The 53,354-nt window shown below is 64.1% G+C and carries 63 protein-coding genes (1 of these 63 running past the window's edge); 33 read left to right on the top strand and 30 right to left on the bottom strand.

The features are described from left to right. Positions 1–192 precede the first annotated feature (192 nt). The 4 genes from JVX98_RS21270 to JVX98_RS21255 all read left to right on the top strand — a co-directional run bounded on the left by JVX98_RS21270 (position 193) and on the right by JVX98_RS21255 (position 2,951). Entirely contained in the window at positions 193–771 is a 579-nt protein-coding gene (locus tag JVX98_RS21270) for a helix-turn-helix domain-containing protein (protein ID WP_205237342.1), read from the top strand. Between the two features lie 2 nt (positions 772–773). Next, entirely contained in the window at positions 774–1,301 is a 528-nt protein-coding gene (locus JVX98_RS21265) for a GNAT family N-acetyltransferase (RefSeq protein WP_205237341.1), read from the top strand. Between the two features lie 177 nt (positions 1,302–1,478). Continuing rightward, complete coding sequence (locus JVX98_RS21260) at positions 1,479–2,504, top strand: histone deacetylase family protein (RefSeq protein WP_205237340.1); 1,026 nt, start codon at positions 1,479–1,481, stop codon at positions 2,502–2,504. Positions 2,505–2,603: 99 nt separating this feature from the next. Then, on the top strand, positions 2,604–2,951 hold the full coding sequence (locus JVX98_RS21255; protein WP_205237339.1) for an antibiotic biosynthesis monooxygenase: 348 nt from the start codon (positions 2,604–2,606) through the stop codon (positions 2,949–2,951). A gap of 115 nt (positions 2,952–3,066) precedes the next feature. Here the strand turns inward: JVX98_RS21255 and JVX98_RS21250 are convergent, their stop codons facing one another. After that, a complete protein-coding gene (locus JVX98_RS21250; RefSeq protein WP_205237338.1) occupies positions 3,067–3,705 on the bottom strand; it encodes an exopolysaccharide biosynthesis protein in 639 nt (212 codons plus the stop codon). A 203-nt stretch (positions 3,706–3,908) separates the two neighbouring features. Between JVX98_RS21250 and JVX98_RS21245 the strand changes: the two genes are divergently transcribed. Beyond that, the gene (locus JVX98_RS21245; RefSeq protein WP_029742421.1) at positions 3,909–4,571 is read left to right on the top strand and encodes an OmpA family protein; all 663 of its coding nucleotides are present in this window, start codon (positions 3,909–3,911) and stop codon (positions 4,569–4,571) included. Between the two features lie 71 nt (positions 4,572–4,642). Here the strand turns inward: JVX98_RS21245 and JVX98_RS21240 are convergent, their stop codons facing one another. The 6 genes from JVX98_RS21240 to epmA form a co-directional block, all read right to left on the bottom strand. Next, a complete protein-coding gene (locus JVX98_RS21240; protein WP_205237337.1) occupies positions 4,643–5,458 on the bottom strand; it encodes a class I SAM-dependent methyltransferase in 816 nt (271 codons plus the stop codon). Between the two features lie 82 nt (positions 5,459–5,540). Then, entirely contained in the window at positions 5,541–6,968 is a 1,428-nt protein-coding gene (locus JVX98_RS21235; RefSeq protein WP_205237336.1) for an MFS transporter, read from the bottom strand. Positions 6,969–7,058: 90 nt separating this feature from the next. Beyond that, positions 7,059–7,952 (bottom strand): RNA polymerase sigma factor SigJ, encoded by an 894-nt coding sequence (gene sigJ / locus JVX98_RS21230; RefSeq protein WP_246764923.1) that lies wholly within the window; start codon positions 7,950–7,952, stop codon positions 7,059–7,061. A 1-nt stretch (position 7,953) separates the two neighbouring features. Next, positions 7,954–8,385: a carboxymuconolactone decarboxylase family protein gene (locus JVX98_RS21225; RefSeq protein ID WP_192448141.1), complete on the bottom strand. Its 432-nt coding sequence runs from the start codon at positions 8,383–8,385 to the stop codon at positions 7,954–7,956. A 167-nt stretch (positions 8,386–8,552) separates the two neighbouring features. Beyond that, positions 8,553–9,605, bottom strand: a complete 1,053-nt coding sequence (locus JVX98_RS21220) for a lysine-2,3-aminomutase-like protein (RefSeq protein ID WP_205237335.1) — start codon at positions 9,603–9,605, stop codon at positions 8,553–8,555. Further along, positions 9,602–10,654 (bottom strand): EF-P lysine aminoacylase EpmA, encoded by a 1,053-nt coding sequence (gene epmA / locus JVX98_RS21215; protein WP_205237334.1) that lies wholly within the window; start codon positions 10,652–10,654, stop codon positions 9,602–9,604. Before epmA ends, JVX98_RS21220 begins: the two co-directional genes overlap by 4 nt. A 160-nt stretch (positions 10,655–10,814) precedes the next feature. On the opposite strand from epmA, the gene efp reads away from it, so the two are divergent. Both efp and JVX98_RS21205 read left to right on the top strand, forming a co-directional pair. Then, positions 10,815–11,384, top strand: coding sequence for an elongation factor P (gene efp / locus JVX98_RS21210; protein WP_192448138.1), 570 nt, complete (start codon positions 10,815–10,817; stop codon positions 11,382–11,384). Positions 11,385–11,544: 160 nt separating this feature from the next. After that, positions 11,545–12,786 carry a cyclopropane-fatty-acyl-phospholipid synthase family protein gene (locus JVX98_RS21205; RefSeq protein WP_192448137.1) on the top strand — a complete coding sequence of 414 codons (1,242 nt, stop codon included), beginning with the start codon at positions 11,545–11,547 and terminating at the stop codon, positions 12,784–12,786. Positions 12,787–12,814: 28 nt separating this feature from the next. Here JVX98_RS21205 and JVX98_RS21200 read toward each other — a convergent pair whose 3' ends face one another. Continuing rightward, positions 12,815–13,651 carry a lipo-like protein gene (locus JVX98_RS21200; protein WP_192448136.1) on the bottom strand — a complete coding sequence of 279 codons (837 nt, stop codon included), beginning with the start codon at positions 13,649–13,651 and terminating at the stop codon, positions 12,815–12,817. Between the two features lie 165 nt (positions 13,652–13,816). On the opposite strand from JVX98_RS21200, the gene mbfA reads away from it, so the two are divergent. Beyond that, on the top strand, positions 13,817–14,800 hold the full coding sequence (gene mbfA / locus JVX98_RS21195) for an iron exporter MbfA (RefSeq protein ID WP_205237333.1): 984 nt from the start codon (positions 13,817–13,819) through the stop codon (positions 14,798–14,800). A 71-nt stretch (positions 14,801–14,871) separates the two neighbouring features. Here the strand turns inward: mbfA and JVX98_RS21190 are convergent, their stop codons facing one another. Together JVX98_RS21190 and JVX98_RS21185 are read right to left on the bottom strand one after the other, a co-directional pair. Next, positions 14,872–15,492 (bottom strand): transglutaminase-like cysteine peptidase, encoded by a 621-nt coding sequence (locus JVX98_RS21190; RefSeq protein ID WP_043617116.1) that lies wholly within the window; start codon positions 15,490–15,492, stop codon positions 14,872–14,874. Positions 15,493–15,780: 288 nt separating this feature from the next. Then, entirely contained in the window at positions 15,781–16,584 is an 804-nt protein-coding gene (locus JVX98_RS21185; RefSeq protein ID WP_205237332.1) for a carboxylesterase, read from the bottom strand. 220 nt (positions 16,585–16,804) lie between these two features. Between JVX98_RS21185 and infC the strand changes: the two genes are divergently transcribed. The 10 genes from infC to pheT all read left to right on the top strand — a co-directional run bounded on the left by infC (position 16,805) and on the right by pheT (position 26,189). Then, the gene (gene infC, locus JVX98_RS21180) at positions 16,805–17,341 is read left to right on the top strand and encodes a translation initiation factor IF-3 (RefSeq protein ID WP_034804663.1); all 537 of its coding nucleotides are present in this window, start codon (positions 16,805–16,807) and stop codon (positions 17,339–17,341) included. 166 nt (positions 17,342–17,507) lie between these two features. Beyond that, complete coding sequence (locus tag JVX98_RS21175; RefSeq protein ID WP_192448133.1) at positions 17,508–18,017, top strand: hypothetical protein; 510 nt, start codon at positions 17,508–17,510, stop codon at positions 18,015–18,017. A 281-nt stretch (positions 18,018–18,298) separates the two neighbouring features. Continuing rightward, positions 18,299–18,769, top strand: coding sequence for a PepSY domain-containing protein (locus JVX98_RS21170; RefSeq protein WP_205237331.1), 471 nt, complete (start codon positions 18,299–18,301; stop codon positions 18,767–18,769). 9 nt (positions 18,770–18,778) lie between these two features. Continuing rightward, on the top strand, positions 18,779–19,444 hold the full coding sequence (locus JVX98_RS21165) for a response regulator transcription factor (protein WP_205237330.1): 666 nt from the start codon (positions 18,779–18,781) through the stop codon (positions 19,442–19,444). Further along, entirely contained in the window at positions 19,441–20,808 is a 1,368-nt protein-coding gene (locus tag JVX98_RS21160) for a sensor histidine kinase (protein WP_205237329.1), read from the top strand. Before JVX98_RS21165 ends, JVX98_RS21160 begins: the two co-directional genes overlap by 4 nt. A gap of 219 nt (positions 20,809–21,027) precedes the next feature. Beyond that, entirely contained in the window at positions 21,028–21,231 is a 204-nt protein-coding gene (gene rpmI, locus JVX98_RS21155; protein WP_043617095.1) for a 50S ribosomal protein L35, read from the top strand. Between the two features lie 39 nt (positions 21,232–21,270). Continuing rightward, the gene (gene rplT, locus JVX98_RS21150; protein WP_043617092.1) at positions 21,271–21,675 is read left to right on the top strand and encodes a 50S ribosomal protein L20; all 405 of its coding nucleotides are present in this window, start codon (positions 21,271–21,273) and stop codon (positions 21,673–21,675) included. A 145-nt stretch (positions 21,676–21,820) separates the two neighbouring features. Continuing rightward, the gene (locus JVX98_RS21145; protein WP_205237328.1) at positions 21,821–22,585 is read left to right on the top strand and encodes a serine/threonine protein phosphatase; all 765 of its coding nucleotides are present in this window, start codon (positions 21,821–21,823) and stop codon (positions 22,583–22,585) included. A gap of 61 nt (positions 22,586–22,646) precedes the next feature. Further along, positions 22,647–23,729: a phenylalanine--tRNA ligase subunit alpha gene (pheS, locus tag JVX98_RS21140; protein ID WP_205237327.1), complete on the top strand. Its 1,083-nt coding sequence runs from the start codon at positions 22,647–22,649 to the stop codon at positions 23,727–23,729. Between the two features lie 33 nt (positions 23,730–23,762). Then, a complete protein-coding gene (gene pheT / locus JVX98_RS21135; protein WP_205237326.1) occupies positions 23,763–26,189 on the top strand; it encodes a phenylalanine--tRNA ligase subunit beta in 2,427 nt (808 codons plus the stop codon). 61 nt (positions 26,190–26,250) lie between these two features. On the opposite strand, the gene JVX98_RS21130 is transcribed toward pheT, so the two are convergent. The 3 genes from JVX98_RS21130 to JVX98_RS21120 form a co-directional block, all read right to left on the bottom strand. Continuing rightward, positions 26,251–26,649, bottom strand: coding sequence for a VOC family protein (locus JVX98_RS21130; RefSeq protein ID WP_205237325.1), 399 nt, complete (start codon positions 26,647–26,649; stop codon positions 26,251–26,253). Then, positions 26,646–27,008: a nuclear transport factor 2 family protein gene (locus JVX98_RS21125; protein WP_205237324.1), complete on the bottom strand. Its 363-nt coding sequence runs from the start codon at positions 27,006–27,008 to the stop codon at positions 26,646–26,648. Before JVX98_RS21125 ends, JVX98_RS21130 begins: the two co-directional genes overlap by 4 nt. A 101-nt stretch (positions 27,009–27,109) precedes the next feature. Continuing rightward, a complete protein-coding gene (locus tag JVX98_RS21120) occupies positions 27,110–28,105 on the bottom strand; it encodes an aldo/keto reductase (RefSeq protein ID WP_205237323.1) in 996 nt (331 codons plus the stop codon). A gap of 250 nt (positions 28,106–28,355) precedes the next feature. Here JVX98_RS21120 and JVX98_RS21115 point away from each other — a divergent pair, with 250 nt between their 5' ends. Next, positions 28,356–29,246: a LysR family transcriptional regulator gene (locus tag JVX98_RS21115; protein ID WP_205237322.1), complete on the top strand. Its 891-nt coding sequence runs from the start codon at positions 28,356–28,358 to the stop codon at positions 29,244–29,246. A 79-nt stretch (positions 29,247–29,325) separates the two neighbouring features. Then, positions 29,326–29,961: a hypothetical protein gene (locus tag JVX98_RS21110; RefSeq protein ID WP_205237321.1), complete on the top strand. Its 636-nt coding sequence runs from the start codon at positions 29,326–29,328 to the stop codon at positions 29,959–29,961. Here the strand turns inward: JVX98_RS21110 and JVX98_RS21105 are convergent. Together JVX98_RS21105 and JVX98_RS21100 are read right to left on the bottom strand one after the other, a co-directional pair. After that, complete coding sequence (locus JVX98_RS21105; protein ID WP_205237320.1) at positions 29,913–30,386, bottom strand: GNAT family N-acetyltransferase; 474 nt, start codon at positions 30,384–30,386, stop codon at positions 29,913–29,915. The genes JVX98_RS21110 and JVX98_RS21105 overlap by 49 nt on opposite strands. A 19-nt stretch (positions 30,387–30,405) precedes the next feature. After that, complete coding sequence (locus JVX98_RS21100) at positions 30,406–31,356, bottom strand: aldo/keto reductase (protein WP_205237319.1); 951 nt, start codon at positions 31,354–31,356, stop codon at positions 30,406–30,408. A gap of 199 nt (positions 31,357–31,555) precedes the next feature. Between JVX98_RS21100 and JVX98_RS21095 the strand changes: the two genes are divergently transcribed. Then, positions 31,556–32,542 (top strand): Gfo/Idh/MocA family protein, encoded by a 987-nt coding sequence (locus JVX98_RS21095; protein ID WP_205237318.1) that lies wholly within the window; start codon positions 31,556–31,558, stop codon positions 32,540–32,542. 66 nt (positions 32,543–32,608) lie between these two features. Here JVX98_RS21095 and JVX98_RS21090 read toward each other — a convergent pair whose 3' ends face one another. Then, positions 32,609–33,013 carry a hypothetical protein gene (locus tag JVX98_RS21090; protein ID WP_205237317.1) on the bottom strand — a complete coding sequence of 135 codons (405 nt, stop codon included), beginning with the start codon at positions 33,011–33,013 and terminating at the stop codon, positions 32,609–32,611. 128 nt (positions 33,014–33,141) lie between these two features. On the opposite strand from JVX98_RS21090, the gene JVX98_RS21085 reads away from it, so the two are divergent. After that, positions 33,142–33,921: a helix-turn-helix domain-containing protein gene (locus tag JVX98_RS21085; RefSeq protein ID WP_043617066.1), complete on the top strand. Its 780-nt coding sequence runs from the start codon at positions 33,142–33,144 to the stop codon at positions 33,919–33,921. Between the two features lie 4 nt (positions 33,922–33,925). Here the strand turns inward: JVX98_RS21085 and JVX98_RS21080 are convergent, their stop codons facing one another. Genes JVX98_RS21080 through JVX98_RS21065 form a run of 4 tightly spaced genes read right to left on the bottom strand, consistent with a single transcriptional unit; the run spans position 33,926 to position 36,263 of the window. Next, on the bottom strand, positions 33,926–34,135 hold the full coding sequence (locus tag JVX98_RS21080) for a hypothetical protein (protein ID WP_043617063.1): 210 nt from the start codon (positions 34,133–34,135) through the stop codon (positions 33,926–33,928). A 17-nt stretch (positions 34,136–34,152) separates the two neighbouring features. Next, entirely contained in the window at positions 34,153–34,521 is a 369-nt protein-coding gene (locus tag JVX98_RS21075) for a transporter (protein ID WP_245281632.1), read from the bottom strand. A gap of 3 nt (positions 34,522–34,524) precedes the next feature. Beyond that, positions 34,525–35,232, bottom strand: coding sequence for a bifunctional 2-polyprenyl-6-hydroxyphenol methylase/3-demethylubiquinol 3-O-methyltransferase UbiG (locus JVX98_RS21070; RefSeq protein WP_205237316.1), 708 nt, complete (start codon positions 35,230–35,232; stop codon positions 34,525–34,527). Next, the gene (locus JVX98_RS21065; protein ID WP_205237315.1) at positions 35,229–36,263 is read right to left on the bottom strand and encodes a glycosyltransferase family 2 protein; all 1,035 of its coding nucleotides are present in this window, start codon (positions 36,261–36,263) and stop codon (positions 35,229–35,231) included. Before JVX98_RS21065 ends, JVX98_RS21070 begins: the two co-directional genes overlap by 4 nt. A gap of 137 nt (positions 36,264–36,400) precedes the next feature. Here JVX98_RS21065 and JVX98_RS21060 point away from each other — a divergent pair, with 137 nt between their 5' ends. The 4 genes from JVX98_RS21060 to JVX98_RS21045 all read left to right on the top strand — a co-directional run bounded on the left by JVX98_RS21060 (position 36,401) and on the right by JVX98_RS21045 (position 41,274). Further along, positions 36,401–38,221, top strand: coding sequence for a hypothetical protein (locus JVX98_RS21060; RefSeq protein WP_205237314.1), 1,821 nt, complete (start codon positions 36,401–36,403; stop codon positions 38,219–38,221). A gap of 73 nt (positions 38,222–38,294) precedes the next feature. Then, entirely contained in the window at positions 38,295–39,899 is a 1,605-nt protein-coding gene (xseA, locus tag JVX98_RS21055) for an exodeoxyribonuclease VII large subunit (RefSeq protein ID WP_205237313.1), read from the top strand. A gap of 66 nt (positions 39,900–39,965) precedes the next feature. Next, positions 39,966–40,550, top strand: coding sequence for a chloramphenicol phosphotransferase CPT family protein (locus JVX98_RS21050; RefSeq protein WP_205237312.1), 585 nt, complete (start codon positions 39,966–39,968; stop codon positions 40,548–40,550). Positions 40,551–40,683: 133 nt separating this feature from the next. Beyond that, positions 40,684–41,274, top strand: a complete 591-nt coding sequence (locus tag JVX98_RS21045) for an NAD(P)H-dependent oxidoreductase (protein WP_205237311.1) — start codon at positions 40,684–40,686, stop codon at positions 41,272–41,274. Between the two features lie 6 nt (positions 41,275–41,280). On the opposite strand, the gene JVX98_RS21040 is transcribed toward JVX98_RS21045, so the two are convergent. After that, the gene (locus JVX98_RS21040) at positions 41,281–41,763 is read right to left on the bottom strand and encodes a MarR family winged helix-turn-helix transcriptional regulator (RefSeq protein WP_371742533.1); all 483 of its coding nucleotides are present in this window, start codon (positions 41,761–41,763) and stop codon (positions 41,281–41,283) included. Positions 41,764–41,864: 101 nt separating this feature from the next. Here JVX98_RS21040 and JVX98_RS21035 point away from each other — a divergent pair, with 101 nt between their 5' ends. From JVX98_RS21035 to JVX98_RS21025, 3 genes are all read left to right on the top strand, one after another. Beyond that, on the top strand, positions 41,865–42,743 hold the full coding sequence (locus JVX98_RS21035) for an EamA family transporter (protein ID WP_043617053.1): 879 nt from the start codon (positions 41,865–41,867) through the stop codon (positions 42,741–42,743). Between the two features lie 72 nt (positions 42,744–42,815). Continuing rightward, positions 42,816–43,445 (top strand): RNA polymerase sigma factor, encoded by a 630-nt coding sequence (locus JVX98_RS21030; RefSeq protein WP_205237310.1) that lies wholly within the window; start codon positions 42,816–42,818, stop codon positions 43,443–43,445. Between the two features lie 21 nt (positions 43,446–43,466). Continuing rightward, positions 43,467–43,865 carry a VOC family protein gene (locus JVX98_RS21025; RefSeq protein WP_205237309.1) on the top strand — a complete coding sequence of 133 codons (399 nt, stop codon included), beginning with the start codon at positions 43,467–43,469 and terminating at the stop codon, positions 43,863–43,865. Positions 43,866–43,954: 89 nt separating this feature from the next. On the opposite strand, the gene JVX98_RS21020 is transcribed toward JVX98_RS21025, so the two are convergent. The 3 genes from JVX98_RS21020 to JVX98_RS21010 all read right to left on the bottom strand — a co-directional run bounded on the left by JVX98_RS21020 (position 43,955) and on the right by JVX98_RS21010 (position 46,940). Continuing rightward, positions 43,955–45,208 carry an aminopeptidase gene (locus tag JVX98_RS21020; RefSeq protein ID WP_205237308.1) on the bottom strand — a complete coding sequence of 418 codons (1,254 nt, stop codon included), beginning with the start codon at positions 45,206–45,208 and terminating at the stop codon, positions 43,955–43,957. An 88-nt stretch (positions 45,209–45,296) separates the two neighbouring features. Then, positions 45,297–46,202 carry an MBL fold metallo-hydrolase gene (locus JVX98_RS21015; protein ID WP_205237307.1) on the bottom strand — a complete coding sequence of 302 codons (906 nt, stop codon included), beginning with the start codon at positions 46,200–46,202 and terminating at the stop codon, positions 45,297–45,299. Between the two features lie 66 nt (positions 46,203–46,268). Beyond that, positions 46,269–46,940 carry a glutathione S-transferase family protein gene (locus tag JVX98_RS21010; protein ID WP_246764922.1) on the bottom strand — a complete coding sequence of 224 codons (672 nt, stop codon included), beginning with the start codon at positions 46,938–46,940 and terminating at the stop codon, positions 46,269–46,271. Positions 46,941–47,024: 84 nt separating this feature from the next. Here JVX98_RS21010 and JVX98_RS21005 point away from each other — a divergent pair, with 84 nt between their 5' ends. Next, a complete protein-coding gene (locus JVX98_RS21005; protein WP_246764921.1) occupies positions 47,025–47,480 on the top strand; it encodes a MarR family winged helix-turn-helix transcriptional regulator in 456 nt (151 codons plus the stop codon). 200 nt (positions 47,481–47,680) lie between these two features. Here the strand turns inward: JVX98_RS21005 and JVX98_RS21000 are convergent, their stop codons facing one another. The 5 genes from JVX98_RS21000 to tatA all read right to left on the bottom strand — a co-directional run bounded on the left by JVX98_RS21000 (position 47,681) and on the right by tatA (position 51,149). Beyond that, positions 47,681–48,268, bottom strand: a complete 588-nt coding sequence (locus tag JVX98_RS21000; RefSeq protein WP_246764920.1) for a dual specificity protein phosphatase family protein — start codon at positions 48,266–48,268, stop codon at positions 47,681–47,683. A 109-nt stretch (positions 48,269–48,377) separates the two neighbouring features. Further along, a complete protein-coding gene (gene ybaK / locus JVX98_RS20995; RefSeq protein WP_205237304.1) occupies positions 48,378–48,851 on the bottom strand; it encodes a Cys-tRNA(Pro) deacylase in 474 nt (157 codons plus the stop codon). Positions 48,852–48,871: 20 nt separating this feature from the next. Further along, positions 48,872–49,225, bottom strand: coding sequence for an ArsC family reductase (locus JVX98_RS20990; protein ID WP_192448108.1), 354 nt, complete (start codon positions 49,223–49,225; stop codon positions 48,872–48,874). A 113-nt stretch (positions 49,226–49,338) separates the two neighbouring features. Further along, complete coding sequence (locus JVX98_RS20985; protein WP_205237303.1) at positions 49,339–49,971, bottom strand: YitT family protein; 633 nt, start codon at positions 49,969–49,971, stop codon at positions 49,339–49,341. An 8-nt stretch (positions 49,972–49,979) separates the two neighbouring features. Then, a complete protein-coding gene (tatA, locus tag JVX98_RS20980) occupies positions 49,980–51,149 on the bottom strand; it encodes a tyrosine aminotransferase (protein ID WP_192448107.1) in 1,170 nt (389 codons plus the stop codon). Positions 51,150–51,164: 15 nt separating this feature from the next. Here tatA and JVX98_RS20975 point away from each other — a divergent pair, with 15 nt between their 5' ends. Both JVX98_RS20975 and JVX98_RS20970 read left to right on the top strand, forming a co-directional pair. Beyond that, the gene (locus tag JVX98_RS20975; protein WP_205237302.1) at positions 51,165–51,365 is read left to right on the top strand and encodes a hypothetical protein; all 201 of its coding nucleotides are present in this window, start codon (positions 51,165–51,167) and stop codon (positions 51,363–51,365) included. A 10-nt stretch (positions 51,366–51,375) separates the two neighbouring features. Beyond that, on the top strand, positions 51,376–51,831 hold the full coding sequence (locus JVX98_RS20970) for an Lrp/AsnC family transcriptional regulator (RefSeq protein WP_246764919.1): 456 nt from the start codon (positions 51,376–51,378) through the stop codon (positions 51,829–51,831). Between the two features lie 27 nt (positions 51,832–51,858). On the opposite strand, the gene JVX98_RS20965 is transcribed toward JVX98_RS20970, so the two are convergent. Further along, complete coding sequence (locus tag JVX98_RS20965; protein WP_205237301.1) at positions 51,859–52,917, bottom strand: succinylglutamate desuccinylase/aspartoacylase family protein; 1,059 nt, start codon at positions 52,915–52,917, stop codon at positions 51,859–51,861. 169 nt (positions 52,918–53,086) lie between these two features. Between JVX98_RS20965 and JVX98_RS20960 the strand changes: the two genes are divergently transcribed. Further along, positions 53,087–53,354 carry the 5' end (the start) of a glutathione S-transferase family protein gene (locus JVX98_RS20960; RefSeq protein ID WP_205237300.1) on the top strand. Its footprint extends 359 nt past the window's final position, so the window shows 268 of its 627 coding nt (coding positions 1–268); the start codon lies at positions 53,087–53,089; its stop codon lies beyond the right edge, outside the window.

Genomic DNA, 53,354 nt, shown 5'->3' with positions numbered 1-53,354 from the left:
TGCGGGTGCGCCGGCGTGATGGATGAGGGCCGTCTAAAGTATTGAAGTGAAAGCTTTTCTCGTTTCAGCGCCCGAAGCCGCCACCATAGCCGAAACACCCGTGTCGCGCTGTCGCCAATGCGGCATCGCATGCCTGTATTTTCAGTCTTTCTCAGTCTTGACTCCACTATATAAGAAATGCAATCTCAAATAATGGAAAACGTGACTGCCCCCCTCGAACATGCCATCGGCGAGCGCATTCGCACGCTGCGGACGCAACTGAACCTGACGCTCGACGAGCTCGCCTCAAGCTCCGGCGTCAGCCGGGCGATGATCTCGCGCATCGAGCGCGGCGAGGCGAGCCCGACCGCCCAGCTTCTTGCCAAGCTTTGCAGCGCGCTCTCGACTACCCTTTCTGCGCTCTTTGCCTTCGAAGCCGAGGAGGCATCACCGCTTGCCAGGCGCGCCAATCAGCGGCTCTGGCGCGATCCGGAATCCGGCTATCTGCGCCGCTCCGTCTCCCCGGACGGTCTTGGCTCGCCGATCGATATCGTCGAGGTCGAGTTTCCGCCCGGTGCCCGCGTCGTCTTCGAGCGGCAACCCTCTGATCGCGGCATCACCCAGCATCTCTGGCTGTTTTCCGGGCGGCTCGAAATGACGACCGCATCCGGCTTCCATTCGCTCGAGCCTGGGGACTGCCTGTTCATGGGGCTGGAAGCGGGCCACATCTTCCATAACCCCCACGATGAGCCGGCTCACTATGCCGTCATCCTCTGCCGCACCAAGGTTTGACCATGTCCGATATTCAGATCCGCCTGCTCGATGAAGCCCAGACCCGCGAGGCCATCCCGGCGCTTGCCGAGGTGCTGTCCGATTGCGTCGAGGGCGGCGCCTCGGTTGGTTTCATGCAGCCCTATCCGCCGGAAGCGGCACTCGCCTACTGGCGAGGCGTCGCCGAGGCGGTTGCCGGCGGTGAGACGCTGCTGATGGTTGCCGAGGTTGCCGGCCGCATCCTCGGTACGGTGCAGGTCGGCGTCGCGCAGATGCCGAACCAGCCGCATCGCGGCGACCTGAAGAAGCTGCTGGTGCATCGCGACGCTCGCGGCAAAGGCCTGGCGCGCCGGCTGATGGACGCGGTCGAGCGCGAGGCTGCTACTCGTGGCAAGACGCTGCTGGTGCTCGATACCGCGACCGGCAGCGATGCCGAGGCGATCTATCCGCGCCTCGGCTGGGAGCGCGTCGGAGTCATCCCGGATTATGCCATGTGGCCGGAAGGCGGCCTCTGCGCCACGACGTTCTTCTACAAGCGGATCGCGGCCTAGAGCAGTTGCATTGGTGGGATTTTCCGCTCTCCTCGGTTTAACCGGAGGACTAACCCTCTCCCCGCTTGCGGGGCGAGAGGACATGCACGAGGCACGGGCTGACCGTCGCGAGGTTGCCAACCTCGAAACCTGGGGTAGGGTGCTGGCACCCGTCCGTTTCCATCTCAGGATACTCCCATGCGCATCTATTACACCGAAGACCACAAGCTCCGTGACGCCAAGACCGAGCTTTTCGGCGGCGAACTTGTGCCGCCTTTCGAGGCGCCGTTTCGTGCCGAATGGATATTGGCGGCGGTCAAGGAAGCGGGCTTCAAAGATGTCGTGGCACCCGAGCGTCACGGTCTCGATGTCGCCCTCAAGCTGCATGCGCCCGATTATCTCGACTTCCTCGAAACCGCCTGGTCCCGCTGGGTCGCCGATGGCTACCGCGGCGAGGCGATTCCGGCCTGCTTTCCGGCGCGGCGCATGCGCCAGCGGCCGCCGAGGGACATCGACGGCGCGCTCGGCTACTATTCCTTCGCGGCGGAAACGGCGATCACCGAGGGTACCTATGCGGCCGCGCGCGCCGCGATGGATTGCGCCATCTCGGCCGCCGACCACATCCATGCCGGCAACCGTGCCGCCTTCGCGCTCTGCCGCCCGCCCGGCCATCATGCGGCGATCGATCTCTATGGCGGCTATTCCTTCATCAACAACGCCGCCTGCGCCGCCCAGCGCCTAAGGGATCATGGTGCCCAGAACGTCGCCGTGCTCGACGTCGATTTCCACCATGGCAACGGCACCCAGGATATCTTCTACGAGCGCGGCGACGTCTACTTCGCCTCGCTGCATGGCGACCCCGTCGAGGCCTTTCCGCACTTCCTCGGCTTTGCCGACGAGGAGGGCGCCGGCGCCGGGCTCGGCACGACGAAGAACTATCCGCTGCCGCGCGGCACGCTGTTTGACGCCTGGTCGGCGGCGATGGCCGATGCGCTCTCGCGCATCGAGGCCTTCGGTGCCGAAGCCCTGGTCGTCTCGCTCGGCGTCGATACCTTCGAGCGCGACCCGATCTCGTTCTTCCGACTGAAATCCGAAGATTATCTGCGCATGGGTGAAGCGCTGCAGCGCACCGGCCTGCCGGTCGTCGTCTGCATGGAGGGCGGCTACGGCGTACCGGAAATCGGCCTCAACGTCGCCAATGTGCTGAAGGGTATTTCTGGCTAAAGGTCAGCATTGGGAAAAATGCGCCTGCCGCTATTGACCTCAACTTTACTTGAGGTGGTACGACTGCTCTCGTTCAAAAGAGATCAGAGGAAAAGAGCTGTGAGCAATCAGTCAAATAGCGTGGCGCCGCTTTACCGCATCAACAAATACACCGTGCCGGCGGAAGCGCGGCCGCAGTTCGTCGAACTGGTCGACAAGACGCTGGCCGTCATTCGCAAGCAGGATGGTTATGTGAAAGACCTGTTCCTGGAGCAGCATGCCGGTCCCGGCCAGTTCGATTTCATCACCATGATCGAATTCGCGAGTGCCGACGTCGCGCCCAAGGTCGCAGCCGCGCTGATCGAGTTCGACCGCCAGCTCGGCCTCGATCGCGAGGCACTGATGAAGACGCTCGGCATCCGAACCGATTTCGCCAGCTACCGGGCCTTCGGCGGGCTGGCTGCCTAGGGCCGTTCCAGCAGTTGCAGCGGTTTTCCGTCCGGAATTGCATGTAACAGAGGGCTGGAACGAAAAAGGCCCGGCAGTCAGCCGGGCCGATCCATGCTTCCGATGCGAACGCGCGTCAGGAAACGAAGAACGTCGACAGGCCCTGGCCGGCGGCAAAGGCCATATAGGCAAGCACCGTGAAATAGACCGTCGTCGCGACGAGGAAGAGATAGCCGCCAGCCACCATCAGTCCGTCACGCTGGATGATGCCGAGCGAGAGCAGCAGGATCGCGATCCCAGGCAGCGTGTTCGACAGCGGGATCAGGCCCAATGGAAACATCAGCAGGATGCCGCCGGCCATGATCATCAGGCCGTTGAAGCGGTTCATCAGCGCGCCCTGCGTCAGGAAGCCGAGACGCGGGCGGACATAGCGGTCGAGCTTGGAAACGATATCCGCGCCTTTTTGCAGCGTCGGCACCAGCTTCTCGGTTTCGATCCGGCGATCGAGAATGCGCTGCGGCATCCACGGCAGGCGATTGAGCGTGACCGATACGGAAATCAGGATGATCGCCGCGCCGAAGACGGTGCTGACGCCCGGGATCGACACCGGCAGCAGAAACGGCAGCGTCAGCAGGGCGCACAGCAGCAGGAAACCCTGCTCGCCGATTTCCGCCATCAGTTCACGCAGCGTGATCGTCTCGCCGCGGATCGAGGCAATCATGCCGTTGAGCGTGTCGCTGAGACTGCGTTGCGTGTCGCCGAACTCGATTGCCATGGGAGCTTGCCTCTCTTTTCTTGGATGCCCGTCCTATCAAGAGCGTGTGAAGGATCGGTTATTGTGTGCCCTGATGGCCACGCCGGCCGCTGGAGAAGCGGGATTTGCCGGCAAACCGTGGCGTGAATGGGACGCCTCTTCATCTTCCTGCCGCAATCGCTAGTATGAAGCAACTTCGAGCACCAATGGGGACAACTGATTCCATGATCAAGAAATGCGCCATTCTGGCTGTCGCGGCCATCTATCTTTCGGGATGCACCACCACCGATCCCTATACGGGCGAACAGAAGATGTCGAACACCGCCGGTGGCGCGCTGATCGGCGCAGGCCTCGGCGCGGCAACCGGTCTGCTGGTTGGCGGCAGTGCAGCAGGACGGCGTGACTCGGCCCTCGTCGGCGCCGCAATCGGCGGTCTCGGCGGCGGCCTGATCGGCAACTACATGGACAACCAGGAAGCCGAACTGCGCGCCCAGCTGCAGGGTACCGGCGTATCGGTCACCCGCGCCGGCGACCGCATCATCCTCAACATGCCGTCCAACATCACGTTCGCGACCGATCGCGACCAGGTGATCCCGGCCTTCTATGACACGCTGAACTCGGTGGCGATCGTGCTTCGCAAGTTCAACAAGACGATGATCGACGTCGACGGCCACACGGACGCGACCGGCAGCGCCTCCTACAACCAGGGCCTCTCCGAGCGCCGCGCCGCTTCGGTCGCCAACTACCTGGCGGGCCAGGGCGTCGACCAGCGCCGCATGTCGGCCATGGGCTACGGCAAGGAGCGTCCGATCGCATCCAACGGCAGCGAAGCCGGTCGCGCGCAGAACCGCCGCGTCGAAATCTCGATCGCGCCGATCAAGGCCTGATCGGTCGAAATCGACGGCTTTCAGTGAAAGGGCTACGCCGCAAGGCGCGGTCCTTTTTCATTTTCGTCGAGCTAGAAGCCGTAGCGCAACAGGCGACCCATCCGGCGTAGCATCGGCATGGCGCTGACGACATGCGCCGCTATCCGAGCCAAAGGCGACAGGCGCGCGACCTGAGCGGCATCGTATTCGCTGATCTCGTCGAGCAAGGTCAGGCCGGGCACGTCCCGCTCCAGCGCCCGCGCGTTTTCCAGCCCCCAGCGAAGCTCCGCCCCGGTCGCCCGCAGGGACGGGTTCAGTCGCAAAAGTTCGATGCCCAGATGGCTGTAGGCATCGAAAACGATTTCCCCGCCGGTAAGGCAGGAGGTCACCCGTCGCAAGACATCGCGGACCTCCTGTTCGCAAAGATAGGGGAACACGCCCTCGGCGACGACGATCGCCGGGCGGTCCGCCGGAACGAGGTCGATCCAGTCGCGCTCCGTTATCGAGGAAGCGATCGTCGTGCAGCCCGGGCGCTTCGGGAAAAGCTGTTGCCGCAAGGCGATCACATCGGGAAAGTCGACGTCGAACCAGCCGACGGATGCGGGCGGATCGAGCCGCAGCACGCGCGTATCAAGACCGCAGCCGAGATTGAGCACGATGGCGTCCGGGTGGCGCCCGATAAAGTCGCTCGTCCAGCGGTCGAGCATATGGGCGCGCACCGCGATGCCGATGGTCATGTCATGGCTTGCATCGGGCGGTTTCGGCCTGCCGGCAAGCCGCCGCATCAGATCGGCGGCAAAGTGATCGTTGAGCAGGGAATCCGGGAACGCGCTCTCCGCGGCCTTGGCCTGGAGCGTGACCAACAGGGTCTCCCGTACACCATGAAGGCCGATCTCCTCGGCTTCCATCCTCTCCTCCCAAGGGCGCCCGCACCCCTCGTACAGCTTGCATTTGCTGGCCTTCCACCCCCGGGGAAAGCCAGCAATGCGCCTATTTTGCCACCCGCCGCGCCCGCCAGACGCGTCCGGCTGTCAGCACGGCCAGCGCTGGCATCAGCGCGAACAGCCAGAAGAGCCAGCGCGTCGCCGTTGCTACGCCATCCGTCGACGGCGTTTCGATGCCGGCGAGATTGGCTGTCAGTCCGGCAAGCGCCGCGCCGAGCGCTGCGGCGAAGAGCTGAACCGTGGTAATCGAACTCGAGGCCTTCTCCGCTTCGCCCTCCGGCGCAAATTCGTAGACGGCCGTCACGATGTGCGGCCAGGCAAAGCCCATGCCGAAACCGACCGCCATGATGCCGATGCTGAGCGGCACGGCGATCGTCATGAATTCAGAGCCCGTCATCGGCATGAACAGCGCAATCAATGCCAGGCCGACGAAGCCGAAGGCCGGGCCGGCAAAAATCGTCTGCTTCGCCCTTTCGCCGTGCCAGTGGGCGCTTGTCATCGACCCGGCAGTCCAACCGATCGACATCAGCGCCGCAATGTAGCCGGCGACCAGCGGCGACAAGCCGTGCAACTCCTGCAAGAGGTACGGCACATAGATTTCCGGCTGCAGGCCGACCATCAGCAGGGTGATCGTAGCATAAAGGGCTGCCAGCGGGGAGGCCGGGGTGAAGCTGCCGGAGGGGAGCAATTTGCCGGTCGCCCGCTTCTCGACGACGAGCAGCGCCAGGAACATGAGGATTGCGGCGCCGACGCAGCCTAACTGCTCGGCCGCCGTGGTCAGCGTGCTGGCGACGGAAAGCGCAAGCACGATGGCGACGAGCAGCGCCAGTTGCGCCAAGGGAAGCGGTGTGCGCACGCTTTCGCCGGCAGCCTTGCGCGGCAAGGTCGAGAAGGCGAGCGTCGCCAATAACGCCGTCAGCGGCAAGAGCGACCAGAAGGCGACGCGCCAGGTGGAAAACTCGGCGAACATGCCACCGATCGCCGGGCCGACCAGCGTCGCCGTGCCCCAGGTGGCCGAAATCAGGCCGATGGCGCGGGTCCAGAGCTCCGGCCGGAAGACCTCGCGGATCACGCCATAGGCAAGCGCATAGAGCAGCCCGCCGCCAAAGCCCTGGATCGCCCGGCCGGCAAGCAGCATCTCCATTGACGGGGCCGCGGCGCAGAGGAGCGTGCCCAGGCCGAAGACGAGCGCACCGATCGCATAGGCGCCGCCGGCGCCGACGGCACCAAGCAGCCGGGCCGACAGGGCCGCGCCGAGGATCGAGGCGGCGACGAAGACGGTCGTGCTCCAGGCGTAATATTCGAGCCCACCGATCTCGCGCACGATCGACGGCATGATCGTCGTCACGACGTAGATGTTGAGCGCGTGCAGCGCGACGCCACCGCTGAGCACCAGCGAATGCACGGCGTTGCCGCCGGTCAAAAGCGCGCGCCAGCCGGTTTCCTGATGGGGAGCGGATGTTTTTTCGAGCATGTCAGTACCTCATGCAGGGGTATCGCCGTAAACGTGCGACCGGCCTGGCCGTTGGGGAGGATCACGTTTGCAAAGGCGAAGCCGCCAGTATCAGTGGAGCGCAGCCTCGCCGAAACGCGTGAGCTTTTCCGGGTTGCGCATGATGAAGATGTCGTTGACGTTTCCGTCGCCGTCATAGCCGAAGGCGACGGTTGCCGCGATCTCGTTTTTCGCTTCGTCCCGAAGCACGATGCCGCGGCCGCCATTGATGTCGCCGATTTCCCAAACATAATGCGACCAGTATTCGGTAAGCCGCTCGACGATGAAGGCGAGCACCGTTTCCTTGCCGGCGAGCACGCCGAGCACGGTCGCCACCTTGCCGCCGCCGTCGGCCGTCAGCTTCACATCGGCCGAAAGCAGGGCCGAGAGCCCGGTGACATTGCCGCCGTGGATTGCCTGGTGGAAGGCCGAAAGCAGTTCGTCCTGTCTCTCACGCGGCGTCTGGTGCCGGGCCTTTTCGAGCCCGATATTGGTCTTGGCGCGCGACACCAGCTTGCGGGCGGCGGTTTCCTGCATGTCGAGCGTTTCGGCCACTTCGTCATAGGGCTGGCCGAAGATCTCGTGCAGCAGGTAGGCGGCGCGCTCCTTCGGCGTCAGCCGTTCGAGCATCAAAAGGAACGCGGTGGTGAGCGAGGAGGTCAGCGCCAGTTTCTCTTCGGCATTGTCGTCGCTCGCCGTATGGATCGGCTCGGGCAGCCATGCGCCGACATAGTCGACGCGCTTGCGGTGAGCCGCTTTCAGGAGGTCGAGGCAGCGCCGCGTGCAGGCCGTCGTCAGCCACGCAGCCGGCGTTTCGATCGACAGGCGGTCGACCTCCTGCCATTTCAGAAACGTGTCCTGCACCGCATCTTCGGCATCCGCGCGCGAGCCGAGGATGCGGTAGGCAAGGCCGAGAAGGCGCGGGCGCGCCTCCTCGAAGATCTGCATATGCTGCCGGTCGTTCATGTCAGTGCCTCGAGATCTGGATGCGGTTCCAAAGGTTGATCATCGCCACCGTCGCGGTGATGACGCTGATCTCCTTTTCGCTGAAATGCTGGCGCAGCTCGGCGCGAAGCGGCGCAAAGTCGGTGCGCGGCTCGAGTTCGGTCAGTGCCTCGGTCCAGGCAAGGGCTGCCTTCTCGCGCGGGGTGAAATCACTGACCTGGTCCCAGACGATGATGCGGTCGAGCCGCTCGTTGCTCTCGCCCTCGGCGCGGGACTCCTTGGTGTGCATCTTCACGCAGAAGCCACAGCGGTTGATCTGCGAGGCGCGCAGCTGGACGAGATTGTGGATCGTGCGGTCGAGTCCGTGCAGGTCCATGGTCTTGTGCACGTCGGCGAGCGCGCCAAGCACATCGGAGATTTCCTGTTCGTAGCGGACGGCTTTGGTATCGGTCATGGTCTCAACTCCATCGTTGTCGTGTTGCTTATGACCAATTGACGATCGACGCCGGACAGCTGTGACGCGGGCTCAATGATTTTTCTCGCAGGACGCGAAGAAAAATGCATGAGCTGATTATTTTGAAGAAGTTTCAATAATTTGAGAGTCGCGATTTCTCGCGGTCATCAGGCTTTCGGTGGGTAGCTGTGCTCGCCGCCGCGAAAATCCGTGACCGTGTAACAGCCGCCGCCTTCGTCCGCGATCGAGGCAGCGCTGATCACCGCCTTGCCGTGCCCGCCGGGAATGTCGAGGATGTAGGTGGGCTGGCAGAGACCGGAGACCCGGCCGCGCAGGGCGGCGACCAGCGCCTGGCCTTCCTCGATCGTCAGGCGGAAATGGCTGGTACCGGGCGCGAGGTCCGGGTGGTGAAGGTAATAGGGCTTGATCCGTGTCTCGACGAAGGCGCGCATCAGGCTGGCAAGCACTTCGGCATCGTCGTTGACGCCCTTCAAGAGCACCGACTGGCTGACCATGACGATGCCGGCATCGATCAGGCGGGCAGAGGCGGCACGCGCCTCGTCCGTCAGCTCGCGCGGGTGGTTGGCATGCAGCGCCACATAGGTCGCCTTTCCGCTGGCCTTCAGCGCCGCGATCAGGTCGGCGTCGATGCGCGCCGGCTCGACCACGGGAACGCGGGTGTGGAAGCGGACGATCTTCACATGTGGGATCGGCTTCAGCCGTTCCATGAGTTCGGTGAGCCGGCGCGGCGACAACACTAGCGGATCACCGCCGGTGAGGATCACCTCCCAGATTTCCTCGTGCGCGGCGATATAGGCGATCGCCGCATCGAGTTCGGCCGGCGTCAGCGTGCCGAGACCCTGCGGCCCGACCATCTCGCGGCGGAAGCAGAAACGGCAATAGACCGGGCAGACATGCACGGCCTTCAGGAGCACCCGGTCCGGATAGCGGTGAACGATGCCGGTGACGGGGCTGTGCGGCTTGTCACCGATCGGGTCCTCGCGTTCCTCAGGCAGCAGCGTCAGTTCGGCTGCGTCGGGCACGAACTGGCGGGCGATCGGGTCATCGGGATCGTCGGGATCGATGAGACCGGCAATCGCAGGGCTGATCGCGACGGCATAACGCTCGGCAACAGCGGCAACCGCTGCCTCCTTGGCTTCGTCGATAAGGCCGGTATCGACGAGTTCGCGCGCGGTCTTGATCGGGCGGTGCACGTTCACGCTCGTGTCTCCGCCACGGGCGCCCAGAGCACCTGGTCGATGCGCGACGCCCCGGTTGCGAGCATCACCAGCCGGTCGAAGCCGAGCGCAATGCCGCTTGCTTCGGGCATGATCGCGAGTGCCGCCAAAAAATCCTCGTCGAGCGGATAGGTCTCGCCATAGACGCGGGCCTTTTCGACCATTTCCATCTCGAAGCGCCGGCGCTGCTCGGCCGCGTCGGTCAGCTCGCCAAAGGCATTCGCAAGTTCGACGCCACAGGCATAGAGCTCGAAGCGTTCGGCAACGCGACGGTCGCGCGCGGCGGGGCGGGCGAGCGCGGCTTCCGCCGTCGGGTATTCGTCGAGGATCGTCGCGCGGCCAAAGCCGAGATGCGGCTCGACCTTTTCGACGAGCACGCGGCTGAAGAGGTCGGCCCAGGTGTCGTCATGGGCGACCCGAAGACCGGCCTCGGCCATCGCTGCGGCAAGAGTTTCGCGGTCGGTTTCGCCGTTGGCGGCCATCGAGGCCAACAGGTCGATGCCGGCAAAACGCTCGAAGGCGTCCGCCACGCTGAGGCGCTCCGGCGCGGCAAAGGGATCGCAGGCCTGCCCCTGGAAAACGAACTGCTTCGTGCCGGTCGTTTCCGCCGCAAGCGCCAAGATCTCGGCGCTGTCGCGCATCAAGGCCTCATAGCTCTCGCCAGTGCGATACCATTCGAGCATGGTGAACTCGGGGTGGTGCAGTGGTCCGCGCTCGCGGTTGCGGTAGACATGGGCGAAACAGGCGATGCGCTGTTCGCCGGCCGCCAGCAGCTTCTTGCAGGCAAATTCCGGCGAGGTGTGCAAATAGAGCGCATGGCCGGAGCCGTCGTGGTCGAGCGCTTCTGTGGCGAAGGCATGCAGATGCGCCTCGTTGCCGGGCGAGACCTGCAGCGTTGCCGTGTCGACCTCGATGAAATCGCGTGTCTCGAAGAACCGGCGCAATGCCGATTGGATCCGGTTGCGGCCGAGAAGAAACGGGCGCCGGTCGGCATGGACATCGGGTGTCCACCAGGGTGAGGCATGCGACATGGTCGGTTCAGTCCAGGCTTTCTTCGCGCAGATGCCGGCTCAGGCTGGCTATTTGCGCGAAATTAGGGTAGTGGCGGCGCGAAATCCTTATTTTCGCGTCCTTCAGGGCCAGTGTTTCCGGCCCACGGTGTCGCGCATACCTCTGTTACAAGGAAGACTAATGGTCAAGGTCATCGCTTCATCTGTCCGTAAGGGCAACGTACTCGACGTCGACGGCAAGCTCTATGTCGTGCTTACCGCCCAGAACTTCCACCCGGGCAAGGGCACGCCGGTCACCCAGGTCGACATGCGCCGCATTTCCGACGGCGTGAAGGTCTCCGAACGCTACCGCACGACCGAACAGGTCGAGCGCGCCTTCGTCGAAGACCGCGAGCACACCTTCCTCTACGAAGACGCCGAAGGCTTCCACTTCATGAACCCGGAAAGCTATGACCAGCTGGTCATGAGCACGGAGGATATCGGCGACCTCAAGGCCTACCTGCAGGAAGGCATGGCCGTCATTCTTTCGATCCACGAAGGCCTGGCGATCGCCATCGACCTGCCGCGCCACGTGACGCTCGAAATCACCGAGACCGAGCCGGTCGTCAAGGGCCAGACGGCTTCGTCGTCCTACAAGCCGGCGGTTCTGTCGAACGGCGTTCGCACGCTCGTTCCGCCGCACATCCAGGCCGGCACCCGCGTCGTCATTGCGACGGAAGACGGTTCCTACGTCGAGCGCGCCAAGGACTGAGGCATCGACCAGGTCAATTTGGACGGGGACGGCAGCGAAGGTTGCCGTCCCCGTTTTCGTTTCCGGCAGGTTGCGTGAGCAACCAGAAATTTAAGGAGCGCATTTCGAAAAACGGGTGCTAGGATGCGGCGCCGATACGACATCTCACGAGAGGGCCTGCATGTTCCCATTGTCGCATATGATGAAGTCGTTCATTCGCAAGGGTCGCCTGACGGTGATCGATGCCGATGGCAAGAGGCACGTTTATTCCGGGACGCCCGGGCCGGAAGTGACGATGCGGCTCACCGACAAGAAGCTCTATCGCAGCCTCGTCTTCAATGCGGAACTGGCCGCCGGCGAAGCCTATATGGATGGCACCATGCGCTTCGAGGAGGGCTCCACCCTCCGGGATTTCCTGACGCTGTTTTCGATCAACCGCCTGTCGCTCGGCTCCTACCCGATCCAGAAGTTGCTGCGCGCGGTAAAGATGCGCTTCCGCAAGCGCCAGCAGGCCAACCCCAAGGGCAAGGCACAGCAGAACGTCGCGCATCACTACGATCTCGGCAACGAGTTCTACAAGCTGTTCCTCGACGAGAACATGCTCTACTCCTGCGCCTACTTCCGCGAGCCGAACGAGACGCTCGAGACGGCGCAGCGCAACAAGCTGAGGTTGCTTGCCTCCAAGCTTTGCCTGGAGCCCGGCATGAAGGTGCTCGATATCGGCTGCGGCTGGGGCGACCTTGCGATGTATCTCGCGCAGCTCGCCGATGTTCAGGTGCTCGGCGTGACGCTTTCCAAGGAGCAGCAGGCGCTTGCCACCGAACGGGCGCGCAAGGCTGGCCTTTCGGATCGGGTGCGCTTCGAACTCAAGGACTATCGCGATGTCCAGGGACCGTTCGACCGCATCGTCTCGGTCGGCATGTTCGAACATGTCGGCGTGCATCACTATGACGAGTTCTTCAAGAAGCTTAACGCACTGATGCCGGACGACGGGCTTGCGGTGCTGCATTCGATCGGCCACATGAGCCCGCCCGGCATGGCGAGCTCCTGGCTTCGCAAGTACATCTTCCCGGGCGCCTACTCGCCGGCGCTGTCGGAGGTCTTCGAGGTCGTCGAGCGCAACAGCCTCTGGGTTTCCGATCTCGAATTCCTGCGGGTGCACTATGCAACGACGCTAGCCCATTGGGGCGCGCGCTTCGACGCGAACCGCGACAAGGTGATCGCCCTCTACGACGAGCGCTTTGCCCGCATGTGGGAGTTCTATCTGATCAGTGCCGAGATGATGTTCCGCACCGGCAGCCAGCTCGTCTTCCACATGCAGCTGTCGCGCTCGCGCGATGCGGCGCCGATCGTGCGCGACTACATCACCGACCGCCAGCGCGACTACATGGCCCGCGAACAGGCGCTCGCGCTCCATCTCTAGAAGAGACGCAATTCCGGACGGATAACCGCTACACACTCTTGCTGGAATTGCTCTCTTCGTCCGCATGCCAGCGCAATCGCTTGTAGTCGAAGCCGAACTCCAGCGTCGGCTTGACGATCGCAAAGAACGGCGAGAGGTCGAAATCCCTGGGCGTGTAGAGCGAATGGTGGCGGATGTGCAGGATCTCTTCGCGTGAATAGGTCGAGGTTGCGGCCGCCCGTCCGGGCGCGCGGGTAACCTCGGGCAGGATCGGATAGCGGATCTGCTCGAAGGCGGCGGCAATCAGCGTCGAGCAGATCGCCCGTGTCGGGTCGCCGGAACCGAAGGCAAGCAGGCGCCGCCGCCAGCGCACCGGAACCGGCGGTGTCGGCAAGAAGTAGCGCAGCATGTCCAGAATGTTCTTCAGGTCGTATTTCATCCCGAGCCTCGAGATCATGAAGCCGACGAGTGCTGTGCGATCATCCGGCGTCAGCGCGATAGGCCGGCAGATGCGGGTGTTGAACGAGGCGTATTTCTTCAACGGCACGGCAACGCAGCCCTCGCCGATGTTTACCTCGATCAGTTGCGGCCGCTCGATGACGGGCAGTGTCGCCTGATCGAGCGTCAGCGGCATCTGGTCACCGGCAAAGAAGGCGGCATGCGACCAGGTCGATTGCGTCAGATACTTGATCGCTGCCGAAACCTTCTGGTTACCTTCGATCAGGAGAATGTCGCCCGGGCGCAGCGTGCGCGCCAGCGTTTCCTGATCGGATGGCGTGTAGGGCTCGTAGCCGGATGTCTGCGCCTGCAGGCGCGCGGCGAGCCTTGCGCCGAGACGATCCAACACTGTGTCTTTGCTTTCGGAAAGCGGATAGATGGTCCTCATCGAGGCGATCGCTCCGGGGAAGGGAATGAGATTCGCGGGTGGCCGGCATGGTGGCCGAGCCGCGACACTCTGTCGAGAGATTGTCGCATGATTGCATGGCTTTGGCCTTGACGGGGCGATCCCGCATTTCTATTTTAGAATTATTCTAAAGAAGGTTTCCTCCCGATGTTTTCCCGTCTTTTCTCCCGTTCCAAGCGCCCGTTTTTGTCCCTGAGCGAGCAGGAAATCCTGGCGCTCGCGATCTCCTCCGAAGAGGACGACGGGCGCATTTATCTCGCCTATGCCGATGCGCTTCGGGCGCAATACCCCCACTCGGCAAAAGTGTTCGAGGAGATGGCGGAGGAGGAAAGTCACCACAGGCAATGGTTGATCGATCTGCACGTCCAGCGTTTCGGCAACCGCATCCCGCTCATCCGGCGCGAGCATGTGCGCGACTTCCCCGAGCGCAAGCCCGACTGGCTGATTGCCGAAATGCCGATCGAAAAGGCGCGCGAGGAAGCCGAAGCGATGGAGGAGGCGGCGCACCGCTTCTATGTCGAGGCCGCGACCAGAACCCAGGATGCGGCCACCCGCAAGCTGCTCGGCGATCTCGCGATTGCCGAAAAGTCGCATGAATCGCTGGCCCGTCGGCTTGGCGAACAGCACACGCCCGAGGACGTGCGCGCCGAGGAGGACCAGACCGCGCGCCGCCAGTTCATCCTGACTTACGTCCAGCCCGGTCTCGCCGGCCTGATGGACGGCTCGGTGTCGACGCTGGCGCCGATCTTCGCCGCCGCATTCGCGACCCAGGACACCTGGCAGACCTTCCTCGTCGGTCTCTCGGCCTCCGTCGGTGCCGGTATTTCCATGGGCTTCACCGAAGCTGCCCATGATGACGGCAAGCTTTCCGGTCGCGGCTCGCCGATCAAACGCGGCCTGGCGTCGGGCATCATGACCGCGCTTGGCGGTCTCGGCCATGCGCTGCCCTATCTGATCCCGCACTTCTGGACGGCGACCGCGACGGCGGCCGCGATCGTCTTCGTCGAGCTTTGGGCGATCGCCTTCATCCAGAACCGCTACATGGAAACGCCGTTCCTCAGGGCCGCTTTCCAGGTGGTGCTCGGCGGCGGTCTGGTGCTGGCGGCCGGCATCCTGATCGGCAACGCCTGACGGCGCGCGGCAGATACGAAAAAGGGCCGGTTCGACCGGCCCTTTTTGAAATTTTTCGTGTTGCCTTGAGGTCAGTTGCCGACCGAGCCGACGAGGACTTCCGCGCCGTTCTGGATGGTGACCCAGCGGCCGCTGTGGTTGGACGCCTGGCGCTTCAGGTAGCGGTAGGGCGTATGGGTCCATAGCTTGACGCCGTTTTCGAGGTTGTCGAGGATGAAGTCGCCCTGCGCGGTGCGCACGGTCAATACCGCATGGCCTTCGCCGTCGGGCTTGCGCACCACCGTGATCAACAGGTCGCTTGCCGAGAAGCCCTTGCTCATCAGGCGCTTGCGCTTTTCGAGTACGAAGTCTTCGCAGTCGCCAGCGCCGTCCGGATAGGACCAGACTTCGTCCCGGCCGTGCAGTTCCAGGTCGGTCATCGGCGTGATCTCGCGGTTGACGGTCGCGTTCACCTGCCGGATCGTTGCCCAGCCCCGTTCGGTCACGCGTGCAGCGACGGTTCCCTTGGAGCGTACGTTGCACTCGCTCTTGTATTTCTGGCAGAATTCGTAGTGGCCGATCGGCTGCGAGGTCGCCGAGCCAGTCTGCATCCAGGGAGACGATCCCGCCTGTGCGGGGATTGCCGTGTTTGCTGAAATGAAAAGTGCGCAGAACGCCGCGATACTTCCCTTAACTCCAGTCCAAGACGCCATACAAGTCCCCTGCGGCGCGGTATGCCGGACGCTCTTTGTCCGGACGCATTCGCGCAATCCTGAGTTGAAGGCAGCTTGTTTAGGTTCGTCCCCGGCGCTGCTCTAATCGTTAATAAAGAGTTAATAACGTCAGGACTGCAGAGTCAATCTCCGGAATCGGGACATCGGAGTTTATGGTTAAAACCGGAAATGGACGCACGCGAACCGTTGCGCCGCAGGGGATCTGCGGCGCGGGAGCGGTTTTGTCCTTGGGTTCCGGTCGAAAGGAAGGGATATTCCGGCGACGGCTCAGGCGAGCATCGTGCCGATCGCCTGTTTCATTTTAGCAATGTCTTCTTCGCGCGAGAGGCGATGATCGCCATCGCGAATGAGCGTCATCACGACGTCGTCGGCGGGCAGGTGCTCCATCAGCCGCAAGGCGTGGGTATAGGGCACGTCGGGGTCGCGCATGCCCTGCAGGATGTGCACCGGGCAGCCGGTCGAGATCGTGCCGTCGAGCACCCGGTTCTTTCGCCCGTCCTCGATCAGCGCGCGGGTAAAGATGTTCGGCTCGGGGCTATATTCGGAAGGCTGTTCGAAATAGCCGCGTTCGGAAAGCGAAGCCCGCTCCGCATCCGTCAGGTTGGGTTCGATCAGTTCGGCGGTAAAGTCGGGTGCCGGCGCGATCAGCACGAGGCCGGCGACCCGGTTTCCGTCGCCCCGGCGCCGGAGTTCCTGGATGACCCGCAAGGCAATCCAGCAGCCCATCGACGAGCCGATCAGCACCACGCGTCCGGGTGCGGCCTGGTCGATGACGGCAAGGCTTTCTTCGAGCCACCGCGAGATCGTGCCGTCGGCGAAGGCGCCGCCGGAGGCGCCATGGCCGGAATAATCGAAGCGCACGCAGTCAGCGCCTCGCTCCATCGCATAGCGCTCGACCTCGACCGCCTTGGTGCCTGTCATGTCCGAGCGGTAGCCGCCGAGCCAGACCAGCGTCGGCTGCCCGTCCGTCGGCTTGTCGGCATGCCGCACGCGCATCGCGATCTTGCGCGCGGCCTCCGCTGCGCCGACCTCGATGAAGCTGATTTTCGTCTCGGCTGGCGTATCCTGCATGCAAATTCTCTCCAAAGGCCCGTTTCGCTGGCGATTTTCTTTCTAAAACAGATTCGTCTTGCTATCGACAGGTGGTGATTTTCCTTGCAAGCCGTGCTATTGACTCTCCCGTCGCAATTCACACATTGCCGTCGGTGACAGATTCAGGCGCTTCGTTTGGGATCGCGCCGGCGAACGAATTAAACAACATTTTTCGAAATAGCTCGAGGAGAGTACGACCATTCGCAGACCGTTCAAAGCGGACGCCCCCGTCAAGGAGGGGCCGCGCTCAAACAAGGAAATCCGGGTGCCCCGGGTTCAGCTTATCGACGCCGAAGGCCAGAACATCGGCGCCGTCCCGATCGACCAGGCGCTCCGCATGGCGGAGGAAGCCGGTCTTGATCTGGTGGAAATCGCGCCGAACTCCGAACCGCCGGTGTGCAAGATCCTCGATCTTGGCAAGCTGAAGTTCGCCAACCAGAAGAAGGCGGCCGAAGCGCGCAAGAAGCAGAAGATCGTCGAAATCAAAGAAATCAAGATGCGTCCCAACATCGACACGCACGATTATGACGTGAAGATGCGGGCGATGAACCGGTTCTTCGAGGACGGCGACAAGGTCAAGGTCACGCTGAAGTTCCGCGGTCGCGAAATGGCCCACCAGGAACTCGGCATGAAGCTTCTGCTGCAGGTCAAGGACGACACCCAGGCGATTGCCAAGGTGGAAGCCGAGCCGAAGCTCGAAGGCCGCCAGATGATGATGGTTCTCGCGCCGCGCTAAGCGCTGCCGCCCATCCGTCGATATGACGAAAGCCGCCTCCGGGCGGCTTTTTTCGTTGTGCGATCGTTCCGGCTTTGCTGACAGAATGCTGACAGTCGCCCTCAGCGAGCTGTCAGGCATCTCGTGGCATCCTCTCCGCATCAAATCGGGAGAAGGAGCCGAGATCATGAATTCAGTGCTGCGAAAGGCCTTGCTCGTTTCTACGGTCGGTATCTGCGGCCTCGTGTCGGCGCCGATCGGCGCCTCGCTCGTTGCCGCCGGTCCATCGCATCCTTTCTCGACCATGGCGTTCGCCGACGATGACGACAACGACAGCGACGACCGCGGTGGTGGCGATGACGACCGCGACGACGATCGGGGCCATGATCGCGACGATGACGATGATCGCGGTCCCGGTCATCGTGACGATGACGATGATGACGACCGCTTTGACGACATTGACGACGACTTCGACGATGCCCGGGATGATCATGAGATCGAGCTGCGGGTGACCGATGAAAATCTCCGCGGCCTGCGCAATGGCTCGCTGGTTGCCGTCGACAATCTCGGCCGGGTGCTCGAGGTCGAGGTGGAATACGAACGCGGTGTTCGCGTCGTGACGGTCGAGCCGCACGACAGCGATATCCGCCGCAATCCGGGGCCGATCGGTAGCGTCTCCATCCGTCCGGCATTCTGATCCGGTCACGATTTGCCCGGCGCATTCGCCCCACACCATGCGCCGGAGCAATGGTCGGCCGTCACCAGCCCGCCCGGCGGTTCGACCCGGCAAGCGCATGCCCCCGGTGCCCGAGACGGCATTGGGGGCATGCGCGTCGCTGGCGTTCTCGCCAAGGCTGGCATAGGCTCGCCCCCGAACGATGCCCGCGGCGTCGCGGTAGAGAAACCACCTGGCGGGCGCATCCGCTAACGCGTTTGGAAGGAACCGAAGCTGAGGAGCAGTTGCGACAGGATGAAGCCATGGCGATGACACGACGAGACCTGATCGCGCTCTTCTGCTGCTCGCTCCTGCTTTCGCTCGCGCCGCAGCCTGGCGGCATCGCGGCCCTGGCCAAGGATGATGACGATGATGATGACGGCGGCTCGCATGGCGGCGGCGGTCACGGCAACGACGATGATGGCGACGATGATGATGACGACGACGAAGACGATGATGACGATGAAGACCTCGGGCCGGATGGCGCCGGCGGTGCCCGGCGGAGCGATCAGGAGCGGGCGCGCGACGGCGTCGAAAAGGGCGACATCCTGCCGCTGAAGGAGGTTCTGCGGCTGGTCGACGAAGACAAATACGGCCGGGTCATCGCGGTCGATCTCAAGCGATCCGGCGGCAGCGAGATCTACCGGCTCCGCACCCGCGACCGGCAGGGCACGATCCGCAACCTGCGCATCAATGCTCGAACCGGCAAGTTCGTGAACATTTTCGGGTTCTAGAGGAGCGTCATGCGGATTCTTCTGGCGGAGGACGATCCCAATATTGCAGCCCATGTGGCAAGCCGGCTGGAGGCGGAAGGCTACGGCGTCGATACGCTCACCCATGGCCCGGATGTCTGGGAGCAAGGGGAGAGCGGTAACTACGCCCTGGTCATCCTCGATCTCGGCCTGCCGGGCATGGACGGGCTGTCGATCCTGAAGCGCTGGCGGCAGGCGGGGCTGGAGACGCCGGTTCTGGTGCTGACGGCGCGTGGCTCCTGGATGGAGCGCGTCGACGGTTTCGATGCCGGGGCAGACGATTATCTGCCGAAACCCTTCCGCGCCGAGGAGCTTCTCGCGCGGCTGCGCGCGCTTCTGCGGCGCGCCGGTCCGCGTGTGACATCGGTGCGTGCTGCCGGGCGCTTCACCCTCGACGAGGCAGGGCGCCGGGTGACCTTCGACGGGCAGCCGCTCGACCTCAGCCCGCTCGAATACCGCATGCTCGCCCTGTTCGTGGAGCGCAAGGGCCAGGTTGTCACGCCGCTCGAGTTGGCAAGCCACGTGCAGGGCCGCGACGACGATGCCGCCAAGAATGCGGTGGAAGCGATGATTGCCCGCCTGCGCAAGAAGACCGAGAGCGGCGCGATCGAAACGCGGCGCGGGTTTGGCTATGTGCTGCCGGACGTTGGCGCATGATCCGCTCGTTGCGGCTGAGGCTGGCAATCGGCGCATCGGTCGCCATCTGCCTGGTTCTGCTGGTGGTCTGGCTGTCTTTAAGCCGGCTTTTCACCGACTATGTTGCCGGACGCTACCGCGCCGAAATGGCAACGCTTGTCGATACCGTTGCCGCCCAGGTGCGGGTGCGCAACGGTGAATTGGTGCTGCCGCGCGAGCCGGCCGATCCACGCCTTAGCCTGCCGGCCGGCGGCCGCTACTGGCAGCTCGACCGCGACGGCGGCACGCCGCTGCGTTCACGCTCCCTCTGGGACACGGTGATCGATGCCGATCGGCCGTCGGCGCCGCACCACCTGGGCTTCCTCGAAGCGGAGGGGCCGGACGGTGCGCCGATCCTCGTCTACCGCCAGGCTCTGATGCTGGGCGAGGGCCCGGATGCCAAGCGGTTCGCCGTCACCGCCGGTTTTGCGCGCGGCGAACTCGATGACGCCTTGTCCGCCTTTCACGGCCGCATCCGGCTGATGCTGCTGGCGACGGCGGCCGTGCTTGCCGGCGCCGCATTCCTGCAAGGTGCGCTCGGCCTCCTGCCGCTGGTGCGGCTGCGGGAGCGGGCCGCCCGCGTCCGGTCCGGCGAGGAGAAGGACTTTGGCCTGGCCGGCCCGAGCGAGGTGCAGCCGCTCGTCAGCGAAATCAATCTTCTGCTTGCGGAGCGCGCGACGGCGTTGGCGCAGGCCCGGGCGCGCGCCAGCGATCTTGCCCACGGGCTGAAGACGCCGCTGACGGTGCTGGCGCAACTTGCCGAAGGCCTGCCGAAACAGCAGCGCGACATCGCCCTCGAACAGGTCGACCTGGTGCGCCAGCGCGCCGACCGCCAGCTTCAGGCGGCCCGCATGGGCGTCGAGCGCATGGCAACGACCTCGATCGCCGACCTCGGCAACAAGCTGGTCAGCGTCTTGCGTCCCGTGACCGCCGAGCGCGACGTTGCCTGGGAGGTCGATATCGATCCGTCGATTTCGATCGACGTCGATCCGGCCGACCTTGCCGAATGTCTCGGCAACCTGCTCGACAATGCCGCCAAATGGGCGCGGGCGCGCATCCGGCTTTCGGCGGGGATGATTGACGGGCGGGTGCGGATCGCCGTCGGTGACGATGGGCCGGGCATTGCGGAGGGCGATCGCGCGCAGGCAATGCACCGCGGGAGCCACAGCGCCGATGCCGCGCCGGGCCACGCTTCCGGCAATGGCCTCGGACTGGCGATCAGCGCCGATATAGCGGAGGCCTATGGCGCGACCATGTCGCTCGGGCAATCGGCGTTGGGTGGTCTTGAGGTCGCGCTGATCTTCGACGTCGGCGGTGGCAGCCGCCGCCCGCGTGATCCGGCCTGAGGCGCAAAGCGCCGTCGCAAAATGGCGGAATGTGCCGGCGCTGAAGGCATCGGATCGCCGCTTGCAGCCTGTGTCTTCGATTCCCCAGTTGCGCTTTTCGGGATGTGCGGTTATAAGCCCCCGTCCGAACGGTCCGGCAGGGCATGCCGTGGCCGTTCTTAACGCTGGAAATGGACCTCGTCTGTCCGTTTCGATTCTTAAGAACAATGGAGTAGCAAAATGCCCAAGATGAAGACGAAATCGTCTGCCAAGAAGCGGTTCAAGATCACCGCCACCGGCAAGGTTCGTGCTGCAGCTGCTGGCAAGCGCCACGGCATGATCAAGCGTACCAATAAGTTCATCCGCGACGCGCGTGGAACGATGATCCTCGCTGAGCCCGATGGCAAGAAGGTCGTCAAGAACTACCTGCCGAACGGTCTCTAAGACTTTCAGGCATATTGGACACGTTAAGGAGATCATGACATGGCACGTGTAAAACGCGGCGTAACCGCCCACGCCAAGCACAAGAAGACGCTGAAGGCAGCCAAGGGCTTCTACGGCCGTCGCAAGAACACCATCCGCGCCGCCAAGGCAGCGGTTGACCGTTCGAAGCAGTACGCTTACCGCGACCGCAAGGTTAACAAGCGCAACTTCCGCGCTCTCTGGATCCAGCGTATCAACGCTGCCGTCCGCGAATTCGGCCTGACCTATGGCCGCTTCATCGACGGCCTGAACAAGGCTGGCATCGAAGTCGACCGCAAGGTTCTGTCCGACATGGCTATCCATGAGCCGGCAGCATTCGGCGCCCTCGTCGAAGCTTCCAAGAAGGCGCTCGCCTATCTCAAGGAAGCCGGTACGGAAAACGAGTTTGAAAGCGCTGTTCGTTAAGCCAGCGTTTTCCCAAAATCGTTTTTGAAATTAGTTGGGAAACCCGCGCTGGCAGGGCTGGCGCGGGTTTTTCTTGTTTTACGGGACGAAAGTGTACCACGATCGAAGGGGACCATGCGCGGTCCCGGAGCTTGATGACGACGATATGACGTCTCTGCTGGCAGCGCTTGCAGCCGGCCGGGAGCGTGTTGAGCGTTGCGAGCTCAAGGATCGTATGGTTTGGATCAAGCGCTATTGCCGTCAAGGCCCCCGTCTTTGGCTGCGCACCCAAGCCTTCATCGCCCGGGTCTGTGGCCTTCCCGTGTTGCTGCCTTCCCCACTTCTCGACGTCGAGGGCATGATCGAGCGCGAAGTTCGCCAGATCGCGACCTTCTCCGAGGCCGGTTTCATGACGCCCGAGGTCGTCTATCGCGGACCGAAGGTGCTGGTTCTCTCCCATCTCGGCCTGCCGGTCAGCAAGCATATGGGGCCGCTGCGCAACAGCGACGCCGCCGCGCACGATCAGCTGCTGGTGCGCTGCGCTGCGGAACTCGGGCGCCTGCATCGCGCCGGCCTTTGCCACGGACGCCCGCATCCGCGCGATTTCATCATCGACAACGGCGAATTCGGCTTCCTCGATTTCGAGGAAGTGCCTGCGAGCGTCATGCCGCTGGCGACCGCCCAGGCGCGCGATCTCTGGCTGCTGTTTTTGCAGGTGGCGAGCCGATCCCTGCTGCCGGAGACCCCGGCTGTGGCCTTTGCCGCCTGGAAGTCCGCCGCTCCGGCGGAAGCCAGCAGGGCGCTCACCGAGATCATGCCGCTCTTCATCCGCTTGCTGCCGCTGGCGCGCTTCCTCCTGCGCTTCCGCAAGGGCAACGATATCATCCGTTTCATCGCTGCGACGGACTATCTGGCGGGTGCGACGCAATAACATTCCTGAAGACAAGAACCGATATAGAACCGAACCCATTCCCGCATCGAGGCAGGACAGAATGAGCGAACTGGAAACACTGGAACGGACACTCCTGGCGGACATCGACGCCGCCGGCGACGAAGGATCGATCGAGGCGGTGCGCGTCAACGCACTCGGCAAGAAGGGCTCGATCTCCGAGCTGCTGAAGACGCTCGGCACCATGACGCCCGAGGAGCGCCAGACCCGCGGCGCGCAGATCAACGCGCTGAAGAACACGGTCGCCGAAGCGATCGCCGCTCGCAAGTCGGCGCTCAAGGACCAGGCGATCGCCGAGCGCCTGGCGCGCGAGACCGTCGACATCAGCCTGCCGGTGCGCTCGTCGCCGGCCGAGCGTGGCCGCATTCACCCGATCAGCCAGATCGTCGACGAGATCACCGCGATCTTCGGCGACATGGGCTTCTCGATCGCCGAAGGCCCGGACATTGAAACCGACTACTACAACTTCACGGCACTGAACTTCCCCGAAGGGCATCCGGCTCGCGAGATGCACGACACCTTCTTCTTCAACCCGGATGAGAAGGGCGAGCGCAAGGTGCTGCGCACGCACACCTCGCCGGTGCAGATCCGCACCATGGAAGCGCAGAAGCCGCCGATCCGCATCATTATTCCCGGCAAGACCTACCGGCAGGACTCCGATGCGACCCACTCGCCGATGTTCCATCAGGTCGAAGGCCTGGTCATCGACAAGGTGGCCAACGTCGCCAATATGCGCTGGGTGCTGGAAGAATTCTGCAAGGCCTTCTTCGAGGTGGACCAGGTGACGATGCGCTTCCGCCCGTCCTTCTTCCCCTTCACCGAGCCGTCCTTCGAGGTCGACATCCAGTGCGACCGCTCTGGCCCAATCGTGAAATTCGGCGAGGGCACCGACTGGATGGAGATTCTCGGCTGCGGCATGGTGCACCCGAACGTGCTGCGCTCCGGCGGGCTCGATCCGGACGAGTACCAGGGCTTTGCCTGGGGAATGGGCCTCGATCGCATCGCCATGCTGAAATACGGCATGCCGGACCTGCGCGACTTCTTCAACGCCGACGTTCGCTGGATGACGCACTACGGCTTCCGCCCGCTGGACATGCCGACCTTGTTCGGCGGCCTCTCGGCCTGATCGCGCGCAGATATTTAGGACACAGGTGAAATCATGAAATTCACGCTTTCCTGGCTCAAGGACCACCTTGAAACCGACGCTTCGCTGGAAGAGATCTGCGCGCGCCTGACGATGATCGGGCTCGAAGTGGAAGACGTCGACGACAAGGCCGCCTTCAAGCCCTTCGTCATCGCCAAGGTTGTTTCGGCCGAGCAGCATCCGAACGCCGACAAGCTGCGCGTGCTGATGGTCGACACCGGCGCCGGCGCTCCGATCCAGGTCGTCTGCGGCGCACCGAATGCGCGCGCCGGCCTTGTCGGCGCCTTTGCAGCCCCCGGTACCTATGTTCCCGGCATCGACGTGACGCTCGCCGTCGGCACCATCCGTGGCGTCGAAAGCCGCGGCATGATGTGCTCGGAAAAGGAACTGCAGATCTCCGAGGACCACAACGGCATCATCGACCTTCCGGCCGACGCACCCGTTGGCACGAGCTACGCGACTTACGCCGGCCTCGACGATCCGATGATCGAGATCAACCTGACGCCGAACCGGCCGGACTGCACCAGCGTCTACGGCATTGCCCGTGACCTCGCCGCTTCCGGCCTCGGCACCTTGAAGGCGCGCAACGCGCCGACCTTCAAGGTGGAAGGCGACACGCCCACCAAGCTGACGCTCGACCTCGGCGAAGACAAGCATCTCTGCCCCGGCTTCTCGCTGCGCCTGGTGCGCGGCGTCAAGAACGGCCCGTCGCCGAAGTGGATGCAGCAGCGTCTGCTCGCCATCGGCCTGCGCCCGATCAACGCGCTGGTCGACATCACCAACTACATGACCTTCGACCAGGGTCGCCCGATGCACGTCTTCGACGCCGCCAAGGTCAAGGGCAACCTGACGGTCCGTCGCGCCAAGGACGGCGAGACGGTGCTGGCGCTCGACCAGCGCGAATACAAGCTCGGCCCGAACAACGTGGTCATAGCAGACGAAAAGGCGATCGAGTCGATCGGCGGCGTCATGGGCGGCGAACATTCCGGCTGCGACGAGAACACCACCGACGTGCTGATCGAGTCGGCGCTCTGGGACCCGATGAACATTGCCAAGACCGGCCGCACGCTCGGCATCATCACCGATGCGCGCTACCGCTTCGAACGCGGCGTTGATCCGGAATATATGGTGCCCGGTCTCGAGCGCACCACCGAGTTGGTGCTCGAACTCTGCGGCGGCACGGCAGCCAAGGCCGAAGTCGTCGGCTATGCCGGTCATGAGCCGAAGATCGTCGACTTCCCGGTCTCCGAAGTGAAGCGCCTGACAGGCCTCGAAGTCTCCTCCGAGGAGAGCGTCTCGATCCTGAAGAAGCTCGGCTTCGGCGTTGAAGGTTCCGGCGATCGCTTCAAGGTCTCGGTTCCGTCCTGGCGCCCCGATGTCGACGGCAAGGCCGATCTCGTCGAAGAGGTCATGCGCATTCACGGCGTCGACAACATTGTCGCCGCCCCGCTGCCGAGCCACGGCACAGTTAACGGCAAAATCCTGACGACGCTGCAGATCCGCACGCGCCTTGCCAAGCGCGCGCTTGCAAGCCGCGGCATGCTCGAAGCGGTCACCTGGTCGTTCATCTCCGAGGAACAGGCCAAGCTCTTCGGTGGTGGCTCGGCTGCCCTGAAGCTCGCGAACCCGATTGCCTCCGACATGTCGGATATGCGTCCGTCGCTGCTGCCGGGTCTGCTGGCCGCCGCCCAGCGCAATGCCGACAAGGGTTTCGGCGACGTCGCAATCTTCGAAGTCTCCGGCACCTATGAAGGCGATACGGCGGACGCGCAGCGCCGCGTTGCCGGCGGTATTCGTCGTGGTACTGCGTCCTTGAACGGCGCCGGCCGTCTGTGGTCGAACGCCGCCAAGGGCGGCGGCAAGCCGGTCGACGTCTTCGATGCCAAGGCCGACGCCATTGCGGTGCTCGAAGCCTGCGGCGTGCCGATGGGCAACGTCCAGTTCGAGCCGGGCGGTCCCGCCTGGTACCATCCGGGCCGCTCCGGCACGATCAAGCTCGGCCCGAAGATCGTTCTCGGCACCTTCGGCGAGTTCCATCCGAAGACGCTCGAAGCGCTCGACGTCTCGGGTGCGCTTGCAGGCTTCGAGATCTATGTCGACGCCATGCCCGAGCCGAAGAAGAAGGCGACCCGCACCAAGCCGGCGCTCGACCTCTCGCCGTTCCAGGCGGTCAAGCGCGACTTCGCCTTCGTCGTCGACAAGACGGTGGAAGCCGGCGCCATCCTGCGTGCCGCTTCCGGTGCCGACCGCAAGCTGGTCACCGGCGTCAGCGTCTTCGACGTCTTTGAGGGCGCATCGCTCGGTGAAGGCAAGAAGTCGATCGCCATCGAGGTGACCATCCAGCCGGTCGAGCGTACCCTCACCGACGAGGATTTCGAGGCGCTCACCGCCAAGATCGTCGCCAATGTGACGAAGACGACCGGCGGCGTTCTGCGCGCCTGATCCGTTCGACAAAACGGATACCGAAGGGCCGCTGCACCGCAGCGGCCCTTTTCGTTGCGGCCTATTGCGCGCGCTGCATCAGCTCGATGCGGTTGCCGAACGGGTCGTTGACATAACATCTGCGGTAGTCGGCAAGCGGCTCGTCCTCGGCGATCGTCACGCCGCCGGCTTCGAGCCTGAGGATCATCCGCTCGAGATCGTCGACCAAAAAGGCCGGATGGGCCTTGCGCGCCGGCACGAAATCCTGGTCGATGCCGAGGTGCAGGCGGATGCTGCCCCGCTCGAACCAGCAGCCGCCACGGCCACGCAGATTGGCGGGCTTGACGACCTCCGTCAGCCCGAGCAATCCGCCATAGAAGCCGCGCGCCAAGTCTTCGCCGCCTTCCGGTATCGCAAGCTGCACATGGTCGATGGCAAGCAGCCGGCCGGTCGATGTGGACTCGGGTCCGCCGTCCGTCATTGCGCGTGCAGGTGATAGATCTTGTTGACGATCAGCCAACGGCCGTCGATCTTCACCAGCGACAGGTAATTGGAGAAGCGCTCTCCGGCGAAGCTGTCGATGACCTTCACCGTGGCGGCGTCGCCGGTGATGTCGATCATCTGCACGTCCATTTCCGGCTGTGTTCCGGGCGGTGCTGCGCCGGCGTCGAGGATCGCCTTGATGAAGCCGTCACGCGTCATCCATTCGAGTGCGCCCTGGTAGTTGCCGATGATCGCAGCATCCGGATGGAACGCCTTGCGCAGCGCCCCCTCGTTGGCAAATGCCATGCCGTCGACATAGAGGTGCACCACTGCACTGATCGCCTGTTCGTCGGACATCCCCGCTCCTCCTGACCTTTTGACCGTCGATCAAGAGGTAGGGCACCCGGCGGGAATTTCGATGGGTGATCTCCTCGCGCCGGTGGCGCGAGGAGAAGGTGTCAGCGGTTGGTGAGCGCCAGCGACGCATCCGTGTAGCGCTTTCCGGCCACAAGGGCCGGGGAGAGGGCTTCGGCGAGCCGGCTCGATTCTTCGGCCGTGAGCGTGATGTCCGCAGCGGCGGCGTTCTGTTCCAGATGGTCGAGCTTGCGGGCGCCGGGGATCGGAACGATGAAGTCGCCCTGGTTGATCACCCAGGCAAGGGCCAGTTGGGCGGCGGTGATACCCTTTTCCTCGGCCAGCGCCTGCAGCGTTTCGACCTGCCGGACGTTGGCCTCGAGATTCTCCGCCTGGAACCGCGGCAGCGAGCGGCGGAAGTCGTCGGCTTCCAGATCCTCGGCCTTGCGGATCGCGCCGGTCAGCATGCCGCGTCCAAGCGGGCTGTATGGCACGAAACCGATGCCGAGTTCGCGGCAAGTGGCAAGCACGTCTTCTTCCGGATCACGCGTCCACAGCGAATACTCGCTCTGCACCGCGGCGATCGGATGAACCATGTGGGCGCGGCGGATGGTGGCGGCACTCGCTTCCGAAAGGCCGAGCGCGCGCACCTTGCCCTCGCGCACCAGCTCGGCCATGGCGCCGACGGTGTCCTCGATCGGTACGTCAGGGTCGACGCGGTGCTGGTAGTAGAGATCGATGACATCTGTGCCGAGCCGCTTGAGCGAGGCTTCCGCTACCGCCTTCGCATGCTCCGGCCGGCCGTCGACGCCCCTGATCGCCTGGACGCTCGGCACGCCGGTCTCGATGCGGAAGCCGAACTTGGTGGCGATGACCACCTTGTCACGCACCGGGCCGAGCGCCTTGCCGACGAGTTTTTCGTTCTCGAAGGGACCATAGACTTCGGCCGTGTCGAAGAAGGTGACGCCGAGATCGACGGCGCGCTGCAGCGTGCGGATCGATTCCGCTTCGTCCGCAGCGCCATAGGCGAAACTTATGCCCATGCATCCAAGGCCGATGGTGGAGACGGTAAGCTCACTTCCGAGTTTGCGGGTCTTCATGTCGTGTCCTTTATGGCTGCCATGCGTCGGAGCTAGCGCGTTGGGAGCGCACGTCTATCGTCCGAGGCATGAAATGGTGGGTGGTCACCGCCGCCTACGCCCTTTTGTGGCGGCGCGACGGGTTCCTCTGCGTCATCGCCAGACGAGCTCCTCGCTTCGTCCTGACGCTGGCGACATGTGAAGAATAGGGCTCGATGGGGCGGCTGAAAATCACTGTCAATTCTCACGGGCTGTTCTATTATTTCGATCAATGAACAGAACACAGCTCTCCCAACTCGCGGTATTGGCCGCCGTCGCCGCCCATGGCAGCTTTCGTGGCGCCGCGCGCGAACTGGGCGTCGCACCGTCGGCCGTCAGCCACGCCGTCGGCAGCCTCGAGGCGAGCCTCGGCATTCGCCTGCTCGCCCGCACCACCCGCAGCGTCGCGCCGACGGAGGAGGGGCGCCGGCTGCTCGAACGGCTGGCGCCGGCGCTCGACGAGATAGCCCATGCTTTGGAAGCGGCCGCCGACGCCCGCGAGCGTCCCGCCGGCAATCTTCGCATCACTGCACCGCGTTTCGCTGCCGATCTGATCCTTGCGCCGCGCCTGGGCGCCTTCCTGGACCGCTATCCCGAGATTGTGCTCGAAATCGCCAACGAGGACGGCTTCACCGACATCGTCCAGGAAGGTTTCGATGCCGGCATCAGGCTCGGTGAGAGCCTGGAGGCCGACATGATCGCGGTGAAGGTCGGGCCGGAGCTCGAAAGCGCCGTCGTCGCGTCGCCCGAATACTTCCAACGCTACGGCCGGCCGCAGCATCCGCGCGACCTCGCGCAGCATCGCTGCATCCGTCGGCGCTTCTCCAACGGGACGCTTTATCGCTGGGAATTCGAGAAGGATGGCGAGGAACTGACGGTGTCGGTCGAGGGACCGCTGATCCTTGGCGAAGACCGACCGATCATCAAAGCGACAATGGGCGGCGCCGGCCTTGCCTATCTCTTCCTGTCGCGCGTCGAGACCGCGATTGCCGAAGGCAAGCTGGAGCGCGTCATGGCGGACTGGTGCGCGCCCTATGCCGGTCCCTATCTCTACTATCCGAGCCGCCGGCAGATGCGGCCGGCACTGCGCGCCTTTATCGATTTCTTCCGGCACAGCGGCTAGCCGCGGCGCGAAATCGGGTGGCGCGACAGACCCGGATCTGGAATGCCATCGGTTTCGTGTCTTGATGAGAGGAAGGCCCATGAAGAAGCCCGGTTCGATGAAGGGCCTTGAAGATCTCGGCCGGGTGCGGCTTTCCCAAAACTTCTTCTTCCGCGACTTCCTGCATTCGGAAATCGCAGATTTCTACCGCATCCCGAACATTCCCGATGATCCGGATCTGGCGATCGAGGCCGGGCGGCGTTTGTGCGAAGAGTTGCTGGAGCCGCTGGAGGCGACCTTCGGTCGTCTCGTCATCCGATCCGGCTATCGCAATCGCGCCGTCAACGGCTTCGGCAATGCCAACGGGCTGAACTGCTCGACCAATGCGGCCTCGGCCGCAGATCACATCTGGGACATGCGCGATGCGGACGGATGCATCGGCGCCACCGCCTGTATCGTCATTCCCTGGGTCTGGGACCGGCGCGGCGAGATCGGCGGCTGGCAGTCGATCGCCTGGTGGATCCACGACCATCTGCCCTATGCCTCGCTCTGTTTCTTCCCGAAGCTCTGGGCTTTCAACATCCAATGGCACGAGCGGCCGGCGCGCCGGATCATGAGTTTCGTCGAGCCGCGCGGTGTCTTGACCAAGGCCGGTGCGGCGAACCAGGGAGGCCGCCATGCCGAGGCCTATGCCGGGTTTCCTGACTTGAGGACCGCGCCGATATTGACCTTGTAGCGCACATGCTCGTCGGTGCCGGAGTAGCGGTCATAGAGCCGCCGCGCCGTTGCATTGTCGGCCTCGGTGTACCAGTAGAGCCGGTCCCAGCCCTTATCCTGGCAATGCGCGATCAGATCGTCGATCATCGCCCGCGCCACGCCCTGGCCGCGTGCGGCAGGCTCGACATAGAGATCCTCGATGTAGCAGATCGGATGGCGGAAGAAGGTGGCGAGCTGCTCCTGGCAGATCGCAAAGCCGACCACCTGCCCGTCGAGGATCGCCAGCCGCGCAAAGAGCGGCGCGGAGGGATCGATCAACCGGTTCCAGGTGCCGTCGATGATGTCTTCGGCGAGTTCGCTGCCGGAAAAGGCGACATAGCCGGCCCAGAGGCGACGCCAGTCCGCCTCGTCGCCGCCTGTCGCGGCGCGTATCGTCAATGCCATCGTGTTGTTTTTGCTCCCGTCATTCACCGACGTCGTTGAGTTTTCGCACCGCCTCGTCCGACAACCTGAGTTCGGCGGACCGAATGAGGCTCTGCAATTGCGCAAGGCTGGTGGCGCTGGCGATGGGGGCCGTGACGCCTTTGCGCGTGCGGATCCAGGCAAGGGCGATTTCCGCCTGGGTCGCTCCGGTGTCGGCCGAGATGTCGTCGAGCACGCCGAGGATGCGCATTCCGCGTCCGTCGAGATATTTCTCGACGCCGCTGCCGCGCACCGAGCCTTCGAGGTCCTTGTGCGTCCGGTATTTCCCGGAAAGGAAGCCTCGCGCCAGCCCGAAATAGCTGATGACGCCGATCTCCTCGGTGATGCAGAGGTCGCGCAGCGGCCCTTCGAAGGCATCGCGGTCGTAGAGATTATATTCCGGCTGCAGCACCTGATAGCGGGGCAGGCCCTGGTTGGCGGACACGTCGAGCGCCTCGCGCAGTTGCAGCGAATTGAGGTTGGAGGCGCCGATCGCCCGCACCTTGCCTTCGGACAGAAGCTGGTCGTAGGCCGCAAGCGTCTCCTCGTAGGGCGTTTCCGGATCCGGCCAGTGCGAGAGATAGAGGTCGATATGGTCGGTCTGCAGGCGTTTCAGCGAATCCTCGACCGCCTGCAGGATCCACCGGCGCGAAAGTCCCTTGCGATCGGGGCCGAGTTCGGAGCCGACCTTGGTGACGATGACCGCCTTGTCGCGAGACCGGCCCGACTGTTTCAGCCACTTGCCGATGATCGTTTCGGACTCGCCGCCCTGATTGCCGGGCGCCCAGGAAGAATAGACATCGGCGGTGTCGATGGCGTTGAACCCGGCATCGAAAAAGGCGTCGAGCAGCGCGAAAGAGGTCTTCTCATCGGCGGTCCAGCCGAAGACATTGCCGCCGAAGACGAGGGGCGCGATTGTCAGGTCGGTGCGGCCAAGTCTCAGTTTTTCCATGGTTTCGCTCCATTGGACTGGATGAAGGCATGTTGCGATCGGGAGGATTGCGAGGGAAAGATAGGGCAGAAAAGCTGACATTGTCACCCGCCTTTCGGCAATTTTCTGCACGGTACCCTTCTTCGCCAAACAGCGCTCTGCCGCTTGCTAGGTACGTACCTCGGCGCTAGTCTCTGCCGCCAAATCAGGGAGCCTTGTCATGTTACGTTTCGGAATTCTGTCCACGGCCAGGATCGGCCGCGACCTCGTCGTGCCGGCCATTCAGGACGCGGAGAACGCCGTCGTTTCGGCTGTTGCCAGCCGCGACTTCGCCAAGGCCCGGGCCATGGCCGATCGCTTCTCCGCGCCGCATGCCTTCGGTTCCTACGAAGAGATGCTGGCCTCCGACGTCATCGATGCGGTCTATATTCCGCTGCCGACGGCGCAGCATGTGGAGTGGTCGGTCAAGGCCGCCAATGCCGGCAAGCATGTGCTTTGCGAAAAGCCGATTGCGCTGCGTGCCTCCGAGATCGACCAGCTCATCGCCGCGCGTGACCGCAACGGCGTCGTGATCGCCGAAGCCTTCATGGTCACCTACAGCCCGGTCTGGCGAAAGGTCCGCTCGCTGATCGCCGAGGGCGCGATCGGCCGGCTGCGCCACGTCCAGGGTGCCTTCACCTATTTCAACCGCGACCCCAACAACATGCGCAACATCCCGGCGCTCGGCGGTGGCGGCCTGCCGGATATCGGCGTCTACCCGACGATCACCACCCGCTTCGTCACGGGCAAGGAGCCGGTGCGCGTTCAGGCAAGCACCGATCGCGATCCGGAATTCGGCACGGATATCTATTCGAGCGTGCGCGCCGATTTCGGTGATTTCGAGCTGAGCTTCTACATCTCCACCCAGTTGGCGGCCCGCCAGGTCATGGTCTTCCATGGCGACAAGGGCTTCATCGAGGTGAAGTCGCCCTTCAATGCTGACCGCTACGGCCGCGAGGAAGTGGAACTGACGAATCAGAACCACGCCCAGTCCCAGCTCTTCCGCTTCCAGGACGCGCGCCAGTACAAGCTCCAGGCGGAGGCTTTCGCCCGCGCCGCCAGCGGCGAGGACGAGGAAGTGGTGACGCTGGAAAACTCCCGCCTCAATCAGAAATTCATCGACGCGATCTACCGCGCCAGCGCCAAGGACGGTTGGGAGACCATCTGATCGACGGCAAGGGCCCGCCGGTCTTGCCGGCAGGCCCTTGCCTCTTGATCTCCTGCGACCATCCGGTCAGGCAAGCGCTGCCTGTTCTCGTGCGAGGCCCCGCAGCTTGAAGATCAGAAAGTCGGCGACCGTGATCACGCCGATGACGATGAAGCCGATACCTGCGACAGTGAGCAACGGATAGGCCGCGACCAGCAGCGCGACGCTTGCCACCTCCCAGAGGATGTCGCCGGCGATGCTGACGCGTGCCGCCGAAGCGACCGGCCCGCCGTTGCGCGCTGCGGCAAGGTGGAAGATCCCCCAGAAGACCAGCCCGACGCCGAGCATCTTCATCATCGCCGCTGTCGCGGCAGGGCTGAAGAGCGAAGCAAGCGGGGCGGCAAAAAGGATCAGCACGGCGCCGACGGCAAGAGAGTAGATGCCGTCGGCAAGGAAGGTCTTGTTGAGCAGGCTGCGGTTCGAGAGGTTCATCGTCGGCTCCATCGGTTTGTCGATGACCGGAGATTGCCGGTTCGGTGTCATTAAACCAATTACCTCTGAGGTAATGGATTTTACGACCGGCGCGCGCCACTCTCCGGCAGAACGGAGAATCACGATCTATGCAGTTTGGTGAACATCTGAAGGAATGGCGCGGGCACCGCCGCATGAGCCAGCTTGATCTTGCGGTTGCCGCCGGCATCTCGGCGCGCCACCTGTCCTTTCTCGAAACCGGCCGCTCGAAACCGTCGGAGGGCATGATCCTGCGGCTGGCCTCGGTGCTGGAAGTCCCCGCCCGCGACCAGGGCACGCTGTTTTCGGCAGCCGGCTATCGACCGCGCATGGCGACGCGGCCTGCCGCCGGGCTGGACGCCATGCCGCCGGTCGTTGCCAATGCCATCAGACTGATTCTCGCGCGCCACGATCCCTATCCGGGGCTGGTGCTCGACCACGAATATACGCTGCTTGTCGTCAATCCGGCGCTGGCGAGCCTTGCTGTTGCCGCCGACATTCCGTTCCAGCCCGGAGAGAACTTCCTCGACACGTTTCTTGGCAACGACAATGTGCGCAAGCTGGTCGTCAACTGGGAGGCCGCTGCCGCCGATCTGGTGCAGCGGGTCAGGACCGAAGCCTGGTTGCAAGGTCCGCGCAGCCGTCTCGGCAAACGGCTGGAAAAAGCCGCGTCCAATCCGGCCGTGGCGCGTGCGATCGAGAACCATCCGGACACCGACCGGCTGCCGGTTCTGCCGATCGAGCTCGACATCGGCGGCCTGCGACTAAGCTTCATCACCACGCTTCAGACTTTCGGCTCGACCCAGGATGCGCTGGTCGAGGGCGTGCTGATCGAATCCTTCTTTCCGGCGGACGAGGAGACCAGGGCGTTCTTCGAACGCAAGGGATGACGGGCTACCGGTCGCGCTCGATGCCGATGGCGATTGCGCCGCAAATCATCAGCGCGACGCCCATGTTGTAGGCGCCGATCGCTGCCGCCGCCTGGATCCAGTCGCCGTTTGCGCCGGCCAGCGCCAGCAGCCCCGTGCCGGCAAACAGGCAGGCGCGGGCGGATTTGAGGCCGCATATGGCAATGCCGAGGACGAAGGATGCGGTGACGATCATGAGGCCCGGCTATCCCCTTAGGAGTTGATGATGATCATGCCGCTGATGATCAGCGCGGCGCCGAAGGCGTAGCGCAGCGTCACCGCCTCGCCGAGAAAGACGGCGGCGAGCAGCGGCACGATGCAGAAGGTGAGCGCCATGAAGGAATAGGCGATCGTCAGGGGCACCGACTTGATCGTGAAGATCCAGATGATCGTTCCGATGCCATAGACGGCGAGCGCGATCAGCAGGGTCGGGCTGAGGGCCAGGGCCAGAAGTCCCTGGGCACTGGCGTTCCCGGTCTTCGCGCTTGTCAGCTTGAAGAGTATCTGCCCTGCCGAGATCAGCACCGGGGTGAAAAACAACCCGAACCAGACGGTGGGTGCGAGATTGAGGTTCATCGCCATGCCTCACTCCGCCGCGGCAGTTCTGTCTTCGCAATAGAAGATGTCGCGGCCGATATCGACGCATGCGTGCGCGGCTGGAACCGGATGCATCGCCCGCAGGAAGGAGTGGGTGTAGGGGAAGAAATTGAAGTGCGGATTGAAGGTGTAGCGATATTCGCGCTCGCGCGGCACGACGATGATCAGCCGCCGGCGGGTAATCCGGCGAAGCTCGGCGATTGCCTTGCGATAGTCGAGGATGTGCTCGATCACATGCGTGCAGACGACCGTGTCGAATTCGCCGTCGGCAAAGGGCAGGTCTTCGATCATCGCGGCGTGGTATTCGATGCCTTCGATCCGTGCCGCATCGTCGATTGCGAAGTCGACGCCGGCGAGGCGCGTGAGGTCAGGTTTGGTCTCCCGGATCCGCTTCAGGAGAACACCGGTGCCGCAACCAACGTCGCAGACGCTGTCGCCGACGACGCTTGCCGCGATCTTGCGCACGCAGGCTTCGGAATTGTCCGTTCCCTCGTGCACCCGGGGATGCTGCCGGTAGAGGTCCTCGTACTCGTTCGCTGACAGGAACGGTGCCCGTGCGCGAAAGTCGGCGAGATGCGCGATGTGCTTGCCCCAGGCGAGGCTCGCCATGCCCTTGAACAGGCGCGAATCCCTGAGGATCGGTGGAATGACGTCTTCGATCAGGAAGCGGATGCGATTGGTCGTTTCCCGGTTCATCCGCGGCGCTCCCGCACAATGCGTGGTGCCGACTGCAATCCGGCCTCCTGGATGTCGACGCTCTCGGCCGGCATGGCCCGCGAAGGGGTTGCGATGTAGTGCAGCCGGAGCTGCTCGGTGCGGGCGCGCGAGACCGAATCGAGGATCAGGCCTGCCGTGAACGTGATGATCGACATCATCAGCATGGCCAGCGCAAAGACCCAGGTGGGCATGCGCGGCACGAGCCCGGTCGCGAAATATTCGAGCAGGACGGGCATCATGAAGCCGATGCTCGTCGCAAAGAAGGCCATGGCGATCACGCCGAAGAACGTGAAGGGCCGCGTTTCCTTCATGAGCATCGCGAAGGTCCAGAGGATCTTGGCGCCGTCCTTGTAGGTCGACAGCTTGGAATGGGAACCTTCCGGGCGCCGGCCATAGTCCAGTTCAAGTTCCGCGACCGGCAACTTGAGACGCGAGGCATGGACCGACATCTCCGTCTCGATTTCGAAGCCGTTGGAAATGGCCGGGAAGCTCTTGGCAAAGCGCCGCGAGAGCACGCGGTAACCGGAGAAGATGTCGTTGAAATCCGTGCCGAAGATTTCCCGATAGAGAATGTTGAAGAGCCTGTTGCCGAAGGCGTGGCCCTGCCGGCCGGCGTCGTCGTGGACCCCGCGACGCGTTCCGACGACCATGTCTGCGCGCTCGGTGATCAGGGTGCGGATCAGATCTTCCGCATCGGTCGGGCAATAGGTGCTGTCGCCGTCCGCCATGACGTAGATGTCGGCGTCGATATCGGCGAGCATGCGCCGCACCACGTGCCCCTTGCCCTGCCGGCGCTCGCGCACGACGGTCGCGCCGGCGAGCATCGCCTTCAGCGCGGTGCCGTCGGTCGAGTTGTTGTCATAGACGTAGATGCGTGCCGTCGGCAGTGCCGTCTGGAAACCCTGGACCACCTGTCCGATGGTCGACGCTTCGTTGTAGCAAGGCAGGAGAACGGCGATGTTGAAGCGGTCGAACATCAGGGTGGCTCGGTTGCTGTTGGATCGCGCCATCATAGGATCAGGGTGTTAACAAGGTGCCAAGGTGCGCCGCGCGGGGCGGTCCAAGCGGCATGCGCCGCTGCCGTGCGCTTTACGCTTTCTTGATCGCAGGGGCGTAAGCTCCGCGCGATCAAGAGGGGCGTAGACCTATGTCGGGCGGCACGGCAGCACTACCGGAAATGGCGGCGATGCCCAGGCAGCGGCGGTTCTCGTCGAACCTCCTATGGATGGCGCTCGCCTATGGCGTGCCCACGGTTCTTTTCCTCGTCATCCAGTTCATGCGGGCACCGGATTATCTCGGCCGCGACAATGACGATGCCATGCGCCTGGTCGAGGTGCGCGACCTCCTTGCCGGCCAGAGCTGGTTCGACCTGACGCAGCCCCGCCTGGGGCTCGAGGGTGGAACGCTGATGCACTGGTCGCGCCTGATCGACCTGCCGATCGCCGGGCTGATGTTCATGTTCCGGCCCTTTGTCGGCGTGGCGCAGGCGGAAGTCCTGGCGCTGGCGATCTGGCCGATGGCGCTCGCGGTCGCGCTGCTGGCGGTGATGGGGCTCGCCGGACGTCGGGCGGGCGGCACGGCCGCCATGCATTTCTGCCTGGGGCTGACTGCGATCTTCATCGCCACGTCGAACCGCTTCCTCGGGGGCGCGATCGACCACCACAATGTACAACTGGTGCTGGCCGCGGTCATGGTGGCCATGCTCGTCGATCGCCGGTATCGTGCCCTGAACTATGCGCTTGCCGGGGTGGCGGCGGCCATCGCGATCGCCGTCGGTGCGGAAACCACGCCCTTCGTGGCCGTCGTCTGCGCCATCGTTGCCTGCCAATGGCTCTGGGCCGGCCAACCGGCCGCCCGCGCGACCGTCGCATTCGGCCTGTCGCTGGCAACGGGCCTCAGCGTCATCTTCTTTTCGACCGTGCCGCCGCGCCTCTATTTCGTCGCGACCTGCGACAATCTCTCGATCGCCTTCTACTCGCTGGCGCTGACCGGCGGCGTCCTCCTGGCGCTCGCGGCCGTCACGGTCAGCCACCGCGCGCCGGCGCTGCGCCTCGGCGCGCTCGCTCTCTGCGGTCTCGGCGTTGTCGCGGTCGCCCTGGCGGTGGCGCCGCAATGCCTCGGCAATCCGCTGGCCGGTCTCGATCCGCTGCTCGTCGAGCTCTGGCTCGACCAGGTCTCCGAAGCCCGTTCCGTCGCGCTGATCGCGGCGCAGGAGCCGACCAATATCGGCGCTTACTATTTCACCGGCGCCTTTGCCTCGGCCATCTGCGTCTGGCGCATCTGGCGTCGCGACCGGGTCGATCTCCATCTCGTGCTCCTGGCCCTGGTGTTTTCGAGCCTGGCGATCGCGCTTGTCCAGGTCCGCGGCATGGCATTCTCCAACCTGCTCGCCATCGTGCCGATGGCGCTGCTGCTGGCCGATCTGCGCGCGCGGTCGAGCGGCGGAACGGCTGGGGCCCGCGCCTCCCTTCTCTATGTCGGTGCGCTGCTCGTTTCCGTTCCGGCGACGTGGGCCATTGCCGGAACGCTTGCGGAAAAGGGGATCAACGGGTTTGCTGCAACGGAGAGAGCGGTCACCAACGGCGAGGCGTGCCTGAGCGACGTCGCACTTGCCGATATTGAGCGGCTTGCGCCGTCGCTGGTCGTCGGGCCGTCGGATATCGGCGCGACGCTGCTTCGCCGCACGGAACACCGCGTGCTCAGCGCTCCCTATCATCGCAATGCCGCCGGCATGCTCCGCGAGCTGAAGATCGGCCTGGCCGAGCCTGAAGCCGCAGCCGTCCTGTTGCACCAGCTCGGCCAGCCCGTGCTCGCCTTCTGCGCCGTCGACGTGCAAACGCAGATCATAGCTGCCCGCGCCCCCGATGGTCTCTATGCCGACCTCGCCGCCGGGCGCGTGCCGGCGTTTCTGACGCCGCTCCCGGTGTCGGAAGGCTCACCCATCCGGCTCTACACGCTGTCGCCTTGAGCGCCACGCCCCTGGCGCGTGGAAAGCGTGAGGGATGTGCTGGCCTTCGGCGAAGGGTGCGGTAAAAGAGGCAATGGCCTCTTTCTTCGACAACGATTCTCCGAGCAACCTCACCGAATATTCGGTGTCCGAGCTTTCGGGCTCGATCAAGCGAACGGTCGAACAGGCCTTCGACCAGGTGCGCGTGCGCGGCGAGATCTCGGGCTATCGCGGCCCGCATTCCTCGGGCCACGCCTATTTCGCGCTCAAGGACGACCGCGCGCGCATCGACGCGGTGATCTGGAAGGGTACCTTTTCGCGGCTGCGCTTCCGTCCGGAAGAGGGCATGGAGGTGATCGCGACCGGCAAGGTCACGACCTTCCCCGGCTCGTCGAAGTATCAGATCGTCATCGAGACGATGGAGCCGGCCGGAGCCGGCGCGCTGATGGCGCTGCTCGAAGAGCGCAAGCGCAAGCTCGCCGCCGAAGGGCTGTTCGACGCCAATCGCAAGAGGCCGTTGCCCTATATGCCCAAGGTGATCGGCGTCGTGACGTCTCCGACCGGCGCCGTCATCCGCGATATCCTGCACCGCATTGCCGATCGCTTTCCCGTCCATGTCGTCGTCTGGCCGGTTCGGGTGCAGGGCGATGGCTCGGGTGACGAGGTGGCAGCGGCGATCCGCGGCTTCAACGCGGTCGAGCCCGGCGGGCCGATTGCGCGGCCGGATGTGCTGATCGTTGCGCGTGGTGGCGGTAGCCTCGAAGACCTCTGGGGCTTCAACGACGAGGCCGTCGTGCGCGCAGCCGCCGCCTCCGAGATCCCATTGATTTCTGCCGTCGGCCACGAGACCGACTGGACGCTGATCGACTATGCCGCGGACCAGCGCGCGCCGACGCCGACGGGTGCTGCCGAAATGGCAGTGCCGGTCAGGGCCGATCTCGAAGCCGGTCTCTCTGGCCTGTCGGCCCGCCTCAAGTCGGCCGTCGGCCGCCAGATGGACAATCGCCGCCAGTCGGTGCGGGCGCTCGCACGGGCGCTGCCGTCGCTCGACCAGTTGCTGGCGTTGCCGCGCCGCCGCTTCGACGAGGCCGCCCTCGGGCTCGGGCGCGGCCTCACGATGAACACAGCCAACAAGCGGCGCCAGTTCGAGCGCGCCTCGGCCGAGTTGCGTGCCGATCTTCTCAAGGGCAAGCTTTCCGAGCGCCGCCAGCGCCTGGTCGACGCCATGAACAAGGCCGACCGCATCGTCGAGCGGCAAGTACATCGCGGCGAGGCGCGGGTTTCGGCGGCCGACGCTGCACTGCGCGCCTTGCCTTCGCGCCTCATCGGCCAGATCCATCGCGCATCCGATCGCGTGGCCGGCCTTGCGGCCCGGTCCGATGCGGCCGTGCGCGCCGACGTCCGCCGCCTGCGCAGCGTCATCGTCGCCCAGGACCGCATCCTGCAGTCGCTTTCCTATCGCAACGTCCTGCAGCGCGGCTTTGCGCTGGTGCGTGACGCCGAAGGCGGGCCGGTGCGCCAGGCTGCATCCGTCTCGGTTGGCATGACGCTCAGCCTGGAGTTCGCCGACGGTCGCGTTTCGGCGATTGCCGGCGAAGGCGAGGGCGAGCCGGCTTCCCCGCCGACGGCGCCGCGCAAGAAGCAGACAAAACCTGCAGAGGCGGCGGGGGACCCGCCGAAACAGGGCAACCTGTTCTAGCGCGTCATCCCGCTGTCATGGCGACGGCGTAACGCCAGCGTTCCCACGAGAGCGACGGAGCCCGGCATGGTCGAGCGAGCCAAGATTATCTTCATCCACGGGGCCTCCAGCAGCGGAAAATCGACGCTGGCGCGGGCGGTCCAGGCGCAGATGGGCGAGCCGTTCTGGCATGTCTCGATCGACCATCTTCGCGATTCGGGAACGTTGCCGATGGAACGGTTCCGCCGCGGCGATTTTTGCTGGAAGGAACATCGAGCGCGCTTCTTCGACGGGTTCCACCGCTCGCTGGTCGCCTATGCGTCAGCCGGCAACAATCTCCTGCTGGAGCACATTCTCGAGGAGCCCGGCTGGGCGTCTGAGCTCGCGGTGATGTTTCAGCCGTTCGACGTGTTCTTTGTCGCGCTTCACTGTGAACTCGACGAACTGGTCCGGCGCGAACGGCTTCGCGCCGACCGGCCGATTGGCAGCGCCGCGGATGATTTTCACCGCATTCACTTCGGACAACGTTACGATCTGGAGCTCGGTCCGGGGCAGGCCGCCGAGGACCAAGCCGCGCAGTTGATTTCCGCCTGGTCGGTGCGCCGCGCGCCCTCCGCCTTCGACGCACTGGCGCTGGAGGCGCGGGCAGGATCTGGAGGATCTCAGGTCTAAGAACAGTGAGCCGGCTATCCTTCTTCGGTGCCGCTCGTCGCTCGCGAAAAACGGCATTGTATTCGGTTGATTTTTCAGCTCATTTTCCCGGCTACGGATCTTGATTCCAGATCGATATGTTAGGGAACGCCGGATGCGCATCCTGCTCGTGCTTGCTCACCCGCTCGAAGACAGTTTTGCCGCAAGCGTGGCGCGTCAGGCGCGCGCCGCCTTGGAGGCGAACGGTCATTCGGTCGACTTGCTCGACCTCTATCGCGAGGATTTCGATCCGCGCCTCACCGTTGCCGAGCGCGGCAGCTACTTCACCGACGCCTATGACCGCTCAAGCGCGGCAGATTGGATCGCGCGGCTGCAGGCGGCCGACGGGCTGGTGCTCGTCTTTCCGCAATGGTGGTTCAATTTTCCGGCGATCCTGAAGGGCTTCTTCGATCGCGTCTTTGCCCCGGGCGTCGCCTTCGACAACGACCCGGCCGGCGGTCGCATCATTCCGCGGCTCAACAATATCAAGCTCTTCTGGGCGCTGACGACGACCGGCTCGCCCTGGTGGGTGGTGCATCTCTATATGGGCAATCCGGTGAAGCGGCTGTTGAAGCGCGGCATCGCCGCCTTCTGCGCCAAGGGGCTGAACTTCCGCATGCTGGCGCTGCACGACATGGACCGGGCGACCGACGCCAAGCGCAAGGCGCATCTGGAGCGCGTCCGCCGGCTTGCCTCAAGTCTATGATCGCAGCTACTCGAACGTCGCGAGATATTTGCGCAGCAGTGCGTTGAGCACCACGCGTTCCTCGGGCGAGAGCGCGGAAACCACGCGATGCTGGTTGGCCACATGCGCGGTCGCGGCTTCGTCGACACGGCGCAAGCCTTCTTCCGTCAAGGCGATGATCACGCCCCGCCTGTCCTCGGGATTGGCGATCCGTTCGACGAGCCCCGCCTTTTCCAACTGATCGATGCGGTTCGTCATGGTGCCGGAACTGACCATGGTCGTATCGAGAAGTTCTCCGGGCGAAAGCCGATAGGGCGGCCCGGACCGACGAAGCGTCGCAAGCACGTCGAAGCTCGACGCATTCAACCCGCGTTCGGAAAACGACTTTTCGATTTCACGGGCGATATGTGTCGAGACCCGTGAGAGCCGGCCAAGCAGGCCCATGGCCGAAACGTCAAGGTCCGGCCGCTCCCGGTGCCATTGGGCCAAAATCCTGTCGACGCGATCCATCAATACCCCCATGCATTTATCTCAGCATAGAGTATCTTGACTTAGAGATAAACCGCGTTATTCTCAATTTATCTTGATATAGAGATTCTTGAGGTAAAGATATGAGCTCGAACCGCACCGTCGACCTTGCCTTGACCGCGCTGGCACCTGCCATTTGGGGCAGCACCTACCTCGTCACCACGCAGTTCCTGCCGTCCGGCTATCCGCTGACGGTCGCCATGCTACGGGCGCTTCCGGCCGGGCTGCTCCTGCTCCTCATCGTTCGGCGGTTGCCGGAAGGCATCTGGTGGCCGCGCACCTTCGTGCTCGGCGCACTCAACTTTTCCTTCTTCTGGGCGATGCTCTTCGTTTCGGCTTACAGGCTGCCGGGCGGCGTCGCCGCCACGGTGGGTGCCGTACAGCCGCTGATCGTCATCCTCCTGTCGCGCGTCTTCCTGGGCTCGCCGATCCGTCTGCTCAGCGTCGTCGCCGGCCTTGCGGGCATCGCCGGCGTTGCCCTACTGGTGCTCACGCCCGGCGCCGCGCTCGATCCGCTCGGGGTGCTCGCCGGTCTCGCCGGCGCGGTCTCCATGGCCTTCGGCACGGTGCTCAGCCGCCACTGGGCGCCGCCGGTGCCGCCGCTCACCTTCACCGCCTGGCAATTGGCGGCTGGTGGCCTCATGCTCGTGCCGGTGGCGCTGTTCTTCGAGCCGTCGCTGCCGCCGCTGACGACGGCCAACGTCCTCGGTCTTGCCTATCTCGGCCTGATCGGCGCCGCCTTCACCTATCTGCTCTGGTTCCGCGGCCTCTCGCGCCTCGAGCCTTCTGCCGTCTCGCCGCTCGGTTTCTTGAGCCCCGTCGTCGCCATCCTGCTCGGCTGGGGCGTGCTCGGAGAGCAACTGACACCGGTCCAGGCGCTCGGCATCCTCGTCGTCTTCCTCAGCGTCTGGCTCAGCCAGCGCGCGCAACTCGCCCCGAAGGTGCGACCGGCGCGGGCCTGAAAGCGGGCTTGCAACCACAGGGCATGCGCTTCACATTGCCGGGACCTCAATTCCCAGGAAGCGCATGCCGCAATGACCGAGCACCTGACGCCGGCGCACTATTTTGATCTCCTCCGTTTCGCCAGGCGCCAGACGCGCCGCGCAGCAGAAGCGGAGGATTTGCTGCATGAGGCGCTGATCGTGGCGCTCAAGGCAGGGCGCTTTCCGACCGGCAGCGATCGCGCCTGGTTCTGCGGCGTTCTCCGCAAGCTCGCAGCGATGCAGGCGCGTACTGCCGCTCGCCGACTTCGCCGGGAGCAGCAGCTTGATATCCCAGAAGCGGAAGACGCCAGTTCCGCCGATCCGCTCGCCTTCGCCGCCACGCTTTCCCCCAGTCTCAGGATCGTGATGCTGCTTGCGATCGCCGGCCACAATCGCCTCGAAATCCGTCACCTCCTTGGCATTTCCGATGAAGCGCTGCGCCAGCGCATCCTGATGCTGCGCCGGGCCTGGCGTGATGCCGGCCATGTCGAGACCAGTCTGGAGTTGACCGGGCTTCGTTATCCGCTCGAAAGCGGCCGTATTCGTCAGGCCCTGCTGCCGGTCACCCGCGGCGGCCGCGCCGCCTTTGCCAGCCACGATCCGGACGGCCATCTCTTCGCGATCAATTTTTCGCCGCGCGTGTCTCACGAAACGGCAACCGGCGGCAACAAGCCGGCGTAACAAGCACAAGGGAATCAACCAATGCTGTCGAAACCACGTATCGGGGCCATCTGCTACTTCGTCTCGGAACTTACCCGGACGGAAGCCTTCTACCGTGATGTCCTGGGTCTCAACGTCCAGCGCATGGAGGACGACGAAGCCGGCGCCTGGCTGATGGCCAAGATAGAAGACGAGGTCGAATTGATCTTTTTCGTCGCGGAAAGCAAACCGGGCAACACGCCGATCGTCGTGTTCGATCTCGCCGAAGGCGGCATCGACGATGTCGTGGGCGGCCTCGCCGAAAAGGGAACCACCATCGTCACGCCGGTGAGCCATGCGCCCGGCGGCTGGTCAGCGGAGTTCGCCGATCCCGATGGTCATGTCCTGTCGCTCTACCAGTCGGCGGAGATGCCGCGTCTGAAGCGGGCTGCCAACGCTTGAAGGGGCAGTTTCCCCAATAGAAAAGGCCGCCGCATGTCCTGCGGCGGCCACAAGCCTTTCAGGCCGGACGATACTGGGGAGGGGCGTGATCAGGCCCATTCGCCCTTTCGCATGACCGGGACGCGGCTGCCGTCGGCGCGCACGCCGTCGATGTCGACCTGGCCCGAGCCGATCATCCAGTCGATGTGAATGAGGCTGGAATTGCCGCCCTGGGCGCGGATCTGGTCAGGTGTCAGCTTGGCGTCGTCGACGAAGCAGCCGGAATAGCACTGGCCGAGCGCGATGTGGCACGAGGCGTTTTCGTCGAACAGCGTGTTGTAGAACAGGATGCCGCTTGCCGAGATCGGCGAGGAATGCGGCACCAGAGCCACTTCGCCGAGCCGGCGCGCGCCCTCGTCGGTGTCGAGCACCTTGTTCAGTACTTCCTCGCCGCGCGATGCCTTGGCTTCGACGATCCGGCCGCCCTCGAAACGCACTTGGATGTTGTCGATCAGAGTGCCCTGGTGCGACAATGGCTTGGTCGAGGAGACATGGCCTTCGACACGCAGCGCATGCGGGGTCGTGAACACCTCCTCGGTCGGGATGTTCGGGTTGCAGGTGAAGCCGTTCTTGGCCTCCGATGCGCCGCCGCACCAGAGATGGCCATCGGCAAGCCCGACGGTCAGATCGGTGCCCGGGCCGGTGAAGTGCAGCGCTGCAAAGCGTTCGCCGTTCAGCCAGGCCGAGCGCCGGGCGAGGTTGGCGTTGTGCTCCTTCCAGGCGGCCACCGGATCGGCGACGTCGACGCGCGAGGCGGCGAAGATGGCGTTGGCGAGCTTCTCGACGGCAACCTCTTCCGGATCATTAGGGAAGACGAGCTTCGCCCAGGACGGGTTCGGGTAGGAGACGATGTTCCAGTTGATGTCGAAGTTGGAGATCTTTTCGAGCGCCGGCTTGTACGCGATCGAGTTCGCCTTGTTGGCGCGCGCCACCTTGGCCGGATCCTGCGCCGACAGCATCATCGGGTTGTCGCCGGAGATCGCAAGCCGCGCTGCACCACCGGCGAAAGCTTCGGCCATGCCCTTGAACAACCAGTCGCTTGCCCGGTCGAAGCTCTCGTCCGGTGCATAGGCATAACGCGAAAGCGTCGTGTCCTCGTCCGAATAGAGAGTCGTCACGAGGCCTGCACCGGCCTTGTAGGCGTGCTTGGTGATAAGGCGAACAAGCGGCATCGCCGCGACCGGCGCGGTCATGACAAGGTCCTGGCCGCGCTGAAGCTGCAGGCCGACCTGGATCGCGACTTCCGCGAGCTTGTCGAGTTTCACCGGGTCGATCGGATCGGGCGTATTGGCGGGAAAGGTCATGATCTACCTGTCTTTCTGAAATCGGAAGAAGAAGACTTAGAGCGCTTTGCGGCGAAAATGAAGGCTGAGTGCCGGAGGTTTGGTGCAATCAGCGCGCGCCGAGGGCCGCACGCACCCGCTCGACATTGCTCCTGTGCACGGCCTCGTACGGCGCGAAATAAAGGATCGCGCCGGAGGCGATATCCGCGGCGGCGAATTCCTTGAGCGTGCCTGTGGCAGCACCGGTCGAGATCGCCTGCGTCAGCCGCTCGATGTAGCCGCGATTGGCGTCGATCAGGTCCGGCCCGTAGCCGCCGCTGGCGATGCGTTCGCGGTCGCCGTGGGCCGGGAGAATCCGAGCAATCGGCCACTGCCGCAGGCGCATGAGTTCGGCGATGTGCGTCGCCGTCCGATCGGCCTCGCTGATGAAGGTCGTCGTATCCTCGAGCGTATCGCCGGCCAGTAGCAACTTTTCCTCGGGCAGCCAGATCACGTTGCCGTCGGCGCTATGGATGGCGAAGTGATGCAGTTCCACCGGCCGCGTCCCGACGGTCAGCAGAAGCGTCTCGTCGAACAGCCGGCTCGGCATGACGAGCGGCTGGATCGGTGGCGTCGCCGTTTCGATCTTCTCGCGGTTCTCGTCAAGCTTCTCTGCCGTCAGCCTGAGCGCGATGATCTCGCAATCGGCAAAGACGGCATTTCCGGCCACGTGGTCCTTGTGCCAATGGCTGAGCACGACGCGGATCGTGGTGACGCCAAGGCTTTCGAGGTGGTTGCGGATCGCCCGGGCGTGATCGAGCGAGATATGGGTGTCGTAGACCAGCGCCTCGCGGCCGTCGACGATGGCGTAGGAGGCGACGCCGAGTTCGTAGGCGCCGTCATCGAGCCAGTTTGCCGCCTGCGAATAGAGCCGCACTCCGGCAACGCGCCCGTCATAGTAGGCATAGACGCCGGGATAGGGCTCAAGAATCGTCAGGGTCGAGATCATGTCGGTCACAAGGCGCTCCTCCAGCATGGCTTGCGCCCTGTCATAGAGCAGGCGCGCGCCAAACTGAAGGACGGCGTGATCTCGCGCTCTTCGCTATGCCTGTCCGGCGCGCAGCAGATAGGCGTCGTGCTCCCTGAGAAAGGTCATCAGCCGCTCACCGTAATCCGGCGTCACGGCCGCCTTGACGCTCGGCCGCTCGGCGAGCGCCTTGCGCCAGGCGCCGACACGATCGAGTCCGTCGAAAATGCCGTGATCTGCAAGCGTGTCGAAGAGATCGAAGTAACGGAAGATCGGTGCGAAGACCGCATCGACGAGCGAAAATTGTGTGCCGGCAAAGTAGGGGCCGTCGCCGAGCGCCGCTTCCATGGTCGCAAACTTGCCGGCGACCGCCTGGCGCTTCTGCTCGTAGGTTTCCTGGTCCCGGGCGGTCTCGAAGCCCCAGAGATCCGAAAGGATCGACGAGCCGAATTCCATCCAGCCGCGATGCCGGGCGCGCTCCAGCGCATCTTGCGGGTGAAGCTTCGGGCCGGCTTGGCTTTCCTCGACATATTCGGCGATCACGGAGCTTTCGAACAGCACCGCTTCGCCGCTCTGCTGCGGCACCTGCAACAGCGGCACCTTGCCGAGCGGCGAAACCTTCAGGAACCAGTCGGGCTTGGCCTTGAGGTCGATATAGGTCCGCTCGAAGCGAACGCCTTTTTCGTCGAGCGCGATCGAGGCGCGCTGCACATAGGGGCAGAGATGGTGGCTGACGAGGATAAGCATGGCGATCTCCCGGTTGAACAAAAGTAGATGCACATGCATGTATGTGGGCTTGCTTCGACTTTCAAGATGGATGTAATTGCATCTATGAGCAAAGAAACGAAAACCGACAAAAGAGGCCCTGGCCCAGACGCGACCGCAGCCTGGATCGGGCTGATGCGCGCGCGCGAATGCGTGCTTGCGCGGATCGAGGCCGATTTCAAGGCGGCCAGCCTGCCGCCGCTCGGCTGGTACGACGTGTTGTGGGAACTGGTTCAGGCGGAAGACGGCCGGCTGCGGCCCTTCGAGATCGAGGCGCGGACCCTCCTTGCGCAGTACAATCTTTCGCGTCTGATCGATCGTCTGGTGAAGGAAGGCCTTGTCCGCCGCGAAACCTTCGACGCCGACGGTCGCGGCCAATGGGTTGTCATCACCGAGGCCGGCCGGGCGATGCGCGCCCGCATGTGGCAGACCTACGGCCCGTCGATTGAGGCCCATGTCGGTGCCCGGCTGACAGAAGCGGAAGCGCGGCAACTGGCGGCGCTGCTGGCGAAGCTAAGATAGCGGCTTCTAGTTTTGGAAAGTGACATCGCAGGCGTTGAATTGCGACGTCGACACGAATTGCCCCACTCTCAAGTTAGGCCGAGGATGAGGGGGACGAACGGGCGCCACGCGTCTCCTTCGCCCCGCTTGCGGAGGGGGAGGCCGGCAGGCCGGATGAGGGGGCTGATGCGGCGAACGTCAATCCAGGACGCCGTCGTCGCCTAGCTGCTCAGCCCGAACGACTTCTCCAGCGCTTCCCAGGTCTCGTCCATGGCGAAGGTGCCGGAGAGATAGGGAATGGCCACGTGTCCATAGAGTGGCGAAAGCTGCCACTCGGCCGTTTCCTCGTCGACCCCTGCGATCTGCTGCAGGTAGATCGTCGAGACGAGCCCGGTGCGGTCGGCGCCGGCCTTGCAGTGGATCAGAAGCGGCTTCGGTGCGTCCCGAAGGATCGCCATCAGCACGTCGGTTTCCTTGCGGTCGATCTCGGCCGAAGCGGACATGGGGAAGTTGATGAGCCGGATACCGTTGCGCTCTGCGGCGGCAACCTCTTCGCGATACCAGCGCTCGTCCGGTTTCTCGCCGCGCAGGTTGAGAATTGTGCGGATGCCGTAGGCCTTGGAGTATGCGGCGATTGCTTGCGGCGTCGGCTGCGCCGAACGGTAGACCTCACCGGCCACGAGCGTATGGAAATTGCCGGTCCACTGAAGACCGACGAGGTAGATGACCGTGGCCGCGACCAGCGCTGCCATGCCGACAGCGAGGCGCTTTAAAAGACGCTTCGCGTTGGGAAAACTTGCAAATGCCATGAGAGAGACCCGACGCCGTTCGAAAGCGGGCATGCATGTGAAAGTTGCACTTCCCGTCCCCGCATCAGCGGCTCATATAAGGCATCTGTGATATTTTGATGGCAGCGCCTCAGGCGATGAGCGGTGCGGCGATCGCCTTTAGCGCGGACTGGGCGTCGCGCGGTGCGAGCCGCACCTGCAGGCCGCGCTGCCCGCCATTGATGTAGACCTGCGCTTCGGCAAGTGCTGCCTCCTCGATCGCCGTCGGCACCAGCTTCTTCTGGCCGAACGGGCTGATGCCGCCGACATGGTAGCCGGTCAGCCGCTCGGCGTCCGCCGGCTTCATCATAGCCGCCGACTTGCCGCCGAAGGCAGCGGCGAGCTTCTTCATGCTGACCTCGCGGTCGGAGGGCACGACGCAGCAGACCGGCTTGCCGTCGACCTCGGCCATCAGCGTCTTCAGCACCCGGCCCGGATCCTCGCCGAGCGCCTCGGCCGCCTGCAGGCCGACGCGCTCCGCATTGGGATCGTAGTGATAGGCATGCACGCTGAAGGCGACGCCGGCCTTCGAAAGCATCTGCGTGGCGCGCGTGGTCTTCGACATCGTCGTCGCTCCGAATGGGATCAGGCTTTGGCGAGCACGGCCTCGTAGAGGTCCGGCTTGAAGCCGATCAGCAGGTTGCCGTCGGCTTCGAGCACCGGGCGCTTGATCATCGAGGGCTGAGCGAGCATCAGCGCGATTGCCTTCTGCGCGTCGAGGTCCTGTCGATCGGCCTCGTCGAGTTTGCGGAAGGTCGTGCCGGCGCGGTTCAGCACCGTTTCCCACCCGGCTTCCTTGCACCAGCGCTCCAGATGCGGGCGGTCGATGCCCTCGGCCTTGTAGTCGTGGAAGCGATAGGCGACGCCCCGGCCGTCGAGCCATGTGCGCGCCTTCTTCATCGTGTCGCAGTTCTTGATGCCGTAAATCGTAACCGTCATGCCCATGCTCCAGCCGCAGCGAACAATTCCCGAACGCCGGGAATCGCGCAATTTCAAAGCGTGGCAGGAGTGATAGCCGCCCGATGCGCGGGAGGGAAGACCGAGACCTTGCGTCAGGTCACGCCGGCATAGCGCCCCGGCTTGTGATTGATCGCCAGCGTCATGTTGACGACCGCCGCGCCGATCACCGAAAGTACCAGGTTCGATGGCGGCAGCACGAAGAAGGCGGCCGCCAGAATGGCGAGATCGACTGCCAGCTGGAAATAGCCGGCACGGATGCCGAACCTCTCTTGGAGATAGATTGCGACGATGTTGATTCCGCCAATCCCGGTGCGATGGCGAAAGAGGATCAACAGGCCCATGCCCATCAGCCCGCCGCCGACAACCGCCGCATAGATCGGGTCGAGCCGGGCGATCTCCACCCAGCCGGCGGTCAGCCGGGAAAACAGCGAAACGAGACTGACGGCGATGAAGGTGCGCAGTGCAAACATCCAGCCGAGCCGATTGACCGCCAGGATGTAGAAGGGCAGGTTGACGAGCGAAAAGACCAGCCAGAACTCGGCGCCGGTCGCATATTGCAGCAGCAGCGCCAGACCCGACGTGCTGCCCGTAAGCAGCATCGCCTTGCTGTAGATGATGATGCCGAGCGACATGATCAGCGTGCCCGTCAGGATCGCCAGCGCATCCTCGTAGAGGCGATGGCGTTCGGTCGGGGTTTCTGTCGCGTCGATGCTGCGCTCGGCCATCATGGTCCTCAGAGGTTCTTGAAGTTGGCGATGACGCCGTCGACTTCCGCCGTCTTCAGGCCGGCAATGTTGATACGGCCGGAACCGGGCATGTAGATGCCATGCTCGTTCCGAAGCCGCATGACGTCGGCCTCGGCGAGCGGCAGCAGCGAGAACATGCCTTCCTGGCTGGCGACGGCGCCGAGCGCCTGCCAGCGATCGCGCAGGCCTTCGGCGAGCGCGCGGCGGATGTTGGTGATGCGCAGCCGCATGGTTTCGAGCTCTTCTTGCCAGTCACGCTTGAGCTCGGCGTCGGAAAGGATCATCCGCACGATGGCAGCACCGTGATCCGGCGGCATCGAGTAGCTGGTGCGGGCAAGGCCGGCGAGGTTGGAACGGACCGTATCGGCCGACGACGACGAGCTCGTCACCGCGAAGATCGCGCCGGCGCGCTCGCGGTAAAGCCCGAAGGACTTGGAGCAGGAGACCGCAACCAGCGCTTCCGGCACGACGCCGATCAGGTGGCGGAGCCCGGCGACATCCTCATCGAGGCCGCGGCCGAAGCCCTGATAGGCGAGGTCGACGAGCGGCAGCAGGCCGCGCTCGGCGATGACGGCGGCAAGCTCCATCCACTGCGCCTCAGTGATGACACCGCCGGTCGGGTTGTGGCAGCTCGCATGCAACAGCACGGCGTCGCCGGCTGCAGCACCCTGGAGTGCCGTCATCATGTTGTCGAAGAGCACGGTCTGCGTCGGCACGTCGAAGAACGGGTAACCGGCGGGCTCTAGGCCTGCGGTCTTGAAGATGCTGGCATGGTTCGGCCAGCTCGGGAGCCCGATCCAGATGCGCTTGCCGCCCATCTGGTGAATGAGGTCGGCGGCGAGCCTGAGCGCGCCGGAGCCGCCCGGCGTCTGCACGCCGGCGATATGGCTGCGATCGATCGTGTTGCCACCGACCAGCGTCCAGAGATGGTCGAGGAAGACGAGGTCGCCTTCGGGGCCGACATAGGATTTGCTGTCCTGCGTTTCGAGCAGGCGCTTCTCCGCCGCCTTCACGGCGCGGAAGATCGGCGTGTGGCCGGTTTCGTCGCGGTAGACGCCGACGCCGAGATCGACCTTTCCGGGGCGCTCGTCCTTGCGGTAAAGCCCGATCAGGGCCAGCAACGGATCATCGGGTTGGCGGGTCAGAGCGTCGAACATGCCGGAAATTCCCCCTTGAATGGCAGCGATGCGATATCGGTCGAGAAAGCCTGCCGGCCGCCGTTCATCCGGCTGCCCTGCGGCTTTCTTCTTAAGTCAGCGCAAGCGCAAAATCGATGCGATATTTGCCACGGCGACAATATCGACAGCGTGCTATTTGCGCAAAACTCTGCAATTGATTTGCTGATTTGCGCGCTAGGGGCCGAGGATGGTTGAAAAGGTAGCGATGGAATTGGATCAGATCGACCGGCGGATCATCCGCCTGCTGGTGGAGGATGCATCGCTCAGCAACAATGCGCTTGCGGCGCGGGTCGGCCTTTCGCCGGCGCCGCTGTCGCGCCGCCTTGCCCGGCTCTATGCGGCCGGCGTCATCCGCCAGACGGTGGTCGTCGATCCGAAGGCAGCTGGCATCGGCTTCCAGGCCTTTGTCGAGGTGACGCTGGAGCGCACCGCAAGCAAGGTCGGCCAGCGCTTCATAGAGCTGGTGTCGCGCATGCCGGAGGTGGTGGAATGCCACACGGTCGCCGGCGATTTCGACTTTCTCCTGAAGATCGCGGTGCGCGACGTTGCCGATTACAAGCGCCTGCTCTGGAGCGAATTCGAGCAGATCGCCGAGATCAAGACCTTGCGCTCGACCATCCTGCTCGACAGCCCAAAGATGACGGCCGCCACGGGGGCGTGACGGCCGCTTGAACATTCAATGGCAGGCCTAGGCTTCGAGCGACCCGGGTTTGCGCATGGCGCTCGACGGCGCAGCGCAGGCGATCTTCATCAGGTCCGAGCGTCGGCGTGCAAGGCGCGTCGAGACGCGGGTGACGATCAGCCCGTCCTGCGGCGCGCGCACTTCGAGGGCACCATCCGCCTGGCCGGGGCGCGTAAGGATCGTTGCGAGCAGGTCGCCGGTCTTCACGCTCTCGCCGATATCCCGGTGGAACAGGATGGCGCCGGCCTCAGGGGCCCGGATCATTTCGATGTTGTCGAGCGGCGCGACGATGGCGGCGAAGGGGGCGATCGTTTCTTCGTCACCGGTCACGACGCCGCGGGCGACGAGGAAGCGGAAGACGCCTTCGGCATCCTTGCGGGCAAGCTCCGGATAGACGTCGCGCGTGCCGCGAAGCTCGACCGTCACCGAGAGGCGTCCCGGCAGGCGCGTCTTCTTCTGCCCGGTTTCGTATTTCCAGGCATAGGCGACAGCCTCTTCGAAGGCGGAGCTTTCGCCGTCCGAAAGGAACACCGCTTCCATGTCGAGGGCCGAGGCGAGGTCGCCGGCTTCCGGCCAGAAGGCGTCGTCGATATAGGCGTATTGCAGTGCCTCGTCGTCGCAATGAAGATCGAGCATCAGGTCGGCGCCGAGCGCCATATGCAGTAGCTGCCTCTTCAGCCGGTCCGTTGCGGAGTAACGGTCGAGATCGTCGATCAGCCGGTCACGGTCGCCGAGCGCAATCAACGGGAAATCACGGTTGAAGTTCGTGCGCGACCCAAGGTCGAAGCGGCCCTGCAGCTCGCCGAAATGCGACTGCGCGGCTCCGATCGGGTTTGCCTGGGGTACGACGGTGATGTCGCCAAGGATGGCGCCGTCCTTCTCCGCCTGTTGCAGCCGCTGCAGCAGGAAATGCGCAAGAGCAGTGCCCGGCAGCTCGTTGGCGTGCAACGCCGCCTGGATGTAGGTCTTGGGTGCGGCGGCCGCCCTGCCCTTGAAACGGAAGACCGGCAGGCGCCATTCGATGCCGGGCGTATCGCCGGCGATGATGATTTCGGAAACGTCCATGGGCTCCTCCCGTTTCGTATGCTGGTGGCGCTTATCGGCATTCCGGCGGCGCTCCGCAAGTCGCTAAAACAGAGGTGCGCTTTCGGGTTGCGCCGATGGCGCTTTGCCTTTGACATGGAGGGCCGGCCTATTGTTCCTTGAACCGTCACCAAAGGCAGGAAACCGCAAGATGATCCTCATCGGCCAATACGACTCCCCCTTCGTGCGACGCGTGGGCATCGCGCTCAGCCTCTACGACATTCCGTTTGAACACCGTCCGTGGTCGTCCTTCGGCAACGCCGACGAGCTTCGCGTCTACAATCCATTGACGCGCGTGCCGACGCTGGTGCTGGACGATGGGACGGTGCTTGCCGACAGCCATATCATCCTCGATTATCTCGACAGTCTCGTTTCCGACGACCGGGTCCTGCTCCCGCGAACGGAACCGGCGCGCCATC

This window comes from Ensifer sp. PDNC004 (assembly GCF_016919405.1).
Taxonomy (GTDB): Bacteria; Pseudomonadota; Alphaproteobacteria; order Rhizobiales; family Rhizobiaceae; genus Ensifer.
Note: the sequence above shows the minus strand (reverse complement) of the source record. Positions and strands in the feature narration are given on the sequence as shown.

Bases quoted from the DNA above. Each gene is read 5' to 3' on its own strand.
- efp (WP_192448138.1), top strand. From the start codon at position 10,815: ATGGTCAAGGTCATCGCTTCATCTGTCCGTAAGGGCAACGTACTCGAC.
- JVX98_RS21015 (WP_205237307.1), bottom strand. From the start codon at position 46,202: ATGCTGGAGGAGCGCCTTGTGACCGACATGATCTCGACCCTGACGATT.
- JVX98_RS20990 (WP_192448108.1), bottom strand. From the start codon at position 49,225: ATGACGGTTACGATTTACGGCATCAAGAACTGCGACACGATGAAGAAG.
- JVX98_RS21265 (WP_205237341.1), top strand. From the start codon at position 774: ATGTCCGATATTCAGATCCGCCTGCTCGATGAAGCCCAGACCCGCGAG.
- JVX98_RS21025 (WP_205237309.1), top strand. From the start codon at position 43,467: ATGCTGTCGAAACCACGTATCGGGGCCATCTGCTACTTCGTCTCGGAA.
- JVX98_RS21130 (WP_205237325.1), bottom strand. From the start codon at position 26,649: ATGACGGACGGCGGACCCGAGTCCACATCGACCGGCCGGCTGCTTGCC.
- JVX98_RS21145 (WP_205237328.1), top strand. From the start codon at position 21,821: ATGACGTCTCTGCTGGCAGCGCTTGCAGCCGGCCGGGAGCGTGTTGAG.
- JVX98_RS21085 (WP_043617066.1), top strand. From the start codon at position 33,142: ATGCAGTTTGGTGAACATCTGAAGGAATGGCGCGGGCACCGCCGCATG.
- JVX98_RS21160 (WP_205237329.1), top strand. From the start codon at position 19,441: ATGATCCGCTCGTTGCGGCTGAGGCTGGCAATCGGCGCATCGGTCGCC.
- JVX98_RS21225 (WP_192448141.1), bottom strand. From the start codon at position 8,385: ATGACCGATACCAAAGCCGTCCGCTACGAACAGGAAATCTCCGATGTG.
- JVX98_RS21165 (WP_205237330.1), top strand. From the start codon at position 18,779: ATGCGGATTCTTCTGGCGGAGGACGATCCCAATATTGCAGCCCATGTG.
- JVX98_RS21205 (WP_192448137.1), top strand. From the start codon at position 11,545: ATGTTCCCATTGTCGCATATGATGAAGTCGTTCATTCGCAAGGGTCGC.
- JVX98_RS21120 (WP_205237323.1), bottom strand. From the start codon at position 28,105: ATGAAGACCCGCAAACTCGGAAGTGAGCTTACCGTCTCCACCATCGGC.
- JVX98_RS21040 (WP_371742533.1), bottom strand. From the start codon at position 41,763: ATGGATCGCGTCGACAGGATTTTGGCCCAATGGCACCGGGAGCGGCCG.
- JVX98_RS21260 (WP_205237340.1), top strand. From the start codon at position 1,479: ATGCGCATCTATTACACCGAAGACCACAAGCTCCGTGACGCCAAGACC.
- JVX98_RS21270 (WP_205237342.1), top strand. From the start codon at position 193: ATGGAAAACGTGACTGCCCCCCTCGAACATGCCATCGGCGAGCGCATT.
- JVX98_RS21235 (WP_205237336.1), bottom strand. From the start codon at position 6,968: ATGCTCGAAAAAACATCCGCTCCCCATCAGGAAACCGGCTGGCGCGCG.
- JVX98_RS21090 (WP_205237317.1), bottom strand. From the start codon at position 33,013: ATGAACCTCTCGAACCGCAGCCTGCTCAACAAGACCTTCCTTGCCGAC.
- JVX98_RS21125 (WP_205237324.1), bottom strand. From the start codon at position 27,008: ATGTCCGACGAACAGGCGATCAGTGCAGTGGTGCACCTCTATGTCGAC.
- ybaK (WP_205237304.1), bottom strand. From the start codon at position 48,851: ATGTCGAAGACCACGCGCGCCACGCAGATGCTTTCGAAGGCCGGCGTC.
- pheS (WP_205237327.1), top strand. From the start codon at position 22,647: ATGAGCGAACTGGAAACACTGGAACGGACACTCCTGGCGGACATCGAC.
- JVX98_RS21050 (WP_205237312.1), top strand. From the start codon at position 39,966: ATGGTCGAGCGAGCCAAGATTATCTTCATCCACGGGGCCTCCAGCAGC.
- JVX98_RS21245 (WP_029742421.1), top strand. From the start codon at position 3,909: ATGATCAAGAAATGCGCCATTCTGGCTGTCGCGGCCATCTATCTTTCG.
- tatA (WP_192448107.1), bottom strand. From the start codon at position 51,149: ATGTTCGACGCTCTGACCCGCCAACCCGATGATCCGTTGCTGGCCCTG.
- JVX98_RS21100 (WP_205237319.1), bottom strand. From the start codon at position 31,356: ATGGAAAAACTGAGACTTGGCCGCACCGACCTGACAATCGCGCCCCTC.
- JVX98_RS21080 (WP_043617063.1), bottom strand. From the start codon at position 34,135: ATGATCGTCACCGCATCCTTCGTCCTCGGCATTGCCATATGCGGCCTC.
- mbfA (WP_205237333.1), top strand. From the start codon at position 13,817: ATGTTTTCCCGTCTTTTCTCCCGTTCCAAGCGCCCGTTTTTGTCCCTG.
- JVX98_RS20985 (WP_205237303.1), bottom strand. From the start codon at position 49,971: ATGGCCGAGCGCAGCATCGACGCGACAGAAACCCCGACCGAACGCCAT.
- pheT (WP_205237326.1), top strand. From the start codon at position 23,763: ATGAAATTCACGCTTTCCTGGCTCAAGGACCACCTTGAAACCGACGCT.
- JVX98_RS21190 (WP_043617116.1), bottom strand. From the start codon at position 15,492: ATGGCGTCTTGGACTGGAGTTAAGGGAAGTATCGCGGCGTTCTGCGCA.
- JVX98_RS21200 (WP_192448136.1), bottom strand. From the start codon at position 13,651: ATGAGGACCATCTATCCGCTTTCCGAAAGCAAAGACACAGTGTTGGAT.
- JVX98_RS21175 (WP_192448133.1), top strand. From the start codon at position 17,508: ATGAATTCAGTGCTGCGAAAGGCCTTGCTCGTTTCTACGGTCGGTATC.
- JVX98_RS21075 (WP_245281632.1), bottom strand. From the start codon at position 34,521: ATGGCGATGAACCTCAATCTCGCACCCACCGTCTGGTTCGGGTTGTTT.
- JVX98_RS21010 (WP_246764922.1), bottom strand. From the start codon at position 46,940: ATGCTTATCCTCGTCAGCCACCATCTCTGCCCCTATGTGCAGCGCGCC.
- JVX98_RS21095 (WP_205237318.1), top strand. From the start codon at position 31,556: ATGTTACGTTTCGGAATTCTGTCCACGGCCAGGATCGGCCGCGACCTC.
- JVX98_RS21070 (WP_205237316.1), bottom strand. From the start codon at position 35,232: ATGAACCGGGAAACGACCAATCGCATCCGCTTCCTGATCGAAGACGTC.
- JVX98_RS21065 (WP_205237315.1), bottom strand. From the start codon at position 36,263: ATGGCGCGATCCAACAGCAACCGAGCCACCCTGATGTTCGACCGCTTC.
- JVX98_RS21185 (WP_205237332.1), bottom strand. From the start codon at position 16,584: ATGCAGGATACGCCAGCCGAGACGAAAATCAGCTTCATCGAGGTCGGC.
- JVX98_RS21105 (WP_205237320.1), bottom strand. From the start codon at position 30,386: ATGGCATTGACGATACGCGCCGCGACAGGCGGCGACGAGGCGGACTGG.
- JVX98_RS21045 (WP_205237311.1), top strand. From the start codon at position 40,684: ATGCGCATCCTGCTCGTGCTTGCTCACCCGCTCGAAGACAGTTTTGCC.
- JVX98_RS21020 (WP_205237308.1), bottom strand. From the start codon at position 45,208: ATGACCTTTCCCGCCAATACGCCCGATCCGATCGACCCGGTGAAACTC.
- JVX98_RS21060 (WP_205237314.1), top strand. From the start codon at position 36,401: ATGTCGGGCGGCACGGCAGCACTACCGGAAATGGCGGCGATGCCCAGG.
- rplT (WP_043617092.1), top strand. From the start codon at position 21,271: ATGGCACGTGTAAAACGCGGCGTAACCGCCCACGCCAAGCACAAGAAG.
- JVX98_RS21110 (WP_205237321.1), top strand. From the start codon at position 29,326: ATGAAGAAGCCCGGTTCGATGAAGGGCCTTGAAGATCTCGGCCGGGTG.
- epmA (WP_205237334.1), bottom strand. From the start codon at position 10,654: ATGTCGCATGCCTCACCCTGGTGGACACCCGATGTCCATGCCGACCGG.
- JVX98_RS21240 (WP_205237337.1), bottom strand. From the start codon at position 5,458: ATGGAAGCCGAGGAGATCGGCCTTCATGGTGTACGGGAGACCCTGTTG.
- JVX98_RS20965 (WP_205237301.1), bottom strand. From the start codon at position 52,917: ATGGACGTTTCCGAAATCATCATCGCCGGCGATACGCCCGGCATCGAA.
- JVX98_RS20970 (WP_246764919.1), top strand. From the start codon at position 51,376: ATGGAATTGGATCAGATCGACCGGCGGATCATCCGCCTGCTGGTGGAG.
- xseA (WP_205237313.1), top strand. From the start codon at position 38,295: ATGGCCTCTTTCTTCGACAACGATTCTCCGAGCAACCTCACCGAATAT.
- JVX98_RS21030 (WP_205237310.1), top strand. From the start codon at position 42,816: ATGACCGAGCACCTGACGCCGGCGCACTATTTTGATCTCCTCCGTTTC.
- JVX98_RS21000 (WP_246764920.1), bottom strand. From the start codon at position 48,268: ATGGCATTTGCAAGTTTTCCCAACGCGAAGCGTCTTTTAAAGCGCCTC.
- JVX98_RS21115 (WP_205237322.1), top strand. From the start codon at position 28,356: ATGAACAGAACACAGCTCTCCCAACTCGCGGTATTGGCCGCCGTCGCC.
- JVX98_RS21170 (WP_205237331.1), top strand. From the start codon at position 18,299: ATGGCGATGACACGACGAGACCTGATCGCGCTCTTCTGCTGCTCGCTC.
- JVX98_RS21035 (WP_043617053.1), top strand. From the start codon at position 41,865: ATGAGCTCGAACCGCACCGTCGACCTTGCCTTGACCGCGCTGGCACCT.
- JVX98_RS21005 (WP_246764921.1), top strand. From the start codon at position 47,025: ATGAGCAAAGAAACGAAAACCGACAAAAGAGGCCCTGGCCCAGACGCG.
- sigJ (WP_246764923.1), bottom strand. From the start codon at position 7,952: ATGAACGACCGGCAGCATATGCAGATCTTCGAGGAGGCGCGCCCGCGC.
- rpmI (WP_043617095.1), top strand. From the start codon at position 21,028: ATGCCCAAGATGAAGACGAAATCGTCTGCCAAGAAGCGGTTCAAGATC.
- JVX98_RS21250 (WP_205237338.1), bottom strand. From the start codon at position 3,705: ATGGCAATCGAGTTCGGCGACACGCAACGCAGTCTCAGCGACACGCTC.